We start from the raw sequence: 49487 nt of genomic DNA on the forward strand, positions 1-49487 counted from the left end.
TCAACCCCTATAATCAATTGCTTCAATTAAAACAAACCTTTCCATTAATTCCGCCTGCTCAGAAGATAAATTCATCGCTTTCCTTCGTGTACGGGGAAATTTTTCGATGAAACCTTCTGTTCTTACTTAACTAAATCTTAATTAAAAGACTTAAAACTAATGTTGGGCTTTAGGCTTTGAAGCGATTGATCTATTTAACCTCTACTACTCATTACCATGAATATGAAGTATTCGTTATATCAATTAGATAAAGCGCCTACAAGAAAGTGAGGAAAGATAAGTAAGTACGTGAAAGTATAAAAAACCGAAGAGGCATAGGGAGCGGCGATGCAACCTGGCGAGCTATTTGATGAAATAATCCGGGGATTCAGGGAAAGCGTACAACAGGCTCGTTTTATCCCAAAGGCGAAGAAAGAGGAAAGAATCAAGGAATACGAAGAACTTTATGAAATTTTTCACTGTCAAATAAATGCAAAAGAAGAATTAGATGTAGAAAATGAAGTTCTTAAGAAAGCGAAAAAAATCTTAGCAAAGATAACCAGGGGTTAATTAGTAAAGTTCAAGCCCTTGAAATTGATAATAAAGAATTAACTTATGATAACAATAGACTTAAAGAAAAAATACGAATGTTAACTGTCAAAAAATAAAAAAACGAAAGGAAATAAAATCTTTGAAAGAAAGTATGAAGCCGCACAGTCTGAAATGGAAACAGATTACACTTCGCTTCCTCCTATCGAAAAACCAAGTTTTTTGTGTGGGACGATATAACTAAATGAAACCGGATTACCTCACATCTACAAAGATATTTTACTAAGTTAGATTTTGAATTACTGGAACTGTCGCCATCCCGGCGCAGATAAGAAAGTATTGATCATATTAATGTCGAACAAAAAGTTAATGAGGGTTCAGAGCCGGTTTTGATTTTTGAGATTGAAAAACTTAATTCGGATACTATTTGTATTAACGGTCTCTACCTTGACGAAGGAAGAGAAGAAAATATCAATCATTCTTTTGTTCGAATGTTGAGATACCTAAGGACTTTTAAAGAAAAGAAAAATATCTTATCAGTTATTGGTATCGATAATAATTTTTGTTTATTAGATGAGCTTAACTCGCTTCAGATATTTTTGTATCTCTTTGCCAGATCAATTTTACGTGGCTATTATGATTATGATTGGAAAAAGTTATGCTCTTTATTGGATTTACGTTCATTTATAGGATTGCCAGGAGCGTCGTGTCATTTAAATAAAAAAAGTTTTATTTTGGATTTATACGGCTGTTTCGGTAATTTTAGATGGATTAATAACACGAGCAGCAGTCTATTGGTTATTTCTGGATTCAGATTCATCTCCGACAATAGCTAACTTTATTGCATCAACTATCGGTATTGCTGACGGATCGCAGTTTTTTCTATGGAAGGTTCAGTGCTAGCGAGGGAATTTAAACGACCAGTATTAATTTGGGAATTATTTTTGGAGTCGATTTATAAAGTTCTTTAGTAGTAAATGATGTAAGTCACTTTTTATTAGAAACCAATATGTTTAGACAGAACTATTCTTGGCAATGTGTGCGAGAAATTTTATTCACCTTAAGTATTATGTATTTTCTTTATATTTATTATTTATTTGGTATCGAAATTAAAGAAATTATTTATTTTAAATTTTCTTGCTTACACAAGTATCGTTTTTCAAATATATGTATTCAATTTTCTGAATTCTACAATTACTTAAAAAAATAGAAGTTCGTATAAGTGGAAAGCACTTTATGTTTTGTCAATGCTTACAGCAGTGATTGAGCTTAACGAAGCTTTTCTTGATCTTGTCACTACTTATGAAGGTTCGTTTGATTTTTTTACACTTGAGTTTTCAGAATTAATTGCTGAACAGATCAAATGAATGTTTTATTCATCAGGGACCTGTTCTTCATTGCTTTCGTTGTTCTTGTATCGTCGATTGTTGCCAAGAGTCATGGCGAAGTAAGCAGGGAATAACAACGAGCCTATGAAAGTGGAAAATAAAATATCGACAATATTATCAAGATTACATCTTTTCTTGAACAATACCCGGATTTAGAAGCTAAGCAAAATACCTTTCAATTACAATAAACTATTCTAAACACGGAAAATAAACTGGCGTACGCAAAGCAAGCTTACAACGATAGTGTGGAACGCTATAATGCAAAGAAAAAATGGTTTTTCCTTCAATAGTGGTCGGTGCATTTCCTAGTAAGTTGAATTTTGATTTCCCCTGTTCGAAATTGTCACCTAAGAAAATAATTAAGCAAGAAGATTATAAAGTAAAATTGTATATTTTTTCTGATGGATTCAATTCATGATTTTAAAGCGGATTTGGTTGACTGGTGTCAATTGCTGCAGCGTAATCGATAGGATACCCGGTATGTGATTTCAACTTTCCTGGCAATTTATTTAGAGATCGGATTATTAATTAATTTTTACATTAATTCGTTACGTTATCCAAACGTTTCTTTATCGCAATTATTGATGGTGTTGCTGATTTTCAAAATTTTTCCAACCCCAATGGTACTCACTGGTTTAATTGCATTAATTTCGTTGTACCTGACATTTACTTTTAACCACAAGCTAATACTATTAGGCGTCAATTACCGTGAGAATTACTCCTGAGAGTACAAAAACGCTAGAAAAAAACGCTCTTTACAATGTTGTAGAAGAATTAAGAATCGCACCGCCACTTAAGTTTATGCCAAAAGTTTATCTTATTTAGGCAGATTACATGAATGCCTTTGCGAGCGGTTATAGTGAAAAATTAGCGATGGTAGCTGTTACGAAAGGCCTTTTGTACAAATTAGATCGCAGCGAATTGGGGGTGATGATGGCACATGAGCTTAGTCATATTCGCCATATGGATATTAAATTGACGTTAATGGCTTCAGTTTTGGCTAACATTTTATTGATTGCCGTTGATATTCTCTTTTTTAGTGCTATGTATGGTGGACGCTCTCAAGAAAGTGGTGAGAGACGAAACCGGCTGTTTATTTTTATTGCGTTATTGGAGGCCACTTTTAACGGTTATTTTAATGCTATACCTCAGTCGCATACGGGAATACCCACAAACTTTCTACGAAAGCCTCCAGCAAGCCGCTTATATTTTTGATCCGTAACAGTGGGTATCCAACCGATGCATTCGTTGAGCGATTTATTTTCTTCTCATCCATCATTAGTAAAACGTTTGACGGCGATAGGTTATAAACTTAAAGAACGGTAAAGCGATAGGGTCAAGTCTTTGACGTATCATTCCACACCAGTCACACCCCTTTCAATTTTAGGTTTTGTCTTTACCACCTGTAGGTAATGATATGATCTTGATTATCGGACTTTAAAATAAAAATTTGATAACCAAAGTCCAAAATTTGCAGATTTGAGTGAAAATTTTCTTGCTGTTAAATCAAAATCACGTCCGCTTAAATGAAAGGATAGATCCTTCATAGGAATCCCTATTTAGGAATCTATCCGTTTGATTTGTTAATTTAAGCTTGTTATTCGATGAAATTTCCCGGAGAACCTTTGCGTCCTCATCATCGTTACAGCCTATCCATAAACGAGAAGTATTTTTTTTAAAAGGAACTTGCTTTATTAAAAAACTAAAGAAAGACAAGCGGACTGATTGATAAAGTGAGGTTTCATCGCTGATTAGAGGGTGTGACGAATAATCAAATCGCATTGAGGGGAAGTATAGTTTCCTATGTTTTTTCTAACAGAACGTAAATTGCCAGTACCCTTGAGCAGCTCCCATTCTTTTGCATAGCCCTGATCAATATCAAGCGCTATATAATCAAAGGAAATTTTTTTATAAGTACAATAAATTTTAACGAGTAAGTAGTTAACAGTATTTGCACCACTTCCGGGCTCGTAAACGAGTAGTGGCTCTGTGTGTTCAAGCTAAAAGTTAATAATAAGTGTAGTTAATAATTTTTTTGTATCGTTTTCAATGTATTGTCATGTGGCTTTATTGACGCTTTTTGGATAGTAAAGTAAGTTTCGAGGTAAGATTTGAAAATATCCAAAATAGCTTTGGAGTCTTTTTTTTAGCTCTTTTTTCTCGTGTTCGGATAAGCTTAATTTCTTCAAGGAGAAGCTTGTATGGTTTGGCATTACTCGCCTTTAGTAGTATGTTCTAGTAAAACAAGGTACCCTTCAATTGCTTTCCCTTTTTGATTTCGTAAAACGATATTATCAAAACACAGAAGTTTAAAATCATTTTTTTGATTAGGGCATTTATGTATTTTTTAGAATGAGAATAACGAATCGTTTGTAATAATCCATAAGGAAATCGATGTGTTTTCTTGACTGTGAACGCAAAAAATACCTTTGCAACTAATTTTTTTTACTTTTTTGAAGATATCATCCAGCTCGCCAATGTAGGTGAAAACGTCGCCTGCTAAAATAAGATTGAATCCCTGGTGTTTATCTAACGCCTCCTGCAACCTTGATTTTCAAGTTTATCGTAAATATTTTTATTTCCAGCAATGATGAGCATCTTTTCTGAAGCATCAATACCGATTAATTCTTTAGCCATTGATTTAAAAAGTTCAGCGCAAAGTCCTGTTCCGCAGCCTAAATCTAAAATTCGCTATTTGGTCTTGCCGCCATTTGATTCAGTTTCAACGGCTTGATAAAGCTTTTGAGCGACTTGGTATTGCAAATGCAAGGTTAAATGCTGGTCGTAATAAGTGGCATATTCGTTAAATAAATGACGAACGTACGAATCGGGCGCGTGCGCTGGGACTTCTTTTTTTTGGAGTGCTGTTAAAATATGTTCGATTTCAGAGTCGTTCGGCTTTAGGAGCAAGGCGGATTTGTAGTGTTCAATGGCCTGTTTTATTTGATTTATTTTTAAATAAACCGCCGCGATATTTAAGTGAGCCTCACGATAATTAGAGTCTAAGGTGAGCGCTTGTTTGAAATAATCAATGGCTTCCCAATGCTGTTCTTGATACAAGTGTAAAACACCGATGTTATAATAGCATTTTATTTGCGGTTTTTTTTCAATTACCGTAAATAATGAAGGAGCGCTTCTTTAGGCTCCCCCCGCTGAAGATAAGCAGTGGCTAAGCTGTAATGGCAATCGGGGTGTTCCGAATTTAACGAGAGCGCATTCGTAAAATAGTCAATGGCTTTTTCAAATTGATTATCTTTAAGATGAGCCAATCCACAATCGTATTGAGCATCCACATTTTTTGGTTCTAGCGTTAAGCGTTTTTTGTAGTAAGTAATCGCCTTTGAGAAATCGCCCAGATACATATAAATGTGAGCGAGTTGACTAAAAGCAGCGGAATGCTGCGAGGATATCGCAATAATTCTTTTTAATTCGGCAATAGCTTGATGGTAGTTTTCAAGTTCGATTAAAAGCCGCGCATAATTGAAGTGTGCGTTTGAAAAATGCGGTTTCAAAGCAATAGCCTTTTGATAGGCTTTTTTAGCATTATCAAATTTTTTTTGTCGAAAAAAACAATTGGCAATATTATTGTAGGCCGTGGCATAATCCGGTTGTAATTGGATAGCCTGATCGTAAGCGATGGTAGCTTCCACTAATTTTCCATGTTGGGACAATATATGATATATGCTCCCGGCTATTTTGAAAAGTGGCGTTTTGGGGCTCTAGAAGAAGAGCACGATCGATATAGCGAAGGGCTTCATCATTACGACCTAACTGAGATAAGGCAATTCCTGCACCGTGTAAGCTTGGGATCATCCAGAAGTACCTTATGGTAATTCTTAAGAGCGTTTTTGAGGCTTCCTTGTTGGTGTTGTTGAATTGCGCGTTCCAGGAGTTTGTTGGTCATATCGTTTTTGAAGGGCTTGACTTAATTGATAAACGGCCATTGCATAAATTATACACGGATTATACCGCATAATCACACTAAAATTAGCAAAGACGAGCCATTTTTCATGGCTATTTTCCATTTTCAGTTGGATAATGGCCACTTTTTTAGTATCAGGTATCGGAATAGATGGTATAATTCCCTTATTTTTCAATTGCTTAATAGAAATTTTTGGAATAGTCCTTTTGGAGATCAACTGCGGGTTGAGGGGTTTTTTGCTGCTAAAAGCACAGGCAATAGGTTGATTTTTATGCCAGCCGTGGGTATGTAGAAAGTTTGCAATACTAACAATGGCGTCTTCGTCGTTATTCATGAGGTCAATGTGGCTCTGCTTGGTATAGGTAACTGCGTAATGCCGGTAAGTACTAGGCATAAATTGAGGAATTCCAATAGCGCCAGCGTAAGAGCTTCTTAATAAGGGAAGGGGTAAGCGCTGTTCTTCAATAAGCAAAAAAAATTGAGCGAGCTCTCGGGTGAAAAACTTCGTCCGATGATTATAATGGAAAGCCAAGGTCGTTAATGCGTTGAGGGCGGAATATTTTCCGATACGTTCTTTATAATTGGTTTCAATTCCAATGATGGCGACGATAACAGCGGGTGGGACGCCATACCGGCGTTTGGCATATTCCAACGCTCTTGCATGGACTTTCCAATAATTGATACCGTTTTGGATCCGCTTTTCGGTTATAAAATAGTGACGATAAACGTACCACAGTTTTTCTTCATAAGGATGAGTGATATGGAAAATCACTTCTTCATCGTATTTCGCTTGAGAAAGTGCAGCGACCAGTTTTTCACGTTTGAAGTGATAACGCTTTGCCATGTAATTAATGAAAGTTTTTTCTTTTTGTGCCACTGTGCTTTGCTTTTTCATTTCGGTACTTAATATTGGTGTGGCGAACAACAATAACAACGTACAAAATCCCCTTTGAAGCCAATTTAACATAAATATCCTTTATTAAATTTATTTCCACGGCTTGCCGTGTCTTTTCACGCAGTCATTCCCCCGCAGGTGGCATGACGGCTCAACTGGGCCATAATTTTCGATGTGTGTGGATGGACATAATCATACCAAATCCAGCCATCATTGTAATGATTGAACTGCCGCCATAACTAATTAATGGAAGCGGAACGCCAACGACTGGCAAAATTCCAACGACCATTCCAATATTAATAAACGTGCATAAAATAAAAGTTAAACTTAAGCTTCCGCTTAATAAGCGCGTAAATGTATCTTGCGCTTGACTGCTAATGTAAAATCCGCGGCCGAAAATGGCTAAAAATAGAATGAGCAAAGCAAGGCAGCCAATTAATCCCAATTCCTCGCCCGTCACGGCGAAAATAAAGTCGGTCGCATGGGCCGGTAGGAATTGTAGATGAGACTGTGTTCCATGCAGCCAGCCTTTACCAAACAAGCCACCGGAACCGATGGCAATTTTTGATTGAATAATATGATAGCCACTTCCCAGTGGGTCTCGCTCGGGATTGAGAAAGGTTAGAACACGTTCTTTTTGATAGCCGTGCATGAAGTGCCAAAGAATGGGGGTACTTAGCGCACCCAAGGATAAAAAAACGAGAATTAATTTCCAATTTAATCCAGCTAATAATAGAACACAAAGACCCGCAGCAGCAATGATAATTGCCGTTCCTAAGTCGGGCTGTTTTGCGGTCAGAATTAACGGAAAAACCAATAAAATTAGAGAAATGATGAGCGGTTTGATTTTTGGAGGAAGTTGTTTTTTATCAAAATAATACGATAACATCATCGGCATCGCGAGTTTCATGATTTCGGAAGGTTGTAAATGGAAAAAACCTAAATCGAACCACCGGCGGGCACCCTTACTAATATTTCCAAAAATCAATACTCCGATTAACAATAATAATCCGACGCTAAATATCCATGGTGTCCAGTGATAATAAAATTTAGGAGGAATATAGGCAAAAATAAGCATGACTAAAAAACCGATCAGCAACCACACCGTTTGTTTAAGCATAACACTGACGTTTTGATTGCTCGCGCTAAATAAAATAAAAAGTCCGACATTGACGAGCAGAAAAACAAAAATTAAAAGTAAGGGATCGATAGGTAGGGCTTGCCAGCGGAAGTGAACCATACGCCGTTTAAGGCGGGAATCGGAGTTCAATTTGTTAAGCAGATGAGCGCGTGTTGTCAATATAACCTCTTTTACCTTTCTCCCTACGAGAAAGAAGGGAAATCATTTTTGCCGATGTTTGAAGTAATAATTAATGATTTCTCCTGCCATTTTATAAGCCATTGCGCCATGTTCAACCACTACTGCAATAGCTATTTGCGGGTTCTTGACCGGCGCAAAAGCAATAAAAAGGTGGTTGTTGCGTAAGCGCTTGGGAATATTGGTACGGCTTTTATCTTCGTCGCGCTGGTGCCCGTAGACCTGGGCGGTGCCTGTTTTGGCAGCCACCGTAAAATCAGGATGTCTACCAAAGAAATCAGCTGTTCCCCATGGCTTATCCACCACGTCTTGCATCGCATGGATAACAATATCCCAATTATCAGGGTTCTTCAAAAGAATGGGTGCTTCGGGGATTGCCTGTTGAACGTTGACTTTTCCCGTGGGCTCCACACTCTTCAATAACAGCGTTGGCCGATAGCGTTTGCCGTGTTCGGCAAGAATCGCTGTCGCTTGTGCGAGCTGCAAAGGGGTGACTAGGAAAAATCCCTGACCAATGCCAGCTTCAATGGTATCGCCGGTATACCAAGGTTTACCTTGCGTCCCCATTTTCCAGCGCGGAGAGGGAACAAGCCCGGGGACCTCTTCAGGCAAATCGATCCCCGTTAGTTGGCCAAACCCGAAGCGCTGGAGGATATCGTCCATCCGTTTAATACCCAGCACCACTGCTAGATTATAGAAGTAAACATCACAAGAGACCGCGATCGCTTTGACGACGTTAACCCAGCCGTGTCCCCGTTCTCGCCAATCGTGATAAATATGTTGGGTGTTGTGTAACTGAAACCACCCCGGATCGTAAATTCGGTATTGAGGGGTGATGATTCCCATATCCAAACCGAAAAGAGCTAAAAAAGGCTTAACCGTTGAGCCTGCGGCAAATTGCCCGCGGACCGCTCGATTGTAGAGGGGGTGCTGCGGCGAGTTTACTAATTTTTGATAGTATTGTTGGCTCAAGCCAGAGATGAAGGGGTTAGGGTCAAAGCTTGGCTTGGTAACCAACGCCAAAACCTGTCCTGTGCTGGGTTGGATGGCAACGATAGCACCGCTCTCATCACTCAGGGCTTTTCTTGCTTCGGCCTGAAGATTGCTATCAATAGTGAGATAGATGTTAATTCCTGGTGTAGGCGGTACGCTTTTTAATATACGAACGATCCGTCCACTGGCATTGATTTCAGCTTCTTCAGCGCCCATTGTGCCGTGGAGTTCATTTTTATAAAATTTTTCGATCCCCATTTTGCTGATATCGTCATCGACGCTGTAATTGTTGCTGTTTACCTTTTGCAGTTCTCGAGCATTAATTCGACCGACGTACCCCACTAGATCGCTGCTGACGTCCCCGAGCGGGTAATAACGCATCATTCGCGTTTCAATCCGCACGTTGGGAAATCGATATTGGTTTACATAAAAACGGGCAACGTCTTCGTTTGTTAATTCATATTTTAGTGGGACGGGTTGGCAGTGGTGATATTGATAGAGGATATGATGAAATTGTTTAATCTCATCGGAAGAAATGGGAATTATTTTAGTGAGTTCTCTTATGGTTTCGTTTAAGTGATGTGTCCCATTGGGGAGGATGGTTAAGATGTAAGTTGGGATATCTTTGGCTAACAACACGCCATTTCGATCAAATATCAGACCGCGGTTCGGTTCAATGGGAATAATATTTAATAGATTGTGGCGTGAAAGGGTGGAATAAAAATGGTGATTTTTGATCTGAAGATAGATTAACCTTCCGATGAGGATAAAGGCAAAAATCAAAAGTAGAATAAGGGCAGTCAAGCAGCGACTTTTGAACAAGTGTGTTTCAAGATGAATATTTTTAATTGTCAGCCGTTCTCTATTCATGTCGATCATTGTCTATTTTCTGAGCAACCTATCGATGATAGGGATGATTCGTTATCATACTCCACGCGTGGTAAATTTGTTCAGCAACAATGACACGTGCCAACGCGTGCGTCAACGTTAACGCAGAGAGCGACCAGACCCATCGGGTGGCTTTGTCGATGCAAGTAGCCGATAAACCCTCGGGACCGCCGATGAGCAAGCTAATCGACCAATTTTCGTGGCGCCATTGTGAAAGTTTTTTGAGCTAAGGTCCCGGGGTGTCAACTTCTTCTCCTAAGCGATCCAGAACGATAATTTCACACTCTTTCGGAACGGCATCGAGAAGCTGTTGACTTTCTTGAAGCATGACTTTTTAAGATCGGCTCCTTTGGAGCGCTTAAACGCTGTTATTTCAATCAGATTTAAGTCAAAATCGCGAGGTAATCGATCGCGTAGCTTTGAAAGCCAGCATTTATCCAAGCCGATAGACGCTTTCCAACGGCAACCACACTAATTTTCATATTGTTGGTGGGCAGTTTCCGTAACACTCCACAACTTATCGAGATTGTAGAAATCACGGACTTCGGGGAGCATGATGTGCACAATTACATTGTAAAGGTCGATGAGAATCCATTCAGCCTCGGCTTTACCTTCCACGCCCAACGGACGTATTCCATTTTCTTTTGCTCGCCGAATGACTTTATCGGCAAGTGCACTAGCATGGCGTTTTGAAGTTGCGCTACAGACGATCATTCGATCCATCAGGTCGGTCAACGTCCTCAGATCAAGGTCGGTAATTTGAAGAGCTTTATGCTCATCAAGCGTGTTAATCACTAAATTGGCAAGATCGGCATTTTTCATTGGATTATTAAATTAGTCCTTGGGTAAAAAATCCCTAATGATAAAGGGATTGTGAATTTCAAACAAGTTAGCCCTCGGTGAAGGATTTAAGTTTGGGGCATTTAAGGTAGTAGCGTATTCATTTGAACGGAGAACACATGCTTCCGGAGTGTGCGGTTGCGGTGGTAAACTTTATTCGTATGTAGGATTCTCTATCGTCGATAATAGAAGACATAAAATTACTTATGTGAAGTGTTCAGGAATCAATTCAGAAGCATTACGACATTCCCTTCATTGTGGGGCGCCTGATAATGAACATACCGACCCTCCCTATAAGTTTGCATTTGCTGTGGGAGTGGGGAAGTAACACATCCATATTTTTCATCCATATTTTTGTGTTTGATAAGAAATAAGAAATGGATCATCGTAAAAGAGCGCATTGTAGCTTTAGCTATAATGCGCTTAGGGCCTGTTAACAATTCTACTATATTGGTTTTATTTATCTGTAGTAAAAAGAACGCTTGCATCGCCAAAGAGCGTGTCGGGCGTACCTGTAATAGCGGAACCATCCAAATTGATTTTTGCCATAGTGGAAACAGGGACGGGGTAGATAGCGCAGCCGACGAAATGACGCCGATAACGATGATGCCAGTGAGGGCTATTATAGAAGCGCCCAGGGTAGCAGACCTAAAAACCACGAAAACGAGTTGCGTTAACTGCACGGACTTATTGGATGGGGTTTTTGTCCGGCTGAAGCCGCTCCAGTTCCTGAAACCGTAAACCCTAATGCCAATAAGCAAATATTGAATTTTATCATTTCGATAGATATTCTCCATTATTCTGAGTTTAGATTTATAAAAAATTTAGTACATTAATTTTTTATTTTGGCGTAAGGAGTGAATTATTCTTGATAAAGTTTATGCGCTTTAATGTAAGCAAGTGCAGTTTTCGGCAAAAGAGGCGCTACGATCTCATAATCGCTCTTAGGCAGATAGCAACGGATTTGAGTGGCGCTGATAGCCTGGGGAGAAAGCGTTTGAAAGAATATTTTTCCGAACTGGAATCGACCAAGATCCTCAGTATTTTCTGTTTGATGGTGACAAAGAAGATCGCTCAACCACGGTTGTTGGGGTAAAGGATAATTTGGACGATTAACTACAATGAGATGGCAATATTCCAAAATTACCGAAGATTGGTGCCAATGCTTAAAATCAGCAAAAGCATCAGTCGAAAGAATGAAGCAAAGTGCCTGAGTAGGAAATAAAGGTCGTAGGGTTTTAAGCGTGTTAATAGTATAAGAAATATCGTTTCCTTTAATTTCGACATTATTTAGAACTAAATTAGGCTGGTTTGCAATAGCGCGCTTGATCATTTCCAAGCGATCGGCTGGACTGGCGATAGGAGGTGGACGATGGGGCGGTTGTCGAGAAGGTATAAATTGAATTTCTGTCAACGATGGCAGTTTCTGTATTAATTCATTGGCTAGCGCTAAATGACCATTGTGAATAGGATCGAAAGTGCCACCAAATAACCCGAGCAATGGAAACATTTTAAAGGAGCCCCTTTTCAACCCCGGCCATGCGTAAACTTAATGTTTCTAATTCCTGCCAGGCGTTGCCCGGTGTTAAGCCTTTGAGGATATGGTCGATGCGTTTTGCTTGTTGTAATAGTTGAGCGATAATCGTTGTATTTAAGCGCGTTAACGCCATTCTTAGCGGCTGCTTACGTGTTTGCCATTGGGAAGCGAGAAGCTTGGTGAGCGGTTTACCTCGCTGATAGTCAATGGCCAGTGGATACAGCAAACGCAATTCGCGAGTTATGGCCCATAATATCAGCAGCCCCGCTTCTTTGTCGGTAAAATATAAATTCGCTAAAATGCGAACGACACGGGATTTTGTGCCCATTAAGGCGGCTTCCGTGAGATCGAAAATGGTAAATCGTGCGTTATCGTTAACAACTCCGATAATCGCTTTGGGAGTGATAGATTTGTCTTGGTGAAGAAGGCGTAATTTTTCGATAGCTTGGTGTGTGGCTAATAAATTACCTTCAGTTAATTCAGCGAGAAGCGAAATACTTTCATTATCAGCTTTTAAGCCTGTTTTTTTTAAGCGTTGTTCAATCCAAGCCAGTAGCAATTGTCCTGATAAAGGCCAAAGGGAAATTACGGCGCCTGAACGGTCGATGGCTTTATACCATTTTGTTTTTTGTTGAGCGGCCGTTAATTTATTAGTGATAATTATTAAGCGTTTATCCTCGGGTGGGTTGTTAAGATAATGTAATAAAGCCCGTGTTCCCGATTCATCGAATTTTGCTTTGGGATTGCGAAGTTCAATAAGCGTTTTCTTGCTTAATAAACTGAAGTTATTGAAAGATTGTGTTAGGCTTTGCCAATGGAATCCTGTTTCAACAAATAATAATTCACACTGCTGGAAGCCTTTCTGCCAAGCTGCTTCGCGGACAGCGTCGCGGGTTTCCTGAACGAGAAGCGGGATGTCTCCGGAAATGAGATAAAGGGGAAGAAGCGCTTGTCGGTTTAAATGGTTGTCGAGCTGTTTTTGTAGGAGTTGCATGGTTAAACTCCTCTCTTCCTAATCCTCGGGGGAGGGGGGGCTAAACCTGCAACCAAATAATTATAAATCAATGTCACCATTGTCCGCGTCATTTCTCGCTTCATCAAACGAGTAGCGTTCGGCGTGTAAACTTGATTCGCATTTTGCAGTAGCGATCGGGTTAGCGTTAAATTTCGCGGACCTTTAATTGTCCGGCCGTCTCGTGTTTCCACAACGAAATCCACATTTAATGTATAAGAATAAGTTGTGGCATTGCTACTGTATAAAATAGTGGGGTTCACAGTTTCCCAGTTAATGTGACTAACCCGTAATGTTACTGGAGCAGCTTCTCGCGTTTGAGTTAAATCAACATTGAGCGCGCGTAACGTCCGGCTGAGTTGAACGACTAAAGGATCATAAGGATTGTGAACGTCTAAATAAAGAATACGTAGTTGTGGTGGAATATCGTTAGGTGAGCGCGGTTTAAAACCACAGGCGGGAAGAGTGCTGCTAATAAAAATGACCATCAGGAGGGGGGTAATTAGCCGAATTTTTTTCATGATGCAGTTACACCACAATATTGATGAGTTTTTTAGGAACGACGATAACTTTTTTGATTTTTTTATCCGTAAGGTGGCGTTGCACATTTTCCTGATTTAATGCAGTGTTTTCGATAATTTCTTTGGATGCTTCTGTTGACACTTGAATACGGCCGCGAAGTTTCCCGTTAATTTGAACAATTAATTCAAGTTCAGTGGTTTGTAATGCTTTAGGGTCAGATTTAGGCCACGGAGTGTCAAGAATATCGCCGCCGAATCCGAGGGATTGCCATAAGTGGTGACTAATGTGTGGCGCAATCGGTGACAAAAGCCGCAATAAAATTTCTGCACCTTCTCGAATTAAATGCGTTTCAGCATCGTTATCGGTCGTTAACTTTATTAATATATTTAATATTTTCATTATGGCTGAAACGACAGTATTAAATTGCAGGCGTTCCATGTCGATGTTGGCTTGTTGTAAACATTCGTGTATTTGCTGCCGGGGTTGACGATGCTCGGGTGCTTCCCATTGGTAATTGCTTCTCTCTTTTTGTTGATTAATGACGAGCAAAGCATCTTTAATCCGATAAGAAAACCCCCACAATTTTTTTAAAAAACGATAAGCACCCTCGACCCCGCTATCGGACCACTCCAAGTCTTGTTCGGGCGGAGCAGCAAATATGATAAATAATCGAACTGTGTCTACGCCGTATTTTTTGATGAGCGATTGGAGAGTGACGACATTTCCTTTAGATTTAGACATTTTTGCGCCGTCTTTTAAGACCATTCCTTGCGTCAATAATCGAATAAAAGGTTCGTTTGAATTTAATAAACCGAGATCACGCAATATTTTGTGCATGAATCTCGCATAGAGAAGATGCATGACGGCGTGTTCGATACCGCCGATGTATTGATCGACAGGCGTCCAATACTTCGCTCGATCATCCAGCATTACTTTATCTTGATCCGGGCAACTATAGCGAGCGTAATACCAGGAAGATTCAACGAAGGTATCCATGGTGTCGGTCTCGCGGGTCGCTGGTTTATTGCAAACAGGACATCGGGTTTTATAGAAACTGGCTGCTTTTTTTAAAGGAGATCCATGAGCAGTGGGAATAATATCTTCAGGCAACAAAACAGGTAATTGATTTTCCGGTACGGGAACTGTTCCACAGGTTTTGCAATAGATAATAGGGATGGGCGTTCCCCAGTAGCGTTGCCGTGAGATTCCCCAATCACGTAGCCGATAATGGGTTTGTCGGCTACCAGCGCCATTAAGTTTTAAATAATCAGCGATAGCTTTAAAGGCAGTTTTTGAATCGATATCGTTAAAGGAACCTGAATTAATCAGCTTCCCCGGATTGGTGTAGGCGGCTTGATTATAATCCCAATCGTGGCCATCAGTCGGTTCAATCACAGGCTTGAGAGGTAAATCATATTTTAAGGCAAATTCATGATCCCGTTCGTCGTGCGCTGGTACTGCCATGATAACGCCGGAGGCATATTCCATTAAAACGAAGTTTGCGATCCAAATAGGTAATTTTTCTTGAGAGATAGGGTGAACGGCAAAAAGTCCGCTGTCGATGCCTTCTTTTTCTTGCGTAGCGATATCGGCTTCAGCTACACGCGTTTGTTTACATTTTTTTAGAAAGACTGCAATTTTCTTGCTTTTTTTAGCGCGTTCTTTTGTAAGTGGGTGTTCGGGTGTAATGGCAAGATAGGTAACGCCCATTAATGTGTCCGGTCGGGTAGTATAAACCTGCAATTTATCAGGGCCTTTTTCAAGATTAAAGTTAATGATCACCCCTTGGGATTGACCGATCCAATTGCGCTGCATGGTAATGACCTGTTCTGGCCACTCTTTTAATTCATCGAGATCTTTAAGCAATTCTTCACTGTAGTCTGTAATTTTTAAAAACCATTGAGAAATTTCACGACGCTCTACAAGCGCTCCCGAGCGCCATCCACGACCATCGACAATTTGTTCATTGGCTAAAACAGTTTGATCGACAGGGTCCCAATTAACGACGGCCTTTTTTTTGTAAGCCAGCTCTTTTTTGTAAAGTTGCAAAAATAACCATTGCTCCCATCGATAATAGGTCGAATCACAGGTGGTAATTTCGCGCGACCAACCGTAAGCAAAACCTAGCTGCTTTAATTGTTTGCGCATTTTTTTAATGTTCTTGCGCGTCCATTCGGCAGGGGGAAGTTCGCGCTGGATTGCTGCGTTTTCCGCGGGCAGTCCAAAAGCATCCCAGCCCATGGGCTGTAAAACATTTCGGCCTTTATGGATTTGGTAGCGAGCGATAACGTCGCCAATCGTATAATTGCGCACATGCCCCATGTGCAGATCGCCGCTGGGATAGGGTAGCATGGATAGACAATAAAATTTTTCCCTGCTTAAATCCTCCTTGACTTCAAAAGTCTCCTTCTCTTCCCAGTACTTTTGAGCCAGTTGTTCGATTAGGGTGGGTTGGTACGATTCATTCATAGTTGGCTAGGATACCTCAGTGGGTTGGAAGATGGAAGAATGGGTTATTTTCCTTAATAAAATATTAAATATGATCAAAAGTTGACTCCTCAGGAGACAATGCTTTTTTCTTAAAAAAATTAAAAAAGGGGAGGTCATGTTTGTCAGATTAAATCATGATCAAACCTCTAAGAATCAGTTTTACAAACCCGGCATGTTAGTGCCGGTATTTTCAGCCGCAGGGTTACTTAAGAATCGGCGTTACCAATTTCTCTTACAGCAAATAGAAACGTTAAGTTTATTTCCGACAGAGCAGTATGCTCAGTTATACGAAGCCTTGGTGTACCGGTTTGTGGAATTCGTCCAGGTATTGCCGATTCGATTGGACGAGCCTTTATGCAGTTTAATGAATGAAGATTTGCTGCGGGGAATTAATTCCTTGAATCACTACATTCAGAATCATCCCGAAGCCACACCGCTGGAGCGTTATGCCCTATTTTCAGCGGGATTATTGCTTGAAGTAGCGTATGCAGTTGTCAATTAGAAAACTTTCATTACTGACGAGGAAGGCAATTTTATTAAACAATGGAATCCTTTTAGTGGGGCCTTAATCGATGACGTAGAAATAAAATATTATAAAATTATGCCACTTTCGTCGTATTATCAGCGTAATATTCCTTCAATCACACCTATTTTAGTGCGTCAATTATTGCCTGATGAAGGGTTTTTATGGTTGACGAGCGAGATGCCGTCTTTTTCCGATTGGATGCAAGGTTTACGCGATGATGAGGGTAGAAAGGAGGGCGTTTTGAACATGTTTTGCAATTATTTAAACATAAAAATATCGATGGATTATTTAATACCCTGCCAGCGTTGCCAGTGAATTTGTAGGATTCCCCAGCTACTACTCATGTTGATACTTTTTTGAATTGGTTAAAGGAAGCATTAGCAACTAAACAGATTAAAGTAAACACTTCCGATGCAGGGGTGCACGTCATTCCGGAGGGCGTTTTCTTGGAGAAAGCAGGTATATTTAAGCAATACATTGATTTGTATCTCAATGTGCCAGTGAATTTATTTACTGTCTATCAACAATTTGGAAATTTATTCGGTCTTACAAAATTAAGCGGTATTGATTATCGATTTGAAGAGCTTTTTTCAGAATATCCCGATGCAGTTAAACGTAAATTCAAAATGGGATTTGCCGCCTCCATCGGGATACGAAGAGCAACTCCTACTCGGGAAGGAGTACTTATCGCCGATCCCAATTTGATTTTTACACGCGCTTAAATTCCATTGGCGACATCGTATTTAAAATTATCGTCCGCTCAAAAGTCGCAGAATATTCCTACGACTCCGACTTCAAGTGTGAAGCCGAAAATAAAGTAAAAACCGTTGCCCTTTTGAAGATGCAATTCTAAACCCTTTGACCTGTGGGTGATTGGATCATTACCTTTGCTTGGTGTTTGATACACTTCATCTGTTTTAACCTAAAATGGAAGATATTTATAGCGGGAAACATCAAGTAATAAAAATTGATCTGCTTTTGTATTATAAGCGGCTAATGGCGAAAAATGACCGCAACCCTGTTCCTTTATATATTTATGGCAAAAATTAACAATAATGAACTTATGGGATGAGTTAACGGCGTTGATGGCCAATTTTTGAAATAGTTTTTTGTCCATCCCTTCCTCTCTGCGTGATATATTTTACAAAAAATATTAAAAGTTTTTGACGATTGAGTAATTTGAGATAAGGTAGCACCTTTTGAATTGATTTCAGCCGGTGTAATGATTTTTAAAACACTTTCTATAAATAGACTATTTTGCTCAAAGGTGTAAAAAGATGAGTGATAGGGAGTTATCGATGGTTTAATGCTGACAGCAGTTAAGGCCATGACACTTGCCGCAACCCCGGCAGAATGCCACCTTTTTTCAGTGGTAAAATACGGTATCAGATCTCAGAACGCTATTTTGTGTTGGCTCTTATTAAAGAGTTTAATTCTGGCTGGAGAATTGAAAGCAATTAAATTATGAGGAACGGGCAATAAAGTAAGTAATGCACATACTTTCATGGATAGGATCAAAGTAATTATAAAAAATCAAAATTTTTTCTAAAGATATATTCACAATCAATACATTCGTTAAAATCCGTAGGTTGGGCTCATTGATTTAAGTCAGCAACCATTTCCATAATGGTAGTATATGAATTCGATATTTTTTATTGCCTTTGATAGTTGTTTCATTACCTTCTTCACTTTCGGTTAAAATATAACCTTATTTGAGATTGTAGCTTTCTAAAGCCTCAAGGAATCCCTCTATTTCTCTTTTTTTAGTGTTAGGATCAAAAAGCGTTTGGCAAACTTGAATTGCTTTAATAATTTTTATTCCTTCCTGAACCAGAAAATCACATTCTTTCTCAGTCTTATGATAATAAATTGCTTTATATCGTGTTTTAATTCAATAAACGCGATATTTTCCAACAGCCTTCCATAGTCATCACTAAAATAGAAACCGAGTATTTTTGCTAATGAGTGATCAACAAAATAAACTTTTTTAGGCAATAATAATTGCGCTTTTACAGATGAACTGTATCTGTTAAGAAAAAAGTATAAATAGCTATTTTTAAGATAACTACAATAATCCGACACGGTAGTAGAGCTGCCTAGCCCCAATAATTTTTTTAATGCAACGTATGTTGTTTCCTTGCTGCAATTGCTGGAAATGAAAAAAATAAGTTTTTTTAAAGCGATAGGATTTGGTAATTTATATCTTGAAATAATATCGCGATAGAGAATGCTTTCGTACAAAGTATGTAAATAATCTATCTGGTGATTTTCTACATATTCTGGTACCCCACCAGAGGTGCAGTATTTATTGAATAATTGTTTGATTTTACTAGTTTACTTAGTTGATAGATTCTCTTGATCCAGTAAATTAGAATCTTCATAATGCACGTACTCATAAAAAGAAAATGGATAAATACTGATATCCATGTAACGACCAGTTAATCGGGTCCCTAACTCCTCACTAAATAAAGTTGCATTTGAACCTGTGATTATAATTTTATTACCACCGTTATATAATCGCCGAACAAACACTTCTTAACCGGGAATGTTTTGTATTTCATCAAAATAAAAAGTGTTTTGTTTGCCATATAATTCTAAAAAGACTTCATAAAGGAACTGAGAGTCATCGTTAGTGAACGTTGCTAAACGATTATCTTCAAAGTTAAAATAATAATCTTGTTCTTTAGCTTTCACTCGGACACTGTGCATCAAAATAGATTTACCATAGCGCCGAACTCCCATGATTACAGTAACTTCTTTACTTTTTTACTAAAGATTCTAGTTTTTTCTCCACGCTTCGGTGATAATAATTAAGAGTAATACTTTCTTCTTCTCTCTGGTCAGAAATGATATTTTTAAGCAAGTGTGTAGAGACCGTCGCCATAATATCCCCATTGATAATGGAATAATATCTTGATTTTATACCATTATTAATAGCATTAGAGATTTTCGACTACTGAGCCCAACCTACGGGTTAGGGATCAATAAAGTCTAATAAAGTAAGAAACTTACGGATTGAGTGAATCAGAGTACCTAACAAAGATAGATTGCGCTTTTCTGTCTTCTCTGCAAATGCGATAAATTCCAGAAGCCGAAAATTTATTCCATGATATCTCTTCCACTCCTGGTTTTTGGCACCAGTTATCCAGTGAATGTTCGCCTAGATTAAGACCGATACCAACCTCCTGACTCTTAGAGTAATATATATATATATATATATATAAAGATCCCAACGGTCATAATGGGATCCGCAAGTGATGTTGCTTGAGCCCTTGGCTTGAATAGGATTAACTTCCGGATTCCCGCAAAAAGTTGCTTTCGCTAATTCCGCAGTTGGCTTGAGAGTCTCAAAGGAGAGACCCCATCGTTACTTAATATTAAACACGTATGGCGTATGCGCTTGTGCTGCATATTGAAAGAAAAACTGATGAAATAAGGAAATAACTAACTAATGAAACTAACTTAAGTTTCATCTTTGTAGTCCGACTCCCCAACTTTATTTCAGTATAGGATGCTTCTATTTGAATATTAGTGATGAGCTTATTGGGCTTCGCAAGCTCAGTTTCCTACAGGCTTAAAGAAAAGTTAATAACAGGAAAACGATAATTATTCCTACTACAGGATAATAATTCCAGCTCATTAGAGGCGTTTTCCCAGTGACTGGTTTAATTTGGCCGTTTAATACGAGTCGTTGATTTTGCGGAGCGGATTTTACGATTTTTCCTTCGGGACTGATAATGGCGGTAATGCCGGTGTTGGTGCTATAGAGTAAATAACGCTCCGTTTCGAGCGCTCGCATTTGCGCAATTTGCAATTGTTGTACAGGGGCGATGGTTCCAGCGAACCAGCTATCATCACTGACCACAACGATAAATTGCTTGTTAGACACATGGTTTAGCACTTCATTAGGGTAAGCGATTTCATAGCAAATAAATGGCGCAAATGGAATAGCTTTAACAACAGTGGGTTCTTGATCCTCAGGGCCGGGGCTTAAGTTGGACATGGGAATATCAAAATATTTCATAAGGAGGTTACATATTTTTGACGAAGTGAATGACTCTCCAAAAGGAACTAAATGTCGCTTTAAATAAAGGCCGTGGCCATCGCCGAGAATCATTAGTCCATTAAACACTTTGTTTGTTTTTTCATGGTAAATGGGAATGCCTGTTATTAAAGCCGTATTATGCTGTTTGGCTTCTTTATCCATAGATTGAAGAAAAAAGGAAGCTTGTTGGGGGTAAATAGGGATAGCAGCTTCTGGCCAAACAATGATGCTGTTATTCCAATTTTTCTGTGTTTCAGAATAATACGTATGCAAAGTGGAATAAAGGGTGTCGGAGTCCCATTTCAATCGTTGGCCTATGTTTCCTTGAACTAATCCTACTTGAACGGATTCTGAACCCGGGTGGGCCCAAGGGATAAAAGTCAAAACCCAACCCACGATAAAAGGTAGAATTATGAGAATAAGGCACATTATCTTTCTACTAAGCTTTTTAGAGGTTACAAGAAGGTAAATACATCCGCTGATAAAAGCCACAATGAGTGAAATATCATAAATGCCAAAGAGAGGCCCAAAACCTTTTAGAGGAGAATTAATTTGACTGTAGCCCAAAAAAAGCCAAGGGAATCCAGTAAATAATATACTGCGTAGCCATTCCCAAACAACCCACCACGCTGGAAAAGCAAATAAAGCCGTTAACACCGCTTTTCTTTTTCTAAAAAGTAACGAAAAGGAAAGGCCTTGGAAAGCAACAAATAAAGCCAGTATAAAAACAAACAGAACGGTAATCAAAACAGCTAAAGGGACGTTGGCATTACCAAAATGATGAATGCTGACGTATATCCACGAAGCGCCCACTCCAAAAAAGCCAAACCCGAAAAGGCAACCCCGCCACCATGCGACAAGTGGTCGCGAACGTAACCAAACAGCGAGTAAAATTGTTGGAGAAATAAAAGCGATAGGAAACCAGTTAAATGGCGCGAAGGCGAGCGGCAAAATTACCCCAGTTATTAGTGCAAGAACACTATTCATTTTCGGGTTTCTTCGTTAAACGCAACAATTGAATACTTCGTTTAGTAGCTAGCATGACGGTTATTTTTATAGAATTAATTACAATGGATTCGCTTCTTTTCGGTAAGTGTCCGATTTGTTGCATTACGTAACCGCCAATTGTATCAAAATCTTCATCATTAATCTTGGTCCCAAAATAATTGTTGAAAACATCGATAGGCGTTAAGGCTTTAACCGTAAATTCCTTAGAATTAAGTTTGGTAATAGGTTCTTCTTCAACAATGTCCGTTTCATCCTGAATGCTGCCTACAATTTGCTCGAAAATATCTTCGATAGTGATTAAACCAGAGACGCTCCCATACTCGTCTACAACGATGGCCATATGATAGCGCTTTAACCGGAATTCATTTAGCAAGACATCCAAACGTTTACTTTCCGGGATAAAAATAGCGGGACGTGCAAGATCTTTAATTTGGGTTTTGGCTTGCTTTTCTTCTACCATGTATTGCAATAAATCTTTAGCTAATAAAATACCGATGACTTCGTCGCGGTTTTCGCTAATAATGGAAAAGCGGGAATGTGCGGATTTGATGATAATAAATGTTGATTGCGGTGTAGCATCGTGGTCCACGACAACCATTTGGGCGCGAGGAATCATTACAGCGCGCACTTTCTTTTTAGAAACCCTCAATACACCTTCTATCATCGCCAGCGCACCTTGGTCCAAAAGATTACGTTCTTTTGCATCATGTAAGAGTTCAATGAGTTGTTCGCGGTCTTTGGGTTCCCAAAGTAAAGCATGGCTTAAACGTTCCAGACAGGGTCGGTGAGGGTGGAGACCTTCGTTCATTGTTTCTCGCAATTAATTAATTTAGAAGGTTATTATAGCAGCTATGCGTCATAATTAATCCGTCAGGTGGCGTTGATTGTACAATTTCTGACAAGCGATTTTTGGCACGGCGAACATCATAAAAAAGGCGATGAATAACAACGCCGGTAAAACAAAAAGCACGAACTGATAGTTTTGAATTGGATAAAATGGCGTTCCTGCTGCCAGCGTTTGAGTGCCTGGCCAATAAAGGACGAGTAAATAACGCGAATAATAGGCTGAAAGATCGCTGCTCCAATGGTCAGTATGAAATTCGTGGCGGCCGTGGAAATACCGGTGGACCGTGGTGGACGGATTTCTCTGGCGATCGCGAATATCAACGCTTCTGGTCCCACGCAGAATTCAATTAAAAACAGCAAGCTTAAAGCCTCTGAAAGAGGCAAGCCTGGAACGTAAATGAGAATGAGGGCTAAGACGAAAGTGCTGCTGATTCCTATGAAAAGAGGTACGCGACGATTTTGGATGCGGCCTGAAAGCCCGCCGGAAAAGGGAGAACCTAGAGCGCTGCCGATAAACAGTAAAGTAACCGCGGTGACGCCCTCAGCCGGAGGCAGATAGTAGGCTTGAATCATAAAATTAACATCCCATAACGAGGCCAATACTGAAATGGATAAAAAGAGAAAACATCCTACAAAACCGGCCATCCAGAAACGCCAATTTTTTAATAATTCAAGTAGACGTCCCCAAGTATTATGCTTCCATGAAAAATAACTGCGGGGGACTTGAGCTATCCAAGAGGGTTTGTCGCGAATTAATAAAAATAACAAAACAGTTAAACCTAGACCGATATGGACAGTTAAATAAACGGCTTGACGCCAACCCAAAACGACCACGACCTGGGATAAGAGAATATCCGCAACCACAGCGCCGATGGTACCTAAATGCGGTAGCGATGCCCGCAAATAAAGCTAAATGTTTTTTAGGGAGAGCCATAAAGTTGTTAATTTTAAGGCGCCAATAAAACCAAAGGCAGATCCCACCCCCATCAGAATACGGCCGAAAAAAGCAGCCGGTAAATTCAGAAAAGTAGCAAAAATGAAAGCGCCAACGCTGCATAAAAGCGCGGACAAGGTGAGTATTCAACGAGGGTTCTAGCAGTCCATGATAATGCCGGAAGGAATTTGTAAAGGGTATAGACACATAAATAATAAAAAGCCGAAATAAACCCAATCGTGGGCGCTACCGCGTTGAATTGATCCATTAAAGGATGGGTCATTACGCTGGGCGTTACGCGAAGGAAAAATCATAGAAATAAAATAGAGCGGCGAGTAGACAAATCAGCCACGGAATTAAAGAGCCTCTTAGAAAAGAGGGGTCGCGTTCTTGCGATTGGTGTTCCTCGATTATTCTTCATACGGATTTTTAAATCCAAGCTGCGATAAAATTTTTATTTCCAAATTTTCCATTTCCTCAGTGTCTCCGTTTTCAACATGATCATACCCTAACAAATGTAAAAAGCCATGAGTAACTAAATGAGCAAAATGAGCTTCTGTAGTTTTGTGTTGCGCGTGAGCTTCTTCGGCCACTAGCGGTGCGCAGATCGCTAAATCCCCGAACGATTCCGAGGGGAAGCCCGGGATCGCCTCGTCCGGGAAGGATAAAACGTTCGTGGGGCCCTTTTTATGTCGATAGTGCTCATTTAATTCAGTGCTTTCTTCTTTATCAATAAAACGGATGGTTAACGCCGATTTATTTTTATCTGTGAGGATAAATTGTAATGCTGTTTTGACCCATTGCTCTATGTTTGAAAGACTCGGAAGATCTTCGAATTGCGTTGCGTGCTGCACATCAATAGAGATCATTCGGCGCTTTCTTCCTCATAAGCTTCAATAATCGGCTGAACCACCGGATGCCGAACGATATCATTCGATTTAAAAAAGGTAAATTGAATTTCGTCAATGTCACGCAATAAAGTAATAGCATGTCGCAATCCCGATTCTGTCGTTTTTGGTAAATCCGTTTGCATAATGTCTCCTGTGATAACGGTTTTTGAACCAAACCCGATGCGGGTCAAAAACATTTTCATTTGTTCTCGTGTCGCATTTTGCGCTTCATCTAAAATAACAAAAGAATCATTGAGCGTTCTACCGCGCATATAAGCGAGAGGGGCGATTTTAATAATCCTTTTTCAGAAAGTTGACTAACTTTTGCAATCCCGATCATTTCAAACAATGCGTCGTATAAAGGACACAGATAGGGATCAATTTTTTGCGCGAGATCACCGGGTAAATAACCCAGTTTTTTACCGGCTTCCACCGCCGGTCGCGTGAGCACAATACGCGAGACTTCTTCTTTTTCTAAAGCAGCCACCCCATAGGCGACGGCTAAAAAAGTTTTACCGCTGCCGGAAGGGCCAATGCCAAAATTAATATCGTATTTTTGTATCGCGTTTAGGTAATGTTGTTGATTAGGGGTGCGCGCTTTAACGCGGAGCTGATGTGTTTTAAGTGCATAGTCAGCCACTTTTTCTTTATGTTTTGTTTCGGATTCAGGGTAATCCATTTCGCGGATACGTAATAACACTTCATTCGGGGTAATTAATGCTTCGGCGATAAGCAGCCTCTTTATATAAAGTAAAGCTTTTAGCACTTCGGCAGCTTTATCTACGGATTTGGGGATACCAATAACTTCAAAATCACTGCCCCGATTATTAATTTCCACGCCGAGGTGGCGTTCGATAAGATGTAAATTCTCATCGAATTGCCCCTAAAGCTTCGCTAGGCGTTTATTATCGTGAGGCGTTAATTCCAATCGTCGCGTTGATTCAGAAATATCCAAAAGGTTATCCTTATTATCCTTAACAAACTTCGCCCCAGAGTGAATAAGGGCGAGCTTCTTTAATTTTAATCGTGACCATCTGTCCAATCAATAGGGTATCACCATTAAAATTAACGACTCGATTATTTTCTGTGCGGCCACTTAATTGACCGGGGTATTTTTTGGATGGTCCGGTGACTAAGATGCGTTGCTGGGTACCGAGCATCGATTGGCTTATTTCAGTCGCTTTCGCATTGATGCAATTTTGAAGAATGGCCAAACGTTCTTTTTTAACAGCCATGGGCACATCATCTAGTAATTGAGCTGCCGGTGTGCCGGGGCGAGGGCTGTAGATGAAACTAAACGAATGATCAAAACCAATGTCATGGATTAAATTCATAGTTGCCTCAAAATCCGCGTCGGTTTCCCCAGGAAAACCGATGATGAAATCAGAGGAAAGACTAATATCCGGACGCACCGCTCGAAGCTTGTGAATTTTCGATTTGTATTCGCGGACGGTATAGTTGCGCTTCATCGCGGCGAGAATGCGGTCCGAGCCGTTTTGAACGGGGAGATGCAAATGATTGGCGAGCTTGGGCTCTTCTGCATAAGCGTCAATTAGATTTTCAGAAAAGGCTGAAGGATGAGAGGTGGTAAAACGAATTCGCTCAATGTTATCCATAGCGGCTAAGTAATGGATCAATAATGCTAAATCCGCTACCTGTCCATGGTGCATTAGCCCACGATAATCATTTACATTTTGCCCGAGTAAAGTGATTTCTCGCACTCCTTGTTCGCATAAACTGGCGACTTCAGCAATCACATCATCAAATGGCCGACTGATTTCTTCACCGCGGGTATAAGGAACCACGCAAAAAGTACAGTACTTGCTGCACCCTTCCATAATCGAAACAAAAGCGCTTACCCCCTCTGCGCGAGGCTCTGGCAAGCGGTCGAATTTTTCAATTTCGGGGAAGGTAATGTCCACTACTGATTTTCTTTTTTGAATAACGGAATCCAAAAGATCGGGCAGGCGATGCAAGGTTTGAGGACCAAAAACGATGTCAACAAAGGGCGCTCGTTTTAAAATGGCTTCACCTTCTTGAGTAGCGACACAGCCGCCCACCCCGATGACGACGTGAGGACGTTTTTCTTTAAACAGACGCCAGCGACCCAAGTCCGAGAAAACTTTTTCCTCCGCTTTCTCGCGGACTGAGCAAGTATTTAATAAAAAAACATCAGCAAGGTCGGGATCGTCCGTTAATTCTAAGCCATGGGAGTACTTAAGCACCTCTACCATCTTTGCAGAGTCATACGCGTTCATTTGACAACCGTGTGTTTTTAAATACAGTTTTTTCATTTATCCAAAGTTCAAATTAATTAGTCAATGTAGGAGATTTCTTTGCGGCCAGCGAGTGCGTTTCAAATTTTTCATCGGGCACTGTTGAGGGAATGCCTGTATTGACTTCCTCTTCCAGGCGGGCGAGTGTGTCTGCAACGTGTTTGTTACTGGCTCGAAAGGTGACCGCTAAATAAAGGCAACTTAAACATAAAATAGCCAGATATAGAAAATCCCAACCGAAGTGAATTTTATTAATACCGGCGCCGTAAGAGCCTAAATAAGAAATAATATTTAAGCCCACTAAATAGGGCCACATCCATGTTGCTGCGCGCCAATGCATGTGAATATCGCGCGGACGTTTAGAAAACAAACGATAAACCACAAAAAGCATAAAAGAAATAAAAAGACTCAATCCCAATTTAGAAACGACACTCCATCCAGCCCAATAAACAATGAGTGTGCAAATATAAAAACCAAAAAAACTCCAGACGGCGATTAACGGTAAACGAAAAACGCGCTTATGTTTCGGCAGTTGATAACGTAGAGACAAACAACAAATCGGGCCGCTGATATAAGATAAGGCGATAATAGAGGACATAAATTCAGCCATGGCGTACCACCCATGGAAAGGCAGAAAAAATGTCATCCCAACAATAAAATTCACGAACACCGCTTTAGCGGGAATACCGCGTTTGTTCACTTCTTGTAAGAACTTAGGTAATTGGCGGTTGGCGCTTAAACCGTAGAGAATTCGCGAGGAGCTCGTACTATAAACAAGCCCAGCGGCGCTGGTGGCAATGATGGCGTCGGTATACAAAAGAATAGCCATCCAAGTAACGCCGAAAGTCATTAATAAACCCGCTAAAGGACCTGCATCACCAATAAAATGCACGAAAAGCCAGCCTTTGGATAAACTCTCTGGGGTTAGCGCACTGATAAAGCCGATTTGGAGTAATAAATAAATAAGTAATACAATGATTAAACTACCGAGAATGCCGATAAGCACGGTTCGATGGGGATTTTCCGCCTCACCGGCTAGTTCTACGGCTTGTTTAAAGCCATTAAAAGCAAACAAAATACCGCCCGTTGCCAATGCGGCAAAAACCCCTTTCCATCCATTAGGCATAAATCCGCCATAGTGAGGATTATTAAAGTTATGAGGATGAAAGGCCACAGCCATCAACACAATTGCCGTCAAAACAGGAATAATTAATTTCCAAAAAGAGAAAATATTATTGAGCTGCGTAATTAAACGAATGGAATAAATATTAATTAAGCTAAAACCGACCATCATGAGCGTGGCAATCACATACCCAAGCGGGCTTAATCCATGCATACCCGCCCCATGATGGCGAATTAAAGCGGGCCAGTAATTCGCCGCATATTGAATCATGGCTTGCACTTCGATAGCTGGGGCGGTCATTAGATTGAACCAGGTAATCCACCCAAAAAAAAGACTTACAAAGGTACCGTGCGTTAATTGAGGGAAGCGCGTGCTGCCTCCGGTGATAGGCAACATAGTTACTATTTCTGCGTAAGTAAGAGCCACTATCACAACTAAAATGCCCCCTAATACCCAGGCAAGTAGGGCTGCGGGACCTGCTAAACGACCGACGTACAGCGAACTAAATAACCACCCCGACCCGATCATGGCGCTGACCGCTGACATCATTAAACCAATCGGGCCAATGCGTCGTTTGTAGGCATGCACGTCATTCATAAAATCTTCTCCTATCAGCTACATCACTATTTCGATTTCATGGTCATTAAATAGTGGAGGAGATTGTAACTGCTTACCGAGACGGGTTCAAATCTTAATCTGATGGCAAAGGAAAGAGGTAGGGGATTACGCGCCGGGCGACACACTTACCTCCTTACTGTTGCTTTCACTTCATACAGTCGCGGGCAGTAAGAAATAACGAGCAGCAAACTCTCCTCCATCAGCCTCTATGCTGCACATAACCAAATTACTATTAATGTGCCACAAAACTATCCTAGTTTGAAGAGAGTGGTAAGTTATGGAGCTGATAGTTTAAAACTTAAACTAGAATTTCCATAACAACCGCCTCCGGTTGAGTTTTGATCATACCACATCGTGTACGATGTATGCGGTGATAAGTTCTCTTCCTGGATTTGCTCCATATTTCCTGTCATGAACACAGAGTTACCATGTTTTTTGTATGAAAAACGTCTCCGACGTATTGTTAGTAAGGGGAAATTTATAGGTAGGGGTAGCATTCTTGTTTTCAACGGCCGGCCTTGTTAGCACCAATTTCAGAATTCTAAATTATACCCAGCCACAAGGGGTGCAAGAAGATCCCGTAGAAGTAACTGCACAGCTTGAACTGCCTAGCCCCACCGGGGTCCTGCGGGTGATGCTTTTTGTGGTAGCGGTACTAGCCCGCAGGGCAATTAACATCAACTCAACCTGTAAATGTCTCCAATTGAGCTGTGACTATTCTGTATCTATCTATGATGGAGGTTCAGACGGGATTTTCTTTATTCATCACAGAGATCACGTAACCAAACATAATTACTATGTCTAGCATTACCATAAGAAAAGCTTTTAGTACTACGATAATAATTAAATCCTTCAAACCAATCCTGGTTACACTATGAAGGATTAGGAACGGGGGGAGATAATGGATTTTGGGTTGGCACACATCAATCCTGATTTCTCTTAAATTTTGAAAATATTTATCCTTTTTGAAGAAAAACTTAAGGCTAATCCCAACGAGCTTTGTATTTTCACGTGAAGTAATATACCATTATACAATTACTTCATATCCAGGAGTCATCGGTGGTCGATTGCTATCTCACTGAAAATAAAAAGAATTTCATACCGATTCAACCCATGATGCCGGATGAGTTGCCGGATTGGTTAGATACGCAAGATGCCCGTACCCAACGATGGGTGAAAGCGAGTGGATTTGTAGGCTTGGCGGGCACTTGTTTGCTGTATTCCGGAATCCACTGGCGCCTTGCAGCGGGTTTTGCTCGGTGTGAGTGGTTGTGAATACAGTTGGCATTTCGGAGGATTGCCGAAAGTTTTGCCCCTAGGAGGAGTCTTCGAGGTGAACCAAGATAATGATGCCTATCGGGAAAGACCCCCTTATTTTAGCAAAATTGTTTTTGCCGCAAGCACACCAAAAACGTGTGGCTGATTGGCTTACGACAATTTATTTAATTCGCGATTTAATTAACACGCCCGCCGAAGACATGGGGCCATCCGAATTAGCACAAGCGGTTAAGCATATTGCGAAGGAATTTGAAGTAAAAGTCAAAATAATCGAAAGCAAAGACTTTGAAACCGAATTTCCGGCAATTTACGCCGTTGGCCGTGCTGGCCCGGTCGCCACTGTTAATCGATCTAAAATGGGGTGATATAAAAGCCCCGAAAGTGAGGTTAGTCGGCAAAGGAGTGTGTTTTGACAGCGGTGGTTTAGATATAAAAACCTCTGGGGGTATTCTCTTAATGAAAAAGGAACATGGGGGGGGTGCGGCACATGTCCTAGGGCTGGCTCGGATGATCATGCTGCAACAATTGCCTGCGCGTTTATGCTTACTCATTCCCACCGTGGAAAATGCCATTGGAAGTCGAAGCTATCACCCTGGCGATGTAGTGCAGACTCGAGCTCGGAAAACAATCGAAATTACTAATACAGATGCGGAAGGTCGAGTCATCCTGGCGGATGCCTTAGCGGAAGCGGTGAAAGAAAACCCTGATTTGCTCATCGACTTTTCCACACTCACCGGCGCTGCGCGGGTAGCGCTTGGGCCGAATTTACCTGCGTTATTTGCTAACCAAGATTCACTGGCGCAAGCATTGATTGACGCCTCACTTAAAACCGATGATCCATTGTGGTGATTGCCTTTGTTTCAGCCTTATCGGAATTATTTAAAAAGTGAGGTTGCCGACCTCATCAATAGTTCACAAACCCGAATGGCTGGGCTGGCGCCATTATCGCCGCTTTATTTTTACAGCATTTTGTCTCCGATCAAATTCCGTGGGTGCATTTTGATATCTTCGTATGGAATATGGAGGACTTGCCTGGCCGACCGATCGGGGGAGAAGCGGTGGCTTTGCGCGCTGTCTTCCATTACCTTGAACAGAGCAATATCGGTGAAGCCATTTTATGGGATTGCTAACACGGTTTCGCCAGCAGTTACCGCCGACTTCTCAAGTTGAGCGTGAAGTTTTACAAGCCGGCGCCACCTGGTGGGAGAAGCAATTTTTTAGTGGCAATCCCGATTGGGAGCAATTATTTGCTTTAAAAAAACCAATGCATTGTCGCAGCGATCACAGTCATGGTGCCGAACTCGCTTGGTCTGGCAGAATTTTTTCCCATTATGGAACTGAAGAACACGCTGTTATTTACCGCGATTAGCAAAAGGCGAAGAAATTGGTTGCTTTGAGCTGACAGCAGTGGCGGCTGGCAGCGATGCCACTAATATTCATGACACAGGGGCCGTTTGTTATGGGAATTATAACGACCAAGACGTTATAGGCATTCAGATTAAATTGGGATAAACGCTGCATCACCCTCGCACCGATTGCCACTCTTATTGCCGTCCCTTTTCAATTATTTGACCCTGATCATTTATTGGATGGCGAAGAAAATATTGGCATCAGCGTTGAATTAATTCCCGCCGATAGGCCCAGGATTAAAAGGGGCGTTTGTTATAAATTTCCTAATTTAGCTTTTTTAAACGTCCCTATTTGTGGTGAGGATGTGTTTATCCCATTTAATTTTATTCCTGGTGGGAAATCCGCCTTAGGAACAGGGTGGAGAATGATGACGGAGTGTTTATCTTTAGGGCTAGGGATTTCTTTGACTCGTGTTGCAACGGTAGAAGCTCAATTAAGTTTTTTAACCAGCGGTGCTTATGCACAAATCCGTCATCAATTTAAACGCCCTATCGGTGATTTTGAAGGGATTGCGTTTTTGCTTGCGCAAATCGGCGGAATTACGTTTTTATGTGAAGCAACATGAATATTTTCAGCATCGGCGCTGGACGAGGGTTTACACCCTTCGATTGCCTCGGTTATCACCAAATATTTTTAACTGAATTATGGCGAAAAGCCCTTAACCATGCCATGGATATTCACGCCGGGTGTGGTATTCAGTTAGGACCGCGTAATTATTTAGGCTTGGCCTATCAAGCTGGTGCCCATTAGCATAACTGTGGAGGGTGCCAATACTTTAATTTAACTCGTAATTTAATTATTTTTGGTCAAGGGGTATTGCGTTGTCATCCTTACTTAGGAAAAGAATTAATTGCGGCGCAAAAAGCCGACCGCTCGGAATTTACTGGATTGTTACTAAAGCACATGGGATTGTTTGCAGCTAATTTATCCCGGCTTATTTTTTATGGAATTAGCGATGACGTGGAATTATTATTCGCAAAAAACGCGGCTGAAAAATTATTTACGACAATTGATACGAATGAGTTGCACGTTAACTGTGGTTCGAAATGTAACACTGTTAGCTCTTGGTGCCGAATTAAAGCTAAAAGAATCGTTGACAGCGCGGTTTAGCGATATAGTGGCTCATCTTTATTTGGCATCTGCGGTTATCAAATATGATCACGACAACGGAGGGCCTGTTGACGATGGGCAGCTTTTTAATGTGTTGTTTGGCTTTTCCCTCGGGCGCGCATATTCGCCGCCGGGCGCCTTGAAAAGGCGTTTTAAGAATGGCAAAACGTGAAGCCATTATGGAAAAAAATTCATGGGATGAAAGGAAATTTATTAACTCGCATCGAAACGGCTTATCAAGCGGATCAATTGCCATCTGAGGAACGGGGTAAATTGCAAGCTTTTGCTGTACTTTATTGGGATGTATTGTAAGTAGATAAATTTTAAAAGCAGTAATAGCCGTCCTCGTCATTCCCGCGCAGGCGGGGATCCAGTGTACAAGTGCGCAGCGCACTGAAGGTGCGTCTGGATTCCCCGATGCTAGGTAAGTTAATTGTCATTCTCAGAACTGAGAGGGAAATCATACATAGGCAAACCAATCTACATCGTCGATGGAGCGCGTACGCCTTTTATCAAAGCACGTTCAAAGCACGTTGGAACCCCCGGTCCTTTTTCAGCCTATGATTTAGCAGTTGCTGCGCGCCGTGCGTTATTAATCACCAGCCGTTTGATCGGACTGATTTTGACGAAGTCATTATGGGCTACATTATGTTCAGCGAAAACGAGCTCAATATCGGGCGGTTAATTGCATTGCGTTTGGGCTGCGGAAAAGATATGCCCCGCTGGACCGTGCAACGCAATTGCGGTTCAGGAATGCAGTCCATTGATTCAGCGATGAAAGACATCGGTTTAGGTCGTGCGGATCTTATTTTAGCCGCTGGAACAGAAGCAACGAGCCGCGCACCCTTAATTTTAAATGAAAAATGGTGAATTGGCTAGTGGACTGGCAACAAGCCAAAAGCTTTCGCGACAAGCTCACCGTCATCAGTCGTTTACGCCCCCATTATTTTAAATCGATTATCGCCTTGTTGAGAGGTTACTGACCCTGTGTGTGAATTAATTATGCCGCAAACGGCTGAGGTGCTTGCACATCAATTCAATATTACGTGTGAAGCCATGGACGTTTATGCCTTACGCAGCCACCAACGTTTGGCCGCCGCGCAAGAAAATAAATATCTGAAAGAAATTGTTCCTCTTTTTACTGACGAGGGAAAATTTTATGATCGGGACGATGGTATTCGCTCGGACACCTCTCTCAAAAAATTAGCGCAGTTGAAACCTATTTTTGATCGCAAATTTGAAGAGGTAACCGTGGGGAACAGTTCTCAAGTCACCGATGGAGCAAGCTTGGTTATTGTTGCCAGTGAGAGAGAGCTGTAAAGAAATATACTGCCAGTGTTAGGCCGAATTGTTGACGTTGAATGGGCCCCGCTTTAGCGCCGGAGCTGATGGGGACTCGGCCCGGTTTTTGCGGCCACGATTTTAGCTTGTCAAAAAGCATGGGCTAGCAAGGAATTTTGTAAAAAATATTTAGGACTGGAAAAAGCCGTTGGCCAATTAGATAACGCAAAAAAGCAAAGCGCGGGATCGCTGCGCTTTGCATCGGCGGTGGCCAAGGGGGGCGATGTTATTGGAGAGAGAAGCAGGTGGTAAAGATTAAAAAACTTTAAGCTTCGTCATTCCCGCGCAGGCGGGAATGACGAAGCTTAAAATTGAAATGGCAGCGAGGAAGTAAAAATGCGGGAATTACAAATTTACAAACACTGGAAAATGAAAACCAATAAAGATGGTATTCTTTGGCTAACCCTCGACCGTGAAGATGCATCGGTAAATTCAATGAATCGGGAAGTTTTTACTGAATTTAATAAAATGCTCGATGAAATTGCTGCTCAAAATCCCATAGCCGTTATCCTTCAATCAGGAAAGAAAAAAGGATTCATCGCCGGTGCAGAGATCAAACAATTTGCCGATTAAAAAAAACAAAAATGAGTCCTTTGATTTAATCTGCCAAGCGCAGCTCATCCTTGATAAACTCGAAGCGCTGCCCATGCCAACTGTAGCGATGATTAGCGGATTTTGTTTAGGCGGCGGTTTGGAAGTGGCGCTTGCCTGTCGTTATCGAGTGGCGGAAGATGATGAATCCACACTGATTGGATTACAAGAAGTGAAATTGGGTATTCATCCAGGGTGGGGTGGTACCATTCGATTGCCTAAATTAATCGGCGCGCCGACAGCGATGGAAATTATGCTGTCAGGTGAAGCAGTTACGGCGAGAAAAGCCGCTAAGCTCAGGATGATTGACGCCGAGTACCACTTTGCAATCTAGAAAATAACGCTTGTTATTTCGCTTTGTAAAAACCCCATCTCCATAAACTGAAAGGATGGGGAAAATACACTAATATTAAGTTATATTCGCCCGTGGCTAGGGTGGTTATTTTATAAAAAAACTCTCTGAAAAAGTGGAAAAAACGCATATTTCCACCCCCGTACGCTATAGTCCATAATTGGATCAAAGAGGGAGTTGGTAAAGAAGCCTGCTTCACAGAAGCCCAGTCGATCGTGCAATTAATAATGACTAAGAGCAGTCGCAATATGGTGCGGCTGCTTTTTTAAGAGAACGCTTGAAGTCACTTGCCAAAAAAATTACTACGCTAATAAAGTGGGCGCATGCTCTTTATGAAAAAAAATTAAAAACCCCCCCTTAATTCAGGCAGCGATGGATCGATTGGAGCCGGATGTGGAAGGAGCTGGCGTTAAAAAAGCGGATTTAATTATTGAAGCTGTTTTTGAGGATATAAAAGTAAAACAGGAGGGTTTAAGTGTTATCGAACCGCAATTAAAACCCGAGGCTATTTTAGCGACTAACACGTCCAGTCTTTCTTTAGATGAATTAAGTTCGGTGTTACAAAACCCTGAGCGTTTAGTGGCTATTCATTTTTTCGATCCCGTGGCTAAATTGCCGTTGGCGGTGAACAGCAATCCAGGATTTTTAGTCAATCGGGCATTAATGGCTTGTTTATTAGAAGCGAACCGTTGTTTAGACGATGGGTTTTCCATGAAACAAATTGATAAAGCGGCAACTGATTTTGGGATGCCAATCGGGCCAATCGAGCTAGCCGATCGGATTGGGTTAGATATATGCTTATCTGTTCTCAACATCTGAAAAATTTTTACAAGAATCCCGAAGTTTCAGAACAATTAAAAACCTTGGTTAAAAAAGGCCATCTAGGCGCTAAAGTGGGTCAAGGGTTTTATCATTATTAAAATGCAAAACGTATCGAATCAAAGTATACAGCCGAATCAAGAATCCTGATTTAACCGACCGATTAATATTAGAACTCGTTAATGAAGTCAAAAAATGTTTTGATGAGAAAGTGATCGGTAAGGAAGATTTGGCCGATTCAGGGATCGTATTTGGCATGGGGTTTGAACCGTTTCGGGGTGGACCGATGCAGTATCCCAAGAGTCGTGGAGAGGCCGATGTCGTGAAAACTTTAAAACGCTTAACAAAAAATACGGTGAACGATTTTTGCCTAGCGAAGGATGGTCCGCATGAGTTTCTATCCCAATAAGCCTCAAGCGCTTTCTTATTTAATTAGCAGATCGCTTAAATATTATGGTCGCTTTTTTAAAGCTATTTTCCGTTAATTTCATTAATCGCAATAGTTAAAAATGCTCCTATTTATTTATGAGGTGTTTCCACCGAGGGTTGGGTCCGTTTAGTTGTGCTTTTTATTATAGTGCTGTTAATCACGTATTTATGGTCGGTGGCCTGTATAGGGCGCATTCCATTTTGCTGGACCTGCTCGTTTAAAATTGGCCTTTCGTGTTGTTTATTCTAAATTGTCGTTAATTTATGTGGGATTTTTTATTTTAATTATCGGTGTTTGTTCGCTATTTTTATTGGCTATCTATTAAGTAGTTTAGCTGCCAGATTTTTTGTCGATGATCCGTTAATGCAAGCCTTAGTATTATTGGTGTTTGCTGGATTGCCGATAACGATTTTTTTGGTTTTGTTTTTCCCAGTGTGGACTTTGTTAGTGACGAAAATGCTCAGTGTATGGCAAGTTTTTTATCAGAGCGCTCAGTGGGTTGGCTATCAAAATTGGCTGCGGATGTTTGCATTATATGCTTCTCACATTTTCATATTTCTTTTTGTTTCACCCGCTACTTTACATGGAAAATGGCTTGCCCAGCATTATTTAAGTTTTGTTTTTGATACGATTGTATTGTGTATTTTTGCCCCACTTTTAATTAATTTTACCGTGTTATTGGTAAATGATTTGCATCTGAGGAATCAGAAAATAACATGATGAATGCGGGTCTAATCATCGAATCTGTGTTTCTTTGCGACTAAATAACGGGGCCGCTGTTTGACTTCGGTGAAAATTTGGCCGATGTACTCGCCTAAAATACCGATCGATAAAAGCTGGATACCACCAAAAAATACAATTGCAACGACAATGGTTGTAAAACTGGGCAAATCAACGCCAAGCAATAATGTGTTTAAAATAATCCATAAGGCATAAATAAAGGGGATACTGGAAATAGTAAAACCTAAAAGGCTCCAGAAACGTAAGGGCACATCCGAAAATGAAAAGATGCCGTGTAAAGCGAGACTAAATAAACGTTTTAAAACTCCACGATGTTTTATCGGCTTGACGAGCCTGTACTTCAAATTCAACACCAACGGAGTCGAATCCTACCCAGGCGTACAGGCCTTTCATAAAGTGATTATTTTCAGGACAAGCCCGTTAGCGCTTCAACCACCCTTTTATCCAGTAAACGAAAATCACCTGCGTCTTTAGGGATGGGAACTTCTGTAAAAAATTGGGTAAATTTGTAAAATAAACCGATACAAGTTTTTTTAAACCATCCTTCTTGCTTACGATCATGGCGAATACCGTAAACCATGTCGTAACCTTCAGCCCAACGACGTAGAAATTCCTTTATGGTTGAAAAGGTGTGTTGAAAGTCGCCGTCGATAATCAACGTAACATCACCGTTTACGTAATCGATTCCCGCACTGATTGCTTTTTCTTTGCCGAAACGCCGCGAGAGAAAGATTGTTTTGAGTTCAGGGATCGTCTAATAAAGTTGGCTCAAAGTAGTTCGCGTTTGATCCGTGCTACCATCATCAATAGCGATAATCTCGAATTGATCAGCATGTTAAGCGATTTCGTTACGAAGTGCTGGGAAAAAATGCAATACATTTCCCTGTTCATTGTATAAGGGAACAATACAAGAAATAAATAATTTCTTTTGAGATAAACAATTGATTTGAGCATTAGTGTTTATCATATTTCACCGACGGTAGAAGTGCAACGCTAATTAAATAAGCAGTTTTATTTTTTCTGGAATAATTCGGAAAAAACTATTGCGTCGGTAGTAAAATTAGATTGGGATACCGTTTAAAAATAGACGGAGGAAAATGATCTCCCGAGTAAATAAATAAACTGCCTTTCTTTTTAAGGCTTGTTTCATCGATCCAAGGGCTTTGCCGCTTATTCCAGTCGAAATATGCGATAGCTTGGGGATGAGCGTAACTGGATAAGTAATAAAGAGGGACGCGTGAACCGGCAACATATACTAAGGGCTGATGGGGACAATGTTCCCGCCAAATTTTTTCAAGGCGTTGAGCAAAAGTCGGGCCGGGAAATAAATTGCTATAAGTGGTCGTTAGCTTTTCCATATATATAGTATAACCAATGGGAATAAAAGAGATTAAAATGAGATATAAGCTTAAAAAGTGAAGTAATCGTCCTTTGTCGATTATGGGTTTGATTAGCGCGATTAATAAAAGACCACTTAATGAAAAAAAAAGTAACCCCACCGACTGATTAAATAAAAGCCTCCGATTGTTGAAAATAATAGCGTTAAAGCAAAAGGACCTACCCCTACTATCCACAAAAATTGTCGGTCCAATAAACTCAATTTTTGTTTTTTATCGCGCTGACAAAAATAAAGAGGAGTAGCTAACGCTAAAAAAGATATTAATAAACTTATATTTTCATATAAAAAACGGAAGGCATAGTAAAAATGCCGGCTTCAAAAAGGCGCTTGTGAAGTTAATTCATCACTCACATAATTCAGGGGTACAAAATGATATTGAATTAACCATATTAGATTAGGGATAAAAATAACAAGAGCAATAACGAAGCTTAAATAAGGTTTTGAAGTGACTAACGTTTGCCGCCCAATAGGGTTGATTAATAAAAATAAAAACAATGACGCATAGAGCAGAATCGATTCGTATTTAGTATCCATGGCCAGCCCAGCCATCACGCCAGTCCATATCCACGCTGACCATTGGTCTTTTGTCAGTGTTCGGTAAAAAATAAAATGGTTGGTGCCCACGTAGCTAACATGACGATATTTGGATTAAATTCAAAAGCGCCCGTATTATAAATATAAACACCGTCTAGAAGGAGGACGCTGACCAGCGCCTGTGTGGGTGCTAGTATAAAACGGGCGAGTCGCCAAATAGCAATAAAACAGGTAACGACCATAAGCTGGCTGACGAAATAAACAGGCTAACCCACCGCATGAAAAATTTTAGTGAATAATGCGGTCAACCATGGGGCTAAGAATGGGTGTTTACTATATCCCCATTGCCACTGATTTTTCCAGGCGATTCCTTCTACACTGTCCATGGACAATTGAGACCGAATAAAAGCGGGAAGAAGTGTGAATAATGCCATGTGGAAAAGGCAAAACGCCCAAAACCAACACGAAGTTTGCTCTAGAGAATCAAAAGCTGCAGGGACAGTGTTTTTCATAGGTTTGAATTAGCTGTGATAACATAACCTTTCAGTAACCCGTATGAAGCGCTTGTTTGAAATCAATTACGCTTTGTGCCAATGATTATGGTTATACAGCACCGGTTTGCCAGGCGATTCTTAAACTTCTGGACAACCAACGTTTATCCGCAGTGAGTTGCATCGTCAACATGCCCTCTGGAAAGAGTATACCTCTTTGCTTAACCCTTTTCAGTTGCAATGCGACATCGGGCTGCACTTTAATTTAACGGAAGGATACTCATTAACGGATAGAAGTCAATTTCCTAATCTGAATTATTGGTTGGTTCAATCTCATCTACGTCGAATAGATCGACAATGGTTGGCGGCCAAGTTAAACGCGCAACTCGATCAATTTGAACAGTCGATTATGCAATTACCTGATTTTATCGACGGCCATCAACACGTTCACCATTTGCTGATTATACGGGATATTTTATTGCAAGTTTATCGGTGACGGTTGCAAAGAAAAAAACCTTACATCCGCGTTGCCAGCAATGGTTGGTTTCACCCTTTTGTATTGAAACCGTTACTGATTACGATAACGGGTGCAAAGCGGCTTAAGAAAATGTTACGGTGCGATCGAATTCCTCATAACCTTGCTTTTAGCGGTATTTACGATTTTTCAAATAAAATTGATTATGCAGGGTATTTTCGACGTTTTCTAAATTGGATTGATCAGCGAGGCATTATTATGTGTCACCCCGGGTGGGTGGACGACTCCAACAAAGATGCCATTGCAGATGCCCGACGACGGGAATACGATTATTTGCAAAGTGAACAATTTTTAAAAGATTGCCAACAAGCTAACGTTCGATTAACGCGCTTTTACTTAGTGCCATTCTTTTTCTAAATATTGAAGTTTATCGGGAATCTCCGTCCAGTCGTCCGCATCAGGAGGGGCTTCTTTTTTGGCAGTGATGAGAGGCCATCGTTTTGCTAGGTCGGCGTTCATTTCAAGAAAGGCATGCTTTTCTTCGGGAAGGTCATCTTCCGCAAAGATCGCATCCACCGGACATTCAGGAACACAGAGGTTACAATCGATACATTCATCAGGATCGATCACAAGCATATTGGGTCCTTCACGGAAACAATCCACAGGACAAACTTCTACGCAATCAGTGTATTTACAGCGGATACAATTATCGATTACCACAAAGGTCATGTTATAATAGCCTCCAACTCAGCTATAGATAAATTAATTTCCTGGAGCGTTGATAATAGGGGTTTATTTTATATGGTTACAACTCGTGATATCAAACAATGGATCGAAACGGGCTTATCGGAAAGTCGTGTGATTTCCGCTGAAGGAGACGGTCACCATTTTGAGGCAGTCGTGTTGTGCCCTACCTTTGAAGGACAAACAGCACTTACGCGACATAGACTGGTTTACAATGCTTTGGGTAGTCATATGCAATCGGATATCCATGCCCTTTCCTTGAAAACTTATACCCCTGATGAATATGAGAGAGGTTAACAATGAGAGTACACGAAGAAATTCAACAGCAAGTCACGAGCAGCCAGGTGGTGTTGTATATGAAAGGAACACCTGATTTCCCCCAATGTAGTTTTTCGGGACGTGTCGTGCAAATTTTACGCCAATGTAAAATCGATTTTACGAGCTTCAACATTCTGGAATCACCCGAACTTCGTCAAGGTATTAAAGAATTTTCAAATTGGCCCACAATTCCTCAGCTTTATATTAAGGGCGAGTTTATTGGGGGTTGTGATATTGTGGGAGAATTATTCGAAACGGGGAAATTGCAGGAACTTTTGTAGTAGTAAGGGATTATTCAATAATTTCTTGAAACAACTAATCCCCTTTGCCGGGTTGTCTCAAGTTTTGAAACTAAAGCCCGTCATCCCCGTGCAGGAATGACGAAGCCAAAATTGAAATGGACAGTCCTAATCCCTCCCATGCTTGGGGGATAAAAAGAGCAAAAATGGGAGAACAACGCCGCTCAACTAACTCTGGCGCAAGCTAGAGCAGCTATTTCGGTAGATATGCAGATAAATATCTGACGGGCCGATGTATTTGCTATGTAGCGATTGTTGTAGTAGAAACTGGTACCGGGGCTGGCTTGGGAAGTTTAGTTGGGGACTTCATTGGAGGGCTCAGAGAAATATTAATAGGGCTCGGATTGGAAGTGTGGTAGTGTTTAGGCTTCTTAGTAGTGTAGGTGTTGCGCTTTAGAAACCCTGATGTGAAAACGGAGCCTCTCAGGAAGAAAGCTTGAAGACGCGCAGCGCCGCTTCTCCTTTATTGTAATTTAGTTTTAAACATCACCCCCGCAAAGTGGGGGTGATGTTATTCTCCAAAATCCCAAATTGAGGGTTTCTTTGCAGGTTGCAAGGGCTGACTGCGCAGTTGAAAAATACGCTGATATTTTTTAATTTCAGCCATTTGCCTCGTAGACCAGGCGTGGCTGCGATCGAATTCCGCCAGACGTTTGTCTATTTCGCTGATGTAGGCGGCAGGGAATTTCTGAGCATTTTTTTTCTTTATAAACATAGAAGAGCCTCTGCTACAATTAATGCATGAGATTTTACATTCTAAAGCGAAATGAACGCCATGACTAGTTCTTCACTTTCCTTTAAAGGTTTCAGCTTTAGCGAGCTATTCACGGTGGATGGCTTAAGTAAGCTCGATTCTACCTTCTTGGAGTTTTTGAAAGCGGCAAACGCCGTATTACATGCGCGATTACTTCGTTATCGTAAAAGAGACCCTTTATCATCTCAAGAACTAAGCGAATTGTTGATCGAATGCGGTCCGCATGTAGAGGCTTTTCTTGCTGATCTTTTTTCTATTAAAGAAGCGGTAAAGCAATTGCAGACAGCAACTTTGAAAGAAAGCCCTATTTTTGCTTTCAAAAAATTCTATGTGCTTCGCGAAGCCCGGCGGGCTTTAAAGAAGGCAGGAGAAGTAGACAATTTTGCTTCTTTGAACCACTGGGTAACTGAACAACTGGTGGAGAATGGTTTAGAAACTAAAGATCGGGAATTGGCGATTGCTACTTGGGGGCAACAATTATTGCAAGATCCTAAAGCCAATGCAGAACCAATCGAAAGGTTGACCTCCTGGTGCGTTGCAGCGATGAGTCAGCGCGCTGGGCAGGCGGCTGTAAAAAACTGGGTGAGTTTTCGGTTGCATAAACATTTAAACTACGAAAATTTGCTGGAAACTCATCCTGTGCCCGAGGATCCTTTTGGGCGAATGGAGGGGCCCCGTGAATCGCGACGTCATCGTGATGGGTTTGGGTTGACCGACCCGCGAATGGATCGGCGAGAGGCTCTGGCTCATGTGCATTATTGCATTTATTGTCACAAAACAGAGGGCGATTTTTGTTCCAAAGGGTTCCCTGTAAAGAAAAGTGACCCCAGCCAAGGGTTGAAAATTAATCCACTCGGCGAAACGCTTACAGGATGCCCGCTGGATGAAAAAATCTCAGAAATGCACATTTTAAAAAAGAAGGGTTTTGGAATTGCTGCCTTAGCCGTGGTGATGATCGACAATCCATTGTGTCCCGCGACTGGTCATCGCATTTGTAATGACTGCATGAAAGCGTGCATTTACCAGAAACAGGAGCCCGTTAATATTCCCCAAGTGGAAACACGCATTTTAACCGACGTGCTTGACCTTCCGTGGGGAGTAGAAATTTACGATTTATTGACGCGTTGGAATCCCTTACGCCAAGAACAATATGTCCCGAAGCCCTATAACGGCAAAAAAGTATTAATTATGGGGATGGGGCCAGCGGGTTTCACTTTGGCTCATTATCTTCTGATGGAAGGCTTTGCGGTAGTGGGGGCTGATGGGTTGAAAATCGAGCCTTTATCGCGCGAGTTACTTCTCCAACCCCTTCGCAGCTACGAGGAATTAAGAGAGCGCTTAGATAATCGGGTCATGGTAGGGTTTGGGGGCGTGGCGGAGTATGGAATCACGGTTCGGTGGGATAAAAATTTCTTAAAACTGATTTACCTTAGCTTGCTTCGCCGACCACATTTTCAAGTATTTGGGAGCATTCGTTTTGGTGGGACTTTGTTGGTGGAAGATGCTTGGCGTTTGGGGTTTGACCACCTCGCCCTTGCTGTGGGGGCAGGACTTCCCCGTGAGTTGCAAATCCCGAATAGCTTAGCGCCTGGGATGCGACAAGCGAATGATTTTTTGATGGCACTCCAGTTGACCGGGGCAGCCAAGCCATCGAGTTTGGCCAATTTGCAGGTTCGATTACCGGCTGTCGTGATCGGTGGTGGATTAACGGCTATTGATACCGCGACGGAAGTGCAGGCGTATTATATCGCCCAGGTCGAAAAAATTGCCCGTCGTTATGAAAAAGCCGTGCAATTTTTTGGAGAAGGTTTGGTAAGGGCCCGTTTTGATAGCATTTCTTTAGCTATTCTCGATGAATTTTTACAGCATGGTCAGGCAGTCATAAACGAACGCTGCCAGGCACAGAAAGAAGAGCGGTCGGTGAATTTTATTCCGCTTCTTTGCCAATGGGGCGGCGTAACGGTGGTTTATCGCCGCACGATGCAAGAATCACCTGCCTATAAACACAATCATGAAGAAGTAATTAAGGCCCTCGAGGAAGGAATTTATTACGCAGAAGGCCTGGAGCCCAAAGCTGTAAAGATAGACGCGCACGGCTGGGTAACGGCCTTGGTTTGCCGATGGCGAGTGATGGATGAAGAAGGGATTTGTATGGTCACTGACGAAGAACAAACCTTGCCCGCTCGATCCATTTTTGTAGCGACGGGCGCGAAACCCAACATTGCTTATATTTATGAACATAAAAAAACATTTTTACGGGAGGAATTTGATTATCAGCGCTTTGAGTTCGCAAACAATCAGTTGGAGCCGCTCAAAGGTGAAATAGAGCATTGCAAGTCCGAAAATTTCGGCCCATTTACCAGCTATGAAGAAAAAGAGCACCGGGTGTCTTTTTTAGGTGATACGCACCCTGTCTTTCATGGGAGTGTGGTTAAAGCCATCGCTTCTGCGAAACGCGCGTTCCCGAAAATTGTCAAGGCATTGGAGCCTAATCATCGATTTAATGGTGACCAAAAGGAGTATGAGGGTTTCCGAGAGCAGATGAACGCGTTATTTCAGGCAGAAGTTGTCGATGTGCGCCGCCATAGCTCTGAGATGGTGGAGTGTCGCATTCGAGCACCGATGGCGGCGCGGAATTTCCAGGCTGGCCAATTTTACCGCTTGCAAAATTACGAGTGTCTATCGCCGCTCATTGCTGATACCCGATTACAGACGGAAGCGTTGGCGATGATTGGCGTGAATGAGAGCTCTGAAGCCGATGTTATTAGCTTTATGGTGTTAGAACGCGGTGGAAGTTCCCGGCTGGTGGCCACGTTAAAACCAGGGCAACCGATTTCTATTATGGGGCCGACGGGCTGTTGCGCGAAAATCCCCGAGGGCAATTCCAAAACCATTATGATCGTGGGCGGCTCAATGGCAGCAGCTCACCTGCGTTCTTTAGGGCCGGCATTACGTAAAGCGGAACACCGCGTGTTCTACGTGGCTTTAATCGAAAAGTCAGAGGCATTGTATTGGCAAGAGGAGCTTGAAGCCGCTAGCGATTCCATTTTGTGGGTATGTGAGAAGGACGGGCACGTAGATCTTCATCGGCCTCAAGATAAAGCGATGCAAGGCGAATTAATCTCAGTATTGCGCGATTATACTTTAGAAAAACCGGCTATCCCGCTGGAATCCGTTGATCAAGTTTATGTGATCGGGTCGGCCTCTTTATTAAGAGGCATTCAGAAAGCACGGCAAGGGCTTTTGAAGGAATACTTTAAGTTGAAGACAGAATTTATCGCCTCCGTTTATGGGCCGATGCAATGCATGATGAAAGGCGTTTGTGCACAATGTTTGCAATGGCAAATCGACCCGGCTACAGGCAAGCGGACTAAAGCCGTGTATGCGTGTTCCTGGCAGCACCAGCCGATGGAGTTAATTGATATCAAAAATATCGACGAACGATTATTACAAAACCGGACCCAAGAGATTTTATCGGACGTTTGGCTGGATTATTTGTTCGCAACTGAAAGCATTGAGCGGGTGTGAAGTGGTAAGTTATAATGCGAGGAGCGTAACTATTCAGCCTGTGGGTCAAAATAGGTGTTTTCAGCATTCACGTTAGGTACCTCAATAGCTAGCGGGGAGCTTATTCAAGAGGGTGTTAAGTGATGTATAAACAAATTTCCCATCTTGAAGCATGGGAGTTGGTAAAAAAGCGCGACATCGTCATTGCCGATGTGCGCGACCAAGACAGCCATGAAGAAGAACATATTGCTAACGCTTTACATCTTTCAATGGCAAAATTGCAGGAGTATTCTGAAAAGGGGGATAAAGAGAAACCCATTTTGGTGTACTGTTACCATGGTATTAGCAGCCAATCGGTAGCTCAACATTTGATTAAGCAAGGTTTTAAAGAGGTCTACAGTTTAATCGGTGGTTTCGAGAGATGGAAAGCGTATCATCCGACATCCGACGCCAATAAAAATTAGGGTAGGACAACCACCTCTCCCGAAGGAGTAAGGTAAGGGACCAACGACGGGAGAAAGCCGGAAACAGCTTGTTTATAAATTACCATGTCAACAATCCTTTCAAATGAACTCAAGCAGTCAATTGCCCGCATTAGCGATCTGTTGAAAGCCGAAAACGCGATGGTGGTGGCGCATTATTATATGCCTGCAGAAATCCAGGCCTTAGCCGATGAAACCGGCGGCTTTGTGGGTGATTCCTTGGCCATGGCCCAATTTGGGGTGGAGCAAATGGCAACCACTTTGATGGTCGCCGGAGTCCGATTTATGGGCGAAAGTGCAAAAATACTAAGTCCCAACAAACGGGTGCTCATGCCGACGGTGGAGGCTACCTGTTCGTTGGATTTGGGATGTCCGATTGAGACATTCTCTCAATTTTGTGATGAAAATCCTGATCGAACAGTTGTTGTCTATTGTAATACTTCTGCCGCGGTGAAAGCGCGTGCTGAGTGGGTGGTGACCTCTTCGAATGCAGTTGAAATTATTCAGCATCTCGATGACGAAGGAAAAAAGATTTTGTGGGCACCCGATCGCTATCTCGGCAGTTATTTACAAAAAACAACCGGAGCCGATATGATTTTGTGGAAAGGCGCCTGCATTGTGCATGAAGAATTCAAGGGGGAGGTTTTAGCTGAATTACGTAAACAATATCCTCACACGGCTGTTTTAGTTCATCCAGAATCGCCGCCTTCCGTTATCGAACAGGCGACTGTTGTTGGTTCAACGACGCAATTGTTAAAAGCATCACAAGCATTGCCGAATGATACGTTTATCGTGGCGACTGATCGAGGAATTTTTTACAAAATGCAACAACTATCTCCCCACAAAACTTTTATTGAAGCGCCGACAGCCGGCCATGGAGCGACTTGCCGAAGTTGCGGTCATTGCCCGTGGATGGCTATGAATAATTTACAGAGCTTGGAGCAATCCTTAATTACTGGAAGTAATGAAATTGTTTTAGATTCCGAAATCATGGCCAAGGCTAAAGTGCCGATCCAACGGATGTTAGATTTTAGTTATAACTGTATTGGGGCAACAGCATGAATATCCTGCCCGATGAAAAATTGCAATGCAAGCTTGATGTATTAAAGTTGGAGAAAATTCGTCATCATATTTTTTATGTTGTGATCAGACGAAACCTAATTGTTGTCTCAAGAATGTGGGTTTGGAGTCATGGGATTATTAAAACAGCGTTTGGATGAGTTGAAGCTAACGGGAGAAGGATACATTTTTCGAGCGAAAGCTAATTGTCTGCGAATTTGCCGCCAAGGACCTATTGCGATGGTGTATCCCGATGGTACTTGGTACCATTCCTGTACACCAGTGGTTATCGAGAGGATAATTCAAGAACATTTTATTGGGGGGAAGCCACTGGAGGGGTGTATTTTATTTATCCACCCCCATTTTCCCCTCTCCCGGCGGGGAAGGGGGTGAGGGAGCCTAAAACGGTCTAAAATATTATGAAATTTAATGGGAATTTAAAAAAATTAAAAAGTTCGTTAAACACGACGATTGATTATTTTTTGCCTTTTGCAGAGGAAGAAATATGGTTGAATGAATGGTTGGGGAAATCCATTTCACTTAATCATACGGGGTTGATCCATTGTATCCAGTGCGGGCATAAAACAAATAAGAGTTTTCAGCAGGGTTTTTGCTTTCCCTGTTTACGCCGCTTACAAGAATGCAATCTTTGTATTATTCATCCTGAGCGTTGCCGGGTAGAAATAGGTGGTTGTCCGACAGATGATTGGGCGCACACTCACTGTCATCAAAGTCATGTGATTTATTTGGCCGTTTCTTCAGGGTTAAAAGTAGGGATTACCCGCGAGACTCAAATGCCAACGCGTTGGATCGATCAAGGTGCGGTTCAGGCCATTCCCATTTTTTGCACGCCTAACCGTTATCAAGCTGGCCAGGTAGAAGTAGCTTTAAAAGCGTTTATTGCTGACCGTACAGATTGGCGGCGTATGTTGAGAAATGAAACCGACGATGTTAATTTAATAGCGGCGCGAGATGCACTGTTAAAAGAAGCGGAATCTTCGCTTTCTGCCGCTATCGCTCAATTTAAGACTGGCGATGTTCGTAAAATTGAAACCGCTGCGATTACTCAATTGAATTATCCCGTATTGGAATATCCAAGTAAAATTAAAAATTTGTTGTTTGAAAAAACCTATTCGATAACTGGTCGCCTATTGGGCATTAAAGGTCAATACTTTATTTTGGATAACGGCGTCATTAATATCCGAAAATATAGCGGTTATCACGTGGAATGTAGTGTAATTTAATGTGGGTATGGTGCATTATAACGCTTTGGAAATTAATACGATTAGGATTATTGGCGTCGTTTTAGTTTTATTAGCTTATTTTTTATTGCGGATTAATAAAATTAATCAAAATCAAGTTATATATTTTTTAATGAATTTGCTTGGCTCAGGGCTAATTTTAATTTCCTTATATTTCACCTGGAATTCAGCTTCAGTCATTATCGAGTTTGCTTGGTTGTTAATTATTTTATTAGGATTAATCAAAGTTATTTATTTAAAGAAAGAAATCTCTGGTGCTTTGCGGCCGAGATTTTTAAATTTAAGGAAGCCCAAATTCTAAAATGAAGAGCGTCCATACACTGATAAGAATGTGAGAGACGGCGACGTTAAGGATGATATGATCTTATGGCGTGAGTAGAGGTACTCTCAGAAAATGCCTCGTAATAGAACTGCATACGCAAATGTGTAAGCCAGATGTAAGTGAGTAAGTGAAAAGAGAAAATTAGAAACGATGATCGCATACCATAGTCTTTTTTGAATCGACCCCGTTAAAAAATGATAAAAGCTTGACTGTAAACTGCCTCTTGCAATACATTCCTGAATCGGTGTAAAAATTATATAACCAATTAAGTTTCCCCAGTAAACTGAGTTAGCCTGAGGATGAAGGGCACTCTGAATCCCGCTTAAAATATAGGGGGTGTTGCTAAAATTAAATTTTATTAAAATAAATTTAATCAATGTTAAAATTGCTATGATAATTGCTGAAAAAACAGCGCTTCATTGAGTGATTTTTTCCAGCCTTTGAGCGTCAGCCCAAATGTAGCATAAGGAAATTGGTTGCGTTTTATTATATAAAATAGCAAAAAAGTAATAACCACAGTTATGGGAAGGGTAACGATTGTGGTGGTCGGTAGGTATTTCATGGTCTATCTTAGTACATCAAGCGGAAGATTGAGTATCAGTGGTAATAAATATTCTAGTTTTTTCTAAGGAGAAAAATAACCCCTAACTGGACAGCAGAAGTTTTCCGTTGCCCAGATGAATGGTTTTGAGCATTTCAAAGTTAATGGATTCCCATGTGAAATATTTTTCATCGCAGATAAGGGGGGTCGCGTAAAATATGTTTCTAATGTAGCTAGCGATTCTTATTTTAACGATTGAAGGCGGCCATAAAGTACGTGGTCCCATGGGATGTTTAATATGGAAGGGTATATAAACAATTTAGACTTTTTTACACCAGGGTCAAAGCTAACCATTCAAGACCACCCAGCTGATCAAAGTGAAATAGGCATCGTCCTTTCCAGGTATCAGAAGTCCAGGCGCACCTTCGTGGGCCGCGCCCGTGTGCACTGGATCCCTGACTACGCGTGTCAACTTAAGGGAGCCAGGTAAAGAGGGAATATCAAGTAGTTAAAAAAAGCCCGTCATCTTCGTGCGTAGGCTGCCTACCGACAGACAAAGAATCGAAGGCTTTGAGACGGCCGAAGCCACGGGGATTGTGAGTTTCCATCATGATATAAATAGCGTTCAG

General features: G+C 41.3%; 26 protein-coding genes and 22 pseudogenes. 20 read left to right on the forward strand and 28 right to left on the reverse strand.

Going from position 1 to position 49487, the window contains the following annotated elements:
* Positions 1-327: 327 nt before the first annotated feature.
* The 3 pseudogenes from OWO34_RS02680 to htpX all read left to right on the forward strand — a co-directional run.
* A pseudogene (locus OWO34_RS02680) lies at positions 328-1970 on the forward strand (hypothetical protein); the annotation flags it as partial.
* Positions 1971-1979: 9 nt separating this feature from the next.
* A pseudogene (locus OWO34_RS09715) lies at positions 1980-2334 on the forward strand (LemA family protein); the annotation flags it as partial.
* Positions 2318-3242: pseudogene (gene htpX / locus OWO34_RS02685) on the forward strand (zinc metalloprotease HtpX). The pseudogenes OWO34_RS09715 and htpX, both read left to right, overlap by 17 nt.
* A gap of 886 nt (positions 3243-4128) precedes the next feature.
* Here the strand turns inward: htpX and OWO34_RS02690 are convergent.
* From OWO34_RS02690 to leuS, 11 genes and pseudogenes are all read right to left on the reverse strand, one after another.
* Positions 4129-5820, reverse strand: a pseudogene (locus tag OWO34_RS02690) (tetratricopeptide repeat protein).
* The gene (gene mltB, locus OWO34_RS02695; RefSeq protein ID WP_267256476.1) at positions 5753-6805 is read right to left on the reverse strand and encodes a lytic murein transglycosylase B; all 1053 of its coding nucleotides are present in this window, start codon (positions 6803-6805) and stop codon (positions 5753-5755) included. The pseudogene OWO34_RS02690 and the gene mltB overlap by 68 nt, the downstream one beginning before the upstream one ends.
* 79 nt (positions 6806-6884) lie before the next feature.
* Positions 6885-8033, reverse strand: a complete 1149-nt coding sequence (rodA, locus tag OWO34_RS02700) for a rod shape-determining protein RodA (RefSeq protein WP_267256477.1) — start codon at positions 8031-8033, stop codon at positions 6885-6887.
* Between the two features lie 42 nt (positions 8034-8075).
* Positions 8076-9923 (reverse strand): penicillin-binding protein 2, encoded by a 1848-nt coding sequence (gene mrdA, locus OWO34_RS02705; RefSeq protein ID WP_267256478.1) that lies wholly within the window; start codon positions 9921-9923, stop codon positions 8076-8078.
* A gap of 19 nt (positions 9924-9942) precedes the next feature.
* A pseudogene (gene rlmH, locus OWO34_RS02710) lies at positions 9943-10414 on the reverse strand (23S rRNA (pseudouridine(1915)-N(3))-methyltransferase RlmH).
* Positions 10404-10754: a ribosome silencing factor gene (gene rsfS, locus OWO34_RS02715; protein ID WP_267256479.1), complete on the reverse strand. Its 351-nt coding sequence runs from the start codon at positions 10752-10754 to the stop codon at positions 10404-10406. Before rsfS ends, rlmH begins: the two are co-directional and overlap by 11 nt.
* Before the next feature lie 474 nt (positions 10755-11228).
* Positions 11229-11431: pseudogene (locus OWO34_RS02720) on the reverse strand (hypothetical protein).
* A 203-nt stretch (positions 11432-11634) separates the two neighbouring features.
* Entirely contained in the window at positions 11635-12303 is a 669-nt protein-coding gene (nadD, locus tag OWO34_RS02725) for a nicotinate-nucleotide adenylyltransferase (RefSeq protein WP_267256480.1), read from the reverse strand.
* Positions 12284-13303, reverse strand: coding sequence for a DNA polymerase III subunit delta (holA, locus tag OWO34_RS02730; RefSeq protein ID WP_267256481.1), 1020 nt, complete (start codon positions 13301-13303; stop codon positions 12284-12286). The genes nadD and holA overlap by 20 nt, the downstream gene beginning before the upstream one ends.
* Before the next feature lie 2 nt (positions 13304-13305).
* Positions 13306-13860: an LPS-assembly lipoprotein LptE gene (locus OWO34_RS02735; protein WP_267256482.1), complete on the reverse strand. Its 555-nt coding sequence runs from the start codon at positions 13858-13860 to the stop codon at positions 13306-13308.
* Positions 13850-16312 (reverse strand): leucine--tRNA ligase, encoded by a 2463-nt coding sequence (gene leuS, locus OWO34_RS02740; protein ID WP_267256483.1) that lies wholly within the window; start codon positions 16310-16312, stop codon positions 13850-13852. Before leuS ends, OWO34_RS02735 begins: the two co-directional genes overlap by 11 nt.
* A gap of 136 nt (positions 16313-16448) precedes the next feature.
* Here leuS and OWO34_RS02745 point away from each other — a divergent pair.
* Positions 16449-17680: pseudogene (locus OWO34_RS02745) on the forward strand (conjugal transfer nickase/helicase domain-containing protein).
* 101 nt (positions 17681-17781) lie between these two features.
* Here OWO34_RS02745 and OWO34_RS02750 read toward each other — a convergent pair.
* From OWO34_RS02750 to OWO34_RS02800, 11 genes and pseudogenes are all read right to left on the reverse strand, one after another.
* The gene (locus tag OWO34_RS02750; protein ID WP_267256484.1) at positions 17782-17976 is read right to left on the reverse strand and encodes a phytochelatin synthase family protein; all 195 of its coding nucleotides are present in this window, start codon (positions 17974-17976) and stop codon (positions 17782-17784) included.
* Positions 17886-18188 (reverse strand): hypothetical protein, encoded by a 303-nt coding sequence (locus OWO34_RS02755; RefSeq protein WP_267256485.1) that lies wholly within the window; start codon positions 18186-18188, stop codon positions 17886-17888. Before OWO34_RS02755 ends, OWO34_RS02750 begins: the two co-directional genes overlap by 91 nt.
* 274 nt (positions 18189-18462) lie before the next feature.
* Positions 18463-19743 (reverse strand): annotated as a pseudogene (locus tag OWO34_RS02760) (ATP-binding protein).
* 124 nt (positions 19744-19867) lie between these two features.
* Positions 19868-20332, reverse strand: a pseudogene (locus OWO34_RS02765) (hypothetical protein).
* Between the two features lie 101 nt (positions 20333-20433).
* Positions 20434-21891 carry an apolipoprotein N-acyltransferase gene (gene lnt, locus OWO34_RS02770; RefSeq protein ID WP_267256486.1) on the reverse strand — a complete coding sequence of 486 codons (1458 nt, stop codon included), beginning with the start codon at positions 21889-21891 and terminating at the stop codon, positions 20434-20436.
* Entirely contained in the window at positions 21884-22732 is an 849-nt protein-coding gene (locus OWO34_RS02775) for an HlyC/CorC family transporter (RefSeq protein ID WP_267256487.1), read from the reverse strand. The genes lnt and OWO34_RS02775 overlap by 8 nt, the downstream gene beginning before the upstream one ends.
* Before the next feature lie 104 nt (positions 22733-22836).
* Entirely contained in the window at positions 22837-23661 is an 825-nt protein-coding gene (locus OWO34_RS09990; RefSeq protein WP_456064369.1) for an MFS transporter, read from the reverse strand.
* A 441-nt stretch (positions 23662-24102) separates the two neighbouring features.
* Positions 24103-24561: an rRNA maturation RNase YbeY gene (gene ybeY, locus OWO34_RS02785; protein ID WP_267256488.1), complete on the reverse strand. Its 459-nt coding sequence runs from the start codon at positions 24559-24561 to the stop codon at positions 24103-24105.
* A pseudogene (locus OWO34_RS02790) lies at positions 24558-25537 on the reverse strand (PhoH family protein). Before OWO34_RS02790 ends, ybeY begins: the two are co-directional and overlap by 4 nt.
* A gap of 19 nt (positions 25538-25556) precedes the next feature.
* Positions 25557-26876, reverse strand: a complete 1320-nt coding sequence (miaB, locus tag OWO34_RS02795) for a tRNA (N6-isopentenyl adenosine(37)-C2)-methylthiotransferase MiaB (protein WP_267256489.1) — start codon at positions 26874-26876, stop codon at positions 25557-25559.
* A gap of 20 nt (positions 26877-26896) precedes the next feature.
* A pseudogene (locus OWO34_RS02800) lies at positions 26897-28578 on the reverse strand (APC family permease).
* A gap of 1080 nt (positions 28579-29658) precedes the next feature.
* Here OWO34_RS02800 and OWO34_RS02805 point away from each other — a divergent pair.
* From OWO34_RS02805 to OWO34_RS02825, 5 pseudogenes are all read left to right on the forward strand, one after another.
* Positions 29659-31007, forward strand: a pseudogene (locus OWO34_RS02805) (leucyl aminopeptidase family protein).
* Positions 30995-32709, forward strand: a pseudogene (locus OWO34_RS02810) (acyl-CoA dehydrogenase domain-containing protein). Before OWO34_RS02805 ends, OWO34_RS02810 begins: the two co-directional pseudogenes overlap by 13 nt.
* 336 nt (positions 32710-33045) lie before the next feature.
* Positions 33046-33717: pseudogene (locus tag OWO34_RS02815) on the forward strand (thiolase family protein).
* A 332-nt stretch (positions 33718-34049) separates the two neighbouring features.
* Positions 34050-35893 (forward strand): annotated as a pseudogene (locus OWO34_RS02820) (enoyl-CoA hydratase-related protein).
* A pseudogene (locus OWO34_RS02825) lies at positions 35881-36650 on the forward strand (hypothetical protein). Before OWO34_RS02820 ends, OWO34_RS02825 begins: the two co-directional pseudogenes overlap by 13 nt.
* 11 nt (positions 36651-36661) lie before the next feature.
* Here the strand turns inward: OWO34_RS02825 and OWO34_RS02830 are convergent.
* Positions 36662-37638, reverse strand: a pseudogene (locus OWO34_RS02830) (glycosyltransferase family 2 protein).
* A pseudogene (locus tag OWO34_RS02835) lies at positions 37625-39116 on the reverse strand (glycosyltransferase family 39 protein). The pseudogenes OWO34_RS02830 and OWO34_RS02835 overlap by 14 nt, the downstream one beginning before the upstream one ends.
* A gap of 56 nt (positions 39117-39172) precedes the next feature.
* On the opposite strand from OWO34_RS02835, the gene OWO34_RS02840 reads away from it, so the two are divergent.
* Both OWO34_RS02840 and OWO34_RS09500 read left to right on the forward strand, forming a co-directional pair.
* Positions 39173-39364 (forward strand): ChbG/HpnK family deacetylase, encoded by a 192-nt coding sequence (locus tag OWO34_RS02840; RefSeq protein ID WP_267256490.1) that lies wholly within the window; start codon positions 39173-39175, stop codon positions 39362-39364.
* Positions 39331-39987, forward strand: a pseudogene (locus tag OWO34_RS09500) (ChbG/HpnK family deacetylase). Before OWO34_RS02840 ends, OWO34_RS09500 begins: the two are co-directional and overlap by 34 nt.
* On the opposite strand, the gene fdxA reads toward OWO34_RS09500, so the two are convergent.
* Positions 39967-40299, reverse strand: coding sequence for a ferredoxin FdxA (gene fdxA, locus OWO34_RS02855; RefSeq protein WP_267256493.1), 333 nt, complete (start codon positions 40297-40299; stop codon positions 39967-39969). The pseudogene OWO34_RS09500 and the gene fdxA sit on opposite strands and share 21 nt — an antisense overlap.
* Positions 40300-40371: 72 nt before the next feature.
* On the opposite strand from fdxA, the gene OWO34_RS02860 reads away from it, so the two are divergent.
* From OWO34_RS02860 to OWO34_RS02870, 3 genes and pseudogenes are all read left to right on the forward strand, one after another.
* Positions 40372-40611 carry a BolA family protein gene (locus OWO34_RS02860; RefSeq protein WP_267256494.1) on the forward strand — a complete coding sequence of 80 codons (240 nt, stop codon included), beginning with the start codon at positions 40372-40374 and terminating at the stop codon, positions 40609-40611.
* Between the two features lie 2 nt (positions 40612-40613).
* On the forward strand, positions 40614-40913 hold the full coding sequence (gene grxD, locus OWO34_RS02865) for a Grx4 family monothiol glutaredoxin (RefSeq protein ID WP_267256495.1): 300 nt from the start codon (positions 40614-40616) through the stop codon (positions 40911-40913).
* A gap of 209 nt (positions 40914-41122) precedes the next feature.
* A pseudogene (locus OWO34_RS02870) lies at positions 41123-41403 on the forward strand (hypothetical protein); the annotation flags it as partial.
* Between the two features lie 39 nt (positions 41404-41442).
* Here OWO34_RS02870 and OWO34_RS02875 read toward each other — a convergent pair.
* Positions 41443-41646 (reverse strand): CBU_0585 family protein, encoded by a 204-nt coding sequence (locus tag OWO34_RS02875; RefSeq protein WP_267256496.1) that lies wholly within the window; start codon positions 41644-41646, stop codon positions 41443-41445.
* Between the two features lie 51 nt (positions 41647-41697).
* Here OWO34_RS02875 and OWO34_RS02880 point away from each other — a divergent pair, with 51 nt between their 5' ends.
* The 6 genes and pseudogenes from OWO34_RS02880 to OWO34_RS02905 all read left to right on the forward strand — a co-directional run bounded on the left by OWO34_RS02880 (position 41698) and on the right by OWO34_RS02905 (position 48296).
* Positions 41698-45213, forward strand: coding sequence for an FAD-dependent oxidoreductase (locus tag OWO34_RS02880; RefSeq protein WP_267256497.1), 3516 nt, complete (start codon positions 41698-41700; stop codon positions 45211-45213).
* Positions 45214-45332: 119 nt separating this feature from the next.
* Positions 45333-45656, forward strand: coding sequence for a thiosulfate sulfurtransferase GlpE (gene glpE, locus OWO34_RS02885; RefSeq protein ID WP_267256498.1), 324 nt, complete (start codon positions 45333-45335; stop codon positions 45654-45656).
* Between the two features lie 84 nt (positions 45657-45740).
* Positions 45741-46736 carry a quinolinate synthase NadA gene (gene nadA, locus OWO34_RS02890; protein ID WP_267256499.1) on the forward strand — a complete coding sequence of 332 codons (996 nt, stop codon included), beginning with the start codon at positions 45741-45743 and terminating at the stop codon, positions 46734-46736.
* Positions 46733-47146: pseudogene (locus OWO34_RS02895) on the forward strand ((2Fe-2S) ferredoxin domain-containing protein). The gene nadA and the pseudogene OWO34_RS02895 overlap by 4 nt, the downstream one beginning before the upstream one ends.
* A gap of 6 nt (positions 47147-47152) precedes the next feature.
* Positions 47153-47977, forward strand: coding sequence for a DUF2797 domain-containing protein (locus OWO34_RS02900; protein ID WP_267256500.1), 825 nt, complete (start codon positions 47153-47155; stop codon positions 47975-47977).
* Position 47978: 1 nt separating this feature from the next.
* On the forward strand, positions 47979-48296 hold the full coding sequence (locus OWO34_RS02905) for a CBU_0592 family membrane protein (RefSeq protein ID WP_267256501.1): 318 nt from the start codon (positions 47979-47981) through the stop codon (positions 48294-48296).
* A gap of 86 nt (positions 48297-48382) precedes the next feature.
* On the opposite strand, the gene OWO34_RS09720 is transcribed toward OWO34_RS02905, so the two are convergent.
* Complete coding sequence (locus tag OWO34_RS09720; RefSeq protein ID WP_407647515.1) at positions 48383-48694, reverse strand: CPBP family glutamic-type intramembrane protease; 312 nt, start codon at positions 48692-48694, stop codon at positions 48383-48385.
* Between the two features lie 270 nt (positions 48695-48964).
* Positions 48965-49241 (reverse strand): annotated as a pseudogene (locus tag OWO34_RS02910) (MBL fold metallo-hydrolase); the annotation flags it as partial.
* Between the last annotated feature and the right edge of the window lie 246 nt (positions 49242-49487).

Origin of the sequence: Coxiella endosymbiont of Ornithodoros maritimus (genome assembly GCF_907164965.1) — a bacterium.
Taxonomy (GTDB): Bacteria; Pseudomonadota; Gammaproteobacteria; order Coxiellales; family Coxiellaceae; genus Coxiella.

Excerpts from the sequence above, each read along its gene's own strand:
- mltB (WP_267256476.1), bottom strand. The coding sequence starts at position 6,805 with ATGTTAAATTGGCTTCAAAGGGGATTTTGTACGTTGTTATTGTTGTTC.
- mrdA (WP_267256478.1), bottom strand. The coding sequence starts at position 9,923 with ATGATCGACATGAATAGAGAACGGCTGACAATTAAAAATATTCATCTT.
- rsfS (WP_267256479.1), bottom strand. The coding sequence starts at position 10,754 with ATGAAAAATGCCGATCTTGCCAATTTAGTGATTAACACGCTTGATGAG.
- holA (WP_267256481.1), bottom strand. The coding sequence starts at position 13,303 with ATGCAACTCCTACAAAAACAGCTCGACAACCATTTAAACCGACAAGCG.
- leuS (WP_267256483.1), bottom strand. The coding sequence starts at position 16,312 with ATGAATGAATCGTACCAACCCACCCTAATCGAACAACTGGCTCAAAAG.
- OWO34_RS02750 (WP_267256484.1), bottom strand. The coding sequence starts at position 17,976 with ATGGACAAAAAACTATTTCAAAAATTGGCCATCAACGCCGTTAACTCA.
- OWO34_RS02755 (WP_267256485.1), bottom strand. The coding sequence starts at position 18,188 with ATGGCCTTAACTGCTGTCAGCATTAAACCATCGATAACTCCCTATCAC.
- lnt (WP_267256486.1), bottom strand. The coding sequence starts at position 21,891 with ATGAATAGTGTTCTTGCACTAATAACTGGGGTAATTTTGCCGCTCGCC.
- ybeY (WP_267256488.1), bottom strand. The coding sequence starts at position 24,561 with ATGATCTCTATTGATGTGCAGCACGCAACGCAATTCGAAGATCTTCCG.
- miaB (WP_267256489.1), bottom strand. The coding sequence starts at position 26,876 with ATGAAAAAACTGTATTTAAAAACACACGGTTGTCAAATGAACGCGTAT.
- fdxA (WP_267256493.1), bottom strand. The coding sequence starts at position 40,299 with ATGACCTTTGTGGTAATCGATAATTGTATCCGCTGTAAATACACTGAT.
- OWO34_RS02860 (WP_267256494.1), top strand. The coding sequence starts at position 40,372 with ATGGTTACAACTCGTGATATCAAACAATGGATCGAAACGGGCTTATCG.
- grxD (WP_267256495.1), top strand. The coding sequence starts at position 40,614 with ATGAGAGTACACGAAGAAATTCAACAGCAAGTCACGAGCAGCCAGGTG.
- OWO34_RS02875 (WP_267256496.1), bottom strand. The coding sequence starts at position 41,646 with ATGTTTATAAAGAAAAAAAATGCTCAGAAATTCCCTGCCGCCTACATC.
- OWO34_RS02880 (WP_267256497.1), top strand. The coding sequence starts at position 41,698 with ATGAACGCCATGACTAGTTCTTCACTTTCCTTTAAAGGTTTCAGCTTT.
- nadA (WP_267256499.1), top strand. The coding sequence starts at position 45,741 with ATGTCAACAATCCTTTCAAATGAACTCAAGCAGTCAATTGCCCGCATT.
- OWO34_RS02900 (WP_267256500.1), top strand. The coding sequence starts at position 47,153 with ATGAAATTTAATGGGAATTTAAAAAAATTAAAAAGTTCGTTAAACACG.